49 protein-coding genes (2 of these 49 running past the window's edge) are annotated in these 57,671 nt (G+C 41.4%); 17 read left to right on the top strand and 32 right to left on the bottom strand.

Annotated features, from left to right (window positions below; translation table 11 throughout):
* The 6 genes in view from LF822_RS10135 to LF822_RS10110 are tightly spaced (at most 50 nt apart) and all read left to right on the top strand, a layout consistent with a single transcriptional unit that may run on beyond the window.
* On the top strand, positions 1-168 hold the final stretch of the coding sequence (locus LF822_RS10135) for a DsrE/DsrF/DrsH-like family protein (protein ID WP_253923912.1). The gene continues 312 nt to the left of window position 1, outside the view; the window shows 168 of its 480 coding nt (coding positions 313-480); its start codon lies beyond the left edge, outside the window; it ends in the stop codon at positions 166-168.
* A 15-nt stretch (positions 169-183) separates the two neighbouring features.
* Entirely contained in the window at positions 184-471 is a 288-nt protein-coding gene (locus LF822_RS10130; RefSeq protein ID WP_253923911.1) for a rhodanese-like domain-containing protein, read from the top strand.
* Between the two features lie 20 nt (positions 472-491).
* Positions 492-1,052 carry a sulfurtransferase TusA family protein gene (locus tag LF822_RS10125; RefSeq protein WP_253923910.1) on the top strand — a complete coding sequence of 187 codons (561 nt, stop codon included), beginning with the start codon at positions 492-494 and terminating at the stop codon, positions 1,050-1,052.
* A 37-nt stretch (positions 1,053-1,089) separates the two neighbouring features.
* Positions 1,090-2,217, top strand: coding sequence for an MBL fold metallo-hydrolase (locus tag LF822_RS10120; RefSeq protein WP_253923909.1), 1,128 nt, complete (start codon positions 1,090-1,092; stop codon positions 2,215-2,217).
* Positions 2,218-2,250: 33 nt separating this feature from the next.
* Complete coding sequence (locus LF822_RS10115) at positions 2,251-2,478, top strand: sulfurtransferase TusA family protein (protein ID WP_253923908.1); 228 nt, start codon at positions 2,251-2,253, stop codon at positions 2,476-2,478.
* A gap of 50 nt (positions 2,479-2,528) precedes the next feature.
* Positions 2,529-3,305 (top strand): sulfite exporter TauE/SafE family protein, encoded by a 777-nt coding sequence (locus LF822_RS10110; RefSeq protein WP_253923907.1) that lies wholly within the window; start codon positions 2,529-2,531, stop codon positions 3,303-3,305.
* A 542-nt stretch (positions 3,306-3,847) separates the two neighbouring features.
* Here LF822_RS10110 and LF822_RS10105 read toward each other — a convergent pair.
* Entirely contained in the window at positions 3,848-5,788 is a 1,941-nt protein-coding gene (locus tag LF822_RS10105) for an LTA synthase family protein (protein WP_253923906.1), read from the bottom strand.
* Between the two features lie 236 nt (positions 5,789-6,024).
* Between LF822_RS10105 and LF822_RS10100 the strand changes: the two genes are divergently transcribed.
* From LF822_RS10100 to LF822_RS10080, 5 genes are all read left to right on the top strand, one after another.
* On the top strand, positions 6,025-6,486 hold the full coding sequence (locus LF822_RS10100) for a DinB family protein (RefSeq protein WP_253923905.1): 462 nt from the start codon (positions 6,025-6,027) through the stop codon (positions 6,484-6,486).
* A 189-nt stretch (positions 6,487-6,675) separates the two neighbouring features.
* A complete protein-coding gene (locus tag LF822_RS10095) occupies positions 6,676-6,840 on the top strand; it encodes a hypothetical protein (protein ID WP_253923904.1) in 165 nt (54 codons plus the stop codon).
* A 114-nt stretch (positions 6,841-6,954) separates the two neighbouring features.
* Positions 6,955-8,079, top strand: a complete 1,125-nt coding sequence (locus LF822_RS10090; RefSeq protein WP_253923903.1) for a CapA family protein — start codon at positions 6,955-6,957, stop codon at positions 8,077-8,079.
* Positions 8,080-8,246: 167 nt separating this feature from the next.
* Positions 8,247-8,561 carry a winged helix-turn-helix transcriptional regulator gene (locus LF822_RS10085; protein WP_253923902.1) on the top strand — a complete coding sequence of 105 codons (315 nt, stop codon included), beginning with the start codon at positions 8,247-8,249 and terminating at the stop codon, positions 8,559-8,561.
* A 145-nt stretch (positions 8,562-8,706) separates the two neighbouring features.
* Positions 8,707-8,955 carry a DNA alkylation repair protein gene (locus tag LF822_RS10080; RefSeq protein WP_253923901.1) on the top strand — a complete coding sequence of 83 codons (249 nt, stop codon included), beginning with the start codon at positions 8,707-8,709 and terminating at the stop codon, positions 8,953-8,955.
* A 51-nt stretch (positions 8,956-9,006) separates the two neighbouring features.
* Here the strand turns inward: LF822_RS10080 and LF822_RS10075 are convergent, their stop codons facing one another.
* The 3 genes from LF822_RS10075 to LF822_RS10065 all read right to left on the bottom strand — a co-directional run bounded on the left by LF822_RS10075 (position 9,007) and on the right by LF822_RS10065 (position 12,317).
* Positions 9,007-9,588, bottom strand: coding sequence for a hypothetical protein (locus LF822_RS10075; RefSeq protein WP_253923900.1), 582 nt, complete (start codon positions 9,586-9,588; stop codon positions 9,007-9,009).
* 9 nt (positions 9,589-9,597) lie between these two features.
* Positions 9,598-10,779 carry a ParM/StbA family protein gene (locus LF822_RS10070; RefSeq protein WP_253923899.1) on the bottom strand — a complete coding sequence of 394 codons (1,182 nt, stop codon included), beginning with the start codon at positions 10,777-10,779 and terminating at the stop codon, positions 9,598-9,600.
* A 350-nt stretch (positions 10,780-11,129) separates the two neighbouring features.
* Positions 11,130-12,317 carry a class I SAM-dependent rRNA methyltransferase gene (locus LF822_RS10065; protein ID WP_253923898.1) on the bottom strand — a complete coding sequence of 396 codons (1,188 nt, stop codon included), beginning with the start codon at positions 12,315-12,317 and terminating at the stop codon, positions 11,130-11,132.
* A gap of 154 nt (positions 12,318-12,471) precedes the next feature.
* Here LF822_RS10065 and LF822_RS10060 point away from each other — a divergent pair, with 154 nt between their 5' ends.
* Together LF822_RS10060 and LF822_RS22800 are read left to right on the top strand one after the other, a co-directional pair.
* On the top strand, positions 12,472-13,485 hold the full coding sequence (locus LF822_RS10060) for an LLM class flavin-dependent oxidoreductase (RefSeq protein WP_253923897.1): 1,014 nt from the start codon (positions 12,472-12,474) through the stop codon (positions 13,483-13,485).
* 107 nt (positions 13,486-13,592) lie between these two features.
* Positions 13,593-13,724 (top strand): hypothetical protein, encoded by a 132-nt coding sequence (locus LF822_RS22800; RefSeq protein ID WP_256521831.1) that lies wholly within the window; start codon positions 13,593-13,595, stop codon positions 13,722-13,724.
* A gap of 8 nt (positions 13,725-13,732) precedes the next feature.
* Here LF822_RS22800 and LF822_RS10055 read toward each other — a convergent pair whose 3' ends face one another.
* From LF822_RS10055 to gltB, 3 genes are all read right to left on the bottom strand, one after another.
* Positions 13,733-15,082 (bottom strand): dipeptidase, encoded by a 1,350-nt coding sequence (locus tag LF822_RS10055; protein WP_253923896.1) that lies wholly within the window; start codon positions 15,080-15,082, stop codon positions 13,733-13,735.
* A 356-nt stretch (positions 15,083-15,438) separates the two neighbouring features.
* A complete protein-coding gene (locus LF822_RS10050; protein ID WP_253923895.1) occupies positions 15,439-16,926 on the bottom strand; it encodes a glutamate synthase subunit beta in 1,488 nt (495 codons plus the stop codon).
* Between the two features lie 21 nt (positions 16,927-16,947).
* Entirely contained in the window at positions 16,948-21,522 is a 4,575-nt protein-coding gene (gene gltB, locus LF822_RS10045) for a glutamate synthase large subunit (RefSeq protein WP_253923894.1), read from the bottom strand.
* A gap of 374 nt (positions 21,523-21,896) precedes the next feature.
* Between gltB and LF822_RS10040 the strand changes: the two genes are divergently transcribed.
* The gene (locus tag LF822_RS10040) at positions 21,897-22,955 is read left to right on the top strand and encodes a DmpA family aminopeptidase (protein ID WP_253923893.1); all 1,059 of its coding nucleotides are present in this window, start codon (positions 21,897-21,899) and stop codon (positions 22,953-22,955) included.
* A gap of 136 nt (positions 22,956-23,091) precedes the next feature.
* Here LF822_RS10040 and LF822_RS10035 read toward each other — a convergent pair whose 3' ends face one another.
* The 5 genes from LF822_RS10035 to rpoN form a co-directional block, all read right to left on the bottom strand.
* Entirely contained in the window at positions 23,092-24,726 is a 1,635-nt protein-coding gene (locus tag LF822_RS10035) for a high affinity choline transporter 1 (RefSeq protein WP_253923892.1), read from the bottom strand.
* Between the two features lie 94 nt (positions 24,727-24,820).
* Complete coding sequence (gene cudC, locus LF822_RS10030; protein ID WP_253923891.1) at positions 24,821-25,378, bottom strand: choline uptake/conversion transcriptional regulator CudC; 558 nt, start codon at positions 25,376-25,378, stop codon at positions 24,821-24,823.
* Positions 25,379-26,279: 901 nt separating this feature from the next.
* Entirely contained in the window at positions 26,280-27,155 is an 876-nt protein-coding gene (locus tag LF822_RS10025) for an EamA family transporter (RefSeq protein WP_253923890.1), read from the bottom strand.
* Between the two features lie 261 nt (positions 27,156-27,416).
* Positions 27,417-28,316 (bottom strand): formyltetrahydrofolate deformylase, encoded by a 900-nt coding sequence (gene purU / locus LF822_RS10020; RefSeq protein WP_253923889.1) that lies wholly within the window; start codon positions 28,314-28,316, stop codon positions 27,417-27,419.
* 33 nt (positions 28,317-28,349) lie between these two features.
* Complete coding sequence (gene rpoN, locus LF822_RS10015) at positions 28,350-29,609, bottom strand: RNA polymerase factor sigma-54 (RefSeq protein WP_253923888.1); 1,260 nt, start codon at positions 29,607-29,609, stop codon at positions 28,350-28,352.
* 239 nt (positions 29,610-29,848) lie between these two features.
* On the opposite strand from rpoN, the gene LF822_RS10010 reads away from it, so the two are divergent.
* Positions 29,849-31,063, top strand: coding sequence for an NAD(P)/FAD-dependent oxidoreductase (locus LF822_RS10010; RefSeq protein ID WP_253923887.1), 1,215 nt, complete (start codon positions 29,849-29,851; stop codon positions 31,061-31,063).
* Between the two features lie 184 nt (positions 31,064-31,247).
* On the opposite strand, the gene LF822_RS10005 is transcribed toward LF822_RS10010, so the two are convergent.
* From LF822_RS10005 to pgsB, 14 genes are all read right to left on the bottom strand, one after another.
* Positions 31,248-33,167, bottom strand: coding sequence for a glycoside hydrolase family 13 protein (locus LF822_RS10005; RefSeq protein WP_253923886.1), 1,920 nt, complete (start codon positions 33,165-33,167; stop codon positions 31,248-31,250).
* Positions 33,168-33,188: 21 nt separating this feature from the next.
* The gene (locus tag LF822_RS10000; protein WP_253923885.1) at positions 33,189-35,627 is read right to left on the bottom strand and encodes a glycogen/starch/alpha-glucan phosphorylase; all 2,439 of its coding nucleotides are present in this window, start codon (positions 35,625-35,627) and stop codon (positions 33,189-33,191) included.
* 21 nt (positions 35,628-35,648) lie between these two features.
* Positions 35,649-37,079, bottom strand: a complete 1,431-nt coding sequence (gene glgA, locus LF822_RS09995; protein WP_253923884.1) for a glycogen synthase GlgA — start codon at positions 37,077-37,079, stop codon at positions 35,649-35,651.
* A 265-nt stretch (positions 37,080-37,344) separates the two neighbouring features.
* On the bottom strand, positions 37,345-38,451 hold the full coding sequence (glgD, locus tag LF822_RS09990) for a glucose-1-phosphate adenylyltransferase subunit GlgD (protein ID WP_253923883.1): 1,107 nt from the start codon (positions 38,449-38,451) through the stop codon (positions 37,345-37,347).
* An 11-nt stretch (positions 38,452-38,462) separates the two neighbouring features.
* A complete protein-coding gene (locus tag LF822_RS09985; protein WP_253923882.1) occupies positions 38,463-39,626 on the bottom strand; it encodes a glucose-1-phosphate adenylyltransferase in 1,164 nt (387 codons plus the stop codon).
* A complete protein-coding gene (gene glgB / locus LF822_RS09980; RefSeq protein WP_253923881.1) occupies positions 39,623-41,536 on the bottom strand; it encodes a 1,4-alpha-glucan branching protein GlgB in 1,914 nt (637 codons plus the stop codon). Before glgB ends, LF822_RS09985 begins: the two co-directional genes overlap by 4 nt.
* Positions 41,537-41,730: 194 nt before the next feature.
* Entirely contained in the window at positions 41,731-42,579 is an 849-nt protein-coding gene (locus tag LF822_RS09975) for a carbohydrate ABC transporter permease (RefSeq protein WP_253923880.1), read from the bottom strand.
* Positions 42,580-42,612: 33 nt separating this feature from the next.
* A complete protein-coding gene (locus LF822_RS09970) occupies positions 42,613-43,506 on the bottom strand; it encodes a carbohydrate ABC transporter permease (RefSeq protein ID WP_253923879.1) in 894 nt (297 codons plus the stop codon).
* 105 nt (positions 43,507-43,611) lie between these two features.
* Positions 43,612-44,955, bottom strand: a complete 1,344-nt coding sequence (locus LF822_RS09965; RefSeq protein ID WP_371925877.1) for an ABC transporter substrate-binding protein — start codon at positions 44,953-44,955, stop codon at positions 43,612-43,614.
* 79 nt (positions 44,956-45,034) lie between these two features.
* The gene (gene murQ, locus LF822_RS09960; protein ID WP_253923878.1) at positions 45,035-45,946 is read right to left on the bottom strand and encodes an N-acetylmuramic acid 6-phosphate etherase; all 912 of its coding nucleotides are present in this window, start codon (positions 45,944-45,946) and stop codon (positions 45,035-45,037) included.
* Between the two features lie 608 nt (positions 45,947-46,554).
* The gene (locus tag LF822_RS09955) at positions 46,555-48,387 is read right to left on the bottom strand and encodes a gamma-glutamyltransferase family protein (RefSeq protein ID WP_253923877.1); all 1,833 of its coding nucleotides are present in this window, start codon (positions 48,385-48,387) and stop codon (positions 46,555-46,557) included.
* Positions 48,384-49,640, bottom strand: a complete 1,257-nt coding sequence (locus LF822_RS09950; RefSeq protein WP_253923876.1) for a CapA family protein — start codon at positions 49,638-49,640, stop codon at positions 48,384-48,386. The genes LF822_RS09955 and LF822_RS09950 overlap by 4 nt, the downstream gene beginning before the upstream one ends.
* Before the next feature lie 12 nt (positions 49,641-49,652).
* Positions 49,653-50,102 carry a poly-gamma-glutamate biosynthesis protein PgsC gene (gene pgsC, locus LF822_RS09945; RefSeq protein WP_253923875.1) on the bottom strand — a complete coding sequence of 150 codons (450 nt, stop codon included), beginning with the start codon at positions 50,100-50,102 and terminating at the stop codon, positions 49,653-49,655.
* A gap of 39 nt (positions 50,103-50,141) precedes the next feature.
* Positions 50,142-51,395 (bottom strand): poly-gamma-glutamate synthase PgsB, encoded by a 1,254-nt coding sequence (pgsB, locus tag LF822_RS09940; protein WP_253923874.1) that lies wholly within the window; start codon positions 51,393-51,395, stop codon positions 50,142-50,144.
* Positions 51,396-51,583: 188 nt separating this feature from the next.
* Here pgsB and LF822_RS09935 point away from each other — a divergent pair, with 188 nt between their 5' ends.
* A complete protein-coding gene (locus tag LF822_RS09935; RefSeq protein WP_253923873.1) occupies positions 51,584-51,937 on the top strand; it encodes a DUF488 domain-containing protein in 354 nt (117 codons plus the stop codon).
* A gap of 22 nt (positions 51,938-51,959) precedes the next feature.
* Here LF822_RS09935 and LF822_RS09930 read toward each other — a convergent pair whose 3' ends face one another.
* From LF822_RS09930 to LF822_RS09920, 3 genes are all read right to left on the bottom strand, one after another.
* Positions 51,960-53,285 carry a hypothetical protein gene (locus LF822_RS09930; protein ID WP_253923872.1) on the bottom strand — a complete coding sequence of 442 codons (1,326 nt, stop codon included), beginning with the start codon at positions 53,283-53,285 and terminating at the stop codon, positions 51,960-51,962.
* A gap of 83 nt (positions 53,286-53,368) precedes the next feature.
* A complete protein-coding gene (locus tag LF822_RS09925) occupies positions 53,369-54,070 on the bottom strand; it encodes an ABC transporter ATP-binding protein (protein WP_253923871.1) in 702 nt (233 codons plus the stop codon).
* A gap of 109 nt (positions 54,071-54,179) precedes the next feature.
* A complete protein-coding gene (locus LF822_RS09920) occupies positions 54,180-55,478 on the bottom strand; it encodes a globin-coupled sensor protein (protein WP_253923870.1) in 1,299 nt (432 codons plus the stop codon).
* Between the two features lie 136 nt (positions 55,479-55,614).
* Here LF822_RS09920 and LF822_RS09915 point away from each other — a divergent pair, with 136 nt between their 5' ends.
* A complete protein-coding gene (locus LF822_RS09915; protein ID WP_253923869.1) occupies positions 55,615-56,157 on the top strand; it encodes a flavodoxin family protein in 543 nt (180 codons plus the stop codon).
* A 38-nt stretch (positions 56,158-56,195) separates the two neighbouring features.
* Here LF822_RS09915 and LF822_RS09910 read toward each other — a convergent pair whose 3' ends face one another.
* The 3 genes in view from LF822_RS09910 to LF822_RS09900 are tightly spaced (each overlapping or abutting the next) and all read right to left on the bottom strand, a layout consistent with a single transcriptional unit that may run on beyond the window.
* The gene (locus tag LF822_RS09910; RefSeq protein ID WP_253923868.1) at positions 56,196-57,179 is read right to left on the bottom strand and encodes a phosphotransferase enzyme family protein; all 984 of its coding nucleotides are present in this window, start codon (positions 57,177-57,179) and stop codon (positions 56,196-56,198) included.
* On the bottom strand, positions 57,169-57,288 hold the full coding sequence (locus LF822_RS09905; RefSeq protein WP_371925875.1) for an SEC-C metal-binding domain-containing protein: 120 nt from the start codon (positions 57,286-57,288) through the stop codon (positions 57,169-57,171). Before LF822_RS09905 ends, LF822_RS09910 begins: the two co-directional genes overlap by 11 nt.
* On the bottom strand, positions 57,281-57,671 hold the final stretch of the coding sequence (locus tag LF822_RS09900) for a hypothetical protein (RefSeq protein ID WP_253923867.1). The gene runs 644 nt beyond the window's last position; 391 of the gene's 1,035 nt are visible here — the last part of the coding sequence; its start codon lies off the right edge, out of view — the gene reads right to left on this strand; it ends in the stop codon at positions 57,281-57,283. Before LF822_RS09900 ends, LF822_RS09905 begins: the two co-directional genes overlap by 8 nt.

The following is a 57,671-nucleotide window of genomic DNA, read 5'->3' as shown; positions in this document are numbered from 1 at the left end:
GATCTTATCAATATGGCCCAGGAACAAGAGGTAAACCTGGTTGCTTGTACGATGACAATGGATTTGCTTGGACTCCAAAAAGAAGAACTACTTGATAATATTGAGTATGCAGGAGTAGCTGCATACCTGGGAGAAGCTGAAGACGGTAACGTTAACCTGTTTATCTAAGGAGGAAATACAAAAGTGAAAACTATAACACCCAAAGAAATAGAGATGACCTATGAAGAAGTAAACATTATCGACGTGAGAGAAACCAATGAAGTGGCTGCAGGAAAAATACCCGGTGCTTTAAATATACCTTTAGGACTTATTGAACCTCGAATGAATGAGCTTGATAAATCAAAAGAATATGTCCTGGTCTGCCGCTCCGGGGGACGCAGTAGTCAAGCGGCTCAATTTTTAGAAAATCAAGGGTTCAACGTCATGAATATGGATGGCGGAATGATAAATTACAAAGGAAAAATTGAATAATTTTAAGGAGTGTTATATCTATGAATATTAAAACAAATGAAACCTTGGATGCGAAAGGTTTAGCCTGCCCGATGCCAATTGTAAAAACTAAAAAAACAATGAAGAACTTAGAGAACGGCCAGGTTTTAAAAATTGAAGCTACGGACAAAGGCTCTACGGCTGATATGAAGGCATGGGCTGAAAAAACAGGTCATCAATACCTTGGAACTACTGAAGAAAATGATGTATTAAGCCATTATATTCGTAAAGACGGAAATGAAGATTCTCAAGAGAAGAAACACCCCCAGGTGGTAGATAATGAGACGGTCCAATCCCTTGATAAGGATTCAGTGATTTTAGATGTTCGTGAATCTGCCGAGTATGCATTCGATCACATTCCGGGGGCGAAGTCTATTCCACTTGGGGAACTGGATGAGCGCATAAGTGAAATCGATGGTACGAAGAATATTTATGTTATCTGCCGGACGGGCAGCCGCAGTGATATGGCAGCCCAAAAGTTAGCAGCTAAAGGGTATGAACACGTCTATAACGTAGTTCCAGGCATGAGCGGCTGGTCAGGAGAGACTACAAAGTCCGAATAATTTTTTAACTAAAATAATACCTTAGGGGGTAATTGTAATGACTGTTAATCCTATGACAGCTCAACAGGTCACTCAAAAAATAGTAAACAATGAGCCGCTGTTTATTTTAGATGTTAGAAATGAAGATGCTTTTCAAGACTGGAAAATTGAAGGAAAAAAAGTCACATATTTAAATATCCCTTACTTTGATTTACTTGACGGCGTGGAAGAAATCCTTGATCAACTCCCTGCCGACCGGGAGATCTTAGTAGTATGTGCCAAGGAAGGGTCTTCTGTGATGGTGGCAGAAATGCTTTCTGAAGAAGGCAAAGATGTATTCTATCTTCAAGGGGGTATGAAATCCTGGAGTGAATATCTAGAGCCTGTTAAAGTAGCCGACTTAAATAACGGCGGAGAACTCTTTCAATTCGTGAGGATCGGTAAAGGCTGCCTTTCTTATATGGTGGTATCAAATGGGGAAGCCGCAATTATTGATGCCACGCGAATGATAGACATTTACACCTCTTTTGCAGAGGGAAAAGGAGCTAAAATCATTCACGCTTTCGACACTCACTTACATGCCGATCACATTTCAGGCGGTCGAAAACTTGCCCGACAAACAGGTGCAGCCTATTGGCTTCCTCCGAAAGATGCCGGAGAAGTGACGTACAGCTATGTCCCATTAGAAGATAATGAAATCGTGAAAGTCGGAAATGAGGAAATCATCATACACGCCTTGTATACTCCAGGACACACGATTGGCTCTACGTCCTTTGTGATCGATGACCAGTACCTTCTTTCTGGAGATATTTTGTTTATTGATTCAATTGGACGTCCTGATCTTGCAGGTAAAGCAGAAGACTGGGTACAAGACCTGCGCGAAACACTTTATTCTCGCTATAAAGAGCTTTCTGAAAATCTGATTGTATTACCTGCCCACTTTATGAGTATGGATGAATTGAACAGCGATGGTACTATAGCAGCGAAGCTGGGAACCTTGATTTCTAACAACCATGGCTTAAACGTGAAAAATGACGCTGAATTTCGAAGAATAGTCACCGAGAATCTCCCGCCTCAACCAAATGCCTATCAAGAAATAAGAAAAACAAACATGGGTATAATTTCACCAGATGAAGAGCAGCAGCGTGAAATGGAGATTGGACCTAACCGTTGTGCGGTTAGATAACAAAAAAACATACAAATCAGGAGGTAATAAAATATGAACTCTACTAAAGTATTAGACGCGAAAGGAATGGCGTGTCCTATGCCTATTGTTAAAACTAAAAAGGCAATGAAAGAGCTTGAAACAGGAGATATCCTGGAAATCCATGCAACGGACAAAGGTGCCAAAGGTGATCTTAAGGCCTGGGCAAAATCCGGCGGACACGAGCTCCTTAAAAGCGATGAAGATAATGACATCTTAAAATTCTGGATTCAAAAAGGATGAAAATAAAAAGGGAACCTGGAGCGGTTCCTTTTTTTTAAGGAGTGATGGTTGTGGAATTCGGTCTTATTCTTACTATATTCTTAATCGGTTTTGCTGGCTCGTATATATCAGGAATGCTGGGGATTGGCGGCTCTATCATTAAATACCCTATGCTCCTTTACATTCCACCTCTAATCGGCTTCACTGCCTTTACAGCTCATGAAGTATCTGGAATCAGTGCAGTACAAGTCTTTTTTGCTACGTTAGGCGGAGTGTGGGCATATCGTAAGGGAGGCTATTTAAATAGATCCCTCATTCTGTATATGGGTGTAAGCATTTTAATTGGAAGCTTCGTTGGTGGATATGGTTCTCGTTTTATGCCTGAAGATGGTATAAACATTGTATATGGGATATTAGCATTAACGGCGTCTGTCATGATGTTTGTTCCAAAGAAAGGCATTGATGAGATTCCGTTTGAACAAGTGAGCTTTAGTAAATGGCTTGCTTTCGCTTTGGCCTTAATTGTTGGTGTCGGAGCAGGAATTGTAGGTGCCGCCGGGGCGTTCTTATTAGTCCCTATTATGCTGGTAGTACTTAAAATTCCTACACGAATGACCATAGCATCCTCTTTAGCCATTACGTTGATTTCATCAATCGGCGCCACTGTCGGCAAAGTTACTACAGGACAGGTTGACTATACGGCGGCAGGCATTATGGTTATTGCCAGTTTGATCGCTGCCCCTTTAGGAGCTAAAGCCGGAAAATCGATAAACACTAAAGTTCTGCAAGCCATATTGGCGGTGCTAATTGCAGTTACTACGATTAAAATATGGATGGATATTATCTAAAAGATACCATGATACAAGCCTTCACCCTAATTGGGGAAGGCTTTGCAGCTTATTGAGAAACTATCGTTTACTCTTAAGTGTAAACATACCTTGCATAAACAAGAGGTAAGGGTTTTAGGAAACGACTCGCTTTCCGTGGGCGTACGGTAAGCCTCCTCAGGCTTTGCCTTCTGGGTCTCACCATGTACGTACCTCCCACAGGAGTCTCGCCGTTTCCTAAAACCCTTTTTCGATAAATGATCACTAGACTCATAGGAGTTCATGAGGTCTTATTCTGTGATTCAATGGTTCCGAGAGCGTCTTGTGATTAAAAGGAACAGAAAAAGGAAGGACTCCTGCGGGACAAACAGACTGGAAAAGCCCCACATTTCGCAGACCGAGGAGACTTTCCTCCTGCCCCGCTTAAAAGCAGCGCTTTTTCCTGTTCCATTTTCTTCTGGTTCTAATGAGGGAACCATGAGGCACGATGTACACCTACACCCAAACTTTATCAACAGCCTGAAAAGCCTTCACCGATTGGGGTGAAGGCTTTGTTAATAATATTATTCTTCTTCGTCTGAGGATGACTCTTCCTCTTCGATCATTTCTGTCTCATCAAGATAGCGAAGTAAGTCACCATAGATAATCGAATCAGACATTGCCAGTTCTTCTTCTGCTTCTTCAAACAATGGGTCGCAATTATCATTTTCTACTTCTTCTCCAGTTTCACGTTCGTAACAGGATCCTTTAACACCAACATAGTCTTCGTTAGCAAAGTCTCCATCGCGCGTTATCATCATTTCACGACGGTCTTCGCTAAATAGATCTTGACCAAATTGAATTGGGTTATCATCTTCTACTCCGAGCAGGTTCATAATTGTCGGACGTAAGTCAATCTGCCCGCCGACTGTATCATGCTCCTCTGGTTCAATTCCCTCTCCAATCATGAGAAGAGGAACACGCTGCAACTGGAACTGTTCGTATTCATCAATATCTTTGTCTAAATATTGTCCCATTGCTTCCTGATGGTTTTCAGAAATTCCGAAATGGTCTCCATAAATCACAAGGACTGTATCATCATAAAGATCAGACTCTTTGAATTCTTCAACAAATTGTTTCAAAGCCTCATCCTGATAGCGAATCGTTTGGAAATAACGATTGACCGTCCCACTATTCGTATCGCCTTCATCAATATATTTCTTATCTTCAGGAAGAGTAAACGGATGGTGGTTCGTTAACGTAATCATCTTATTATAAAATGGCTGGTCCATCTCTTCCATTTTATCTAAAGACTCCTCAAAGAAATACTCATCCAGATAACCCCACCCATAAGACTTTTCATCTGTTACATCATAATCTTCTTTTCCATAAAATTCGTCATATCCTAACGAATCATACATCACATTACGATTCCAGAAAGTTTTGTCGTTGGCATGCATGTTAGATGTTGTATAACCGTTTTCTCCTAAAATTTCAGGGGAAGCTTCGTATTCATTACCTGAATGTGTAAAGAATGCAGCTCCACGGTTTAAACCATACATAGAATTATCAAGAATAAACTCTGAATCAGAGGTACGACCTTGCTTAACCTGGTGGTAGAAGTTACTAAAGTAAGCCCCTTCTTCTTTAAGGTCATTAAAATAAGGCGTCAGCTCTTCACCGTTAACTTCATTATCCACGACAAATGTTTGAGTACTCTCAAGAGATATTGCAATCACGTTTTTGCCTTCAGCTTTTCCAGTCATTTCACTATTCGGCTCTGTTTTCTTCTCATTTAAATAGTTCAGAGCTGGAACTAATTCGTTACTGTCAGCAAAGGTTTTCTTCATTTCTGTTTGCCCTTGAAGAACAATATCATAAACATGATAGTTAATGACTCCAATGTATTTAACCAGCATGTTACGATCAAACGCTCTCTCAAGAAGATCCGTTCGTTCCGTTTCAGCCCATGCTAAATTCGCAAGGAACAACGGTATAGCTATCATTGCCAGTATAATTCCTTCTCTGCGTTTAGGCGCGAATTTAGGAAAACGAGTAGATTTTAAATAGAATAATAGAAAGACAGCTGCAAATACATCTACGAAAAGCAGAATATCCATCATGGAAAGAATACTTGTAATACTGCCGCCTAAGCCGGCAAGGTTTGCTACCTGCCCAAGCATGGGTATGGTAATAAAATCATTGTATTCACGATAGAACAAAACATTTACATACAGGAGGATCGATCCGATAATATAAGTAACTAACAGACCTCTTCGTCCGCCTAATAGAATTCCTATACCAAACAACAGAAAGATACTGCTGAGCGGATTAAAAGCCAAAATAGCAGCTTCATTAGCATTCTCTACGTCCAATGTAAAGATGCTTCCTTGAATAAAGTACATTTTCATCCAGAAGATAGCAATTACAACAGCGTAAATCAGCCATTTATTTAATTTACCTTTGGTGAAATATTTGTTATTTGTAAACATCGTAAAACCTCCGTTAATTTTCCACTCACTCATTTTACCTTATATCCCCTATTTTTTGAACTTAAAACTGTCTCATTTTAACAAAATGAAATATTTGTAATGAAATGTTCAATTTTTTGCCACAGAAAAATAGTTCTTTTTCCTCGTGACAGGCACTTATACCTACCTTAAATTTCCAAATAAGATTTACCCCAAGCATTATCGTTGACCCATTTAATCCTAGAATATATCTTTGAGTTGAGAATTTTAATTTCAAAAGGAGGATTCAAATGAGTAAAAGTACTCGTTTTACTGACTATTTTCTATCCCATAGGGAAGTAACTAATGAATTAACAGCTAAAATTGATAAAGACTATTACAACTACAAACCCACTCCTTCTTCTATGGAAGCTCAAAAACTCGTGATTCATATCTATGAAACCGCATATATGTTTGCGAGAATGGCAAACGGCCAGGAACCAAATAAATTATTTACTGCGGAAGACACCAGCAGCCTTACTGAACAAGCTGAAACTTATACAGAACAAACATTGCAACTGATTCATGCTCTTTCTGATGATGATTTTAATAATAAAGTTGACGTATCTAAAATTTTCGGAAGAGAATTAACGGTTTCTGAGCTTTTACACACAGCTGTCGACCACGAAATTCACCATAAAGGAAATCTATTTGTATATGTAAGAGAGATGGGACATACAGACCTTCCTATATATGTGAAACTCAGCAAATGAAGTTTCTGTAACAAACTACTCCTCTCTAAAAGTTAGCGTTAACTTATATCCGGGTGGATATATTTCGGTATTATTGCCTCCGTATGTACCTGGAGAAAACCAAATTCAATTGACCCCCGGGTAATAAATACTGAGACTGCAGAGAAGATCGTTATACTTTTATTCGGTGACTTGCAGCTGAAATTTTACATGGACTTGAGCTGGATTCAGGCTTCAGCCGACGGTGTGTATCCTTTTTTGGCTGCAGGTTTAATTAAATCTAAATCGTATTTGGCAGTCTGCATTAGTATCATTGTGAGAAGAAGTCTAATTCGTGTCCATTTGTTTATTCCTGAGAAACAGAAGTCTGCTTAAAACCATCCTTTTAAGGGTGGTTTTATTGTTTTTTCATCGAATATTACCCTTCTGATTCTGCTATAATAGGACAAAGATAGAGATTACTTTGTCCTATTATAGGAGTTGATTGACGTGAAAAAATTTTTAAGTATTATCATTTTAGGTGGATTGCTAAGTGGATGTTCTGGGTCCCTGGCTGATCCTCCACTTTCCCATAGCAAAAAAAACATTAACCTCCATGAAAAACCTCCTTACCAGATGGAAGAACGAGTCAGCGTCACTGCAGTCGGGGACATGCTCATTCATGACCGCGTCTACAATGATGCAAAAACCTCAGATGGCTTTAACTTTATGCCTATGCTTGAAAAAGTAAAACCATACTTAGAAGATACGACTATTACTTTGGCTAATCAGGAAACAATGATTGGAGGAGAAGAAATAGGGTTATCCAGTTATCCTTCATTTAACACACCTAAAGAATTCGGAACGACATTAAAAGACTTAGGAGTAGATGTCGTATCTCTGGCGAATAATCATACGCTGGACCGCGGAGAAGATGCAGTAATGAGCGCCCTTGACCACTGGGACCATATAAATATGATGTATACAGGTGCCTATCGAAACGAAGAGGATCAAAATAATACTAGAGTCTTAAAAACTGAGGAAGGCATAGATGTATCATTTTTGAGTTATACATACGGAACGAACGGTATTCCTGTGCCGCAAGGAAAATCACACCTGGTGAACTTAATAGATAAAGAACAAATAAAACAAGACGTAGAAGAAGCTCAACAGAAAAGTGACGCGACCGTACTAAGTCTTCACTTTGGAGATGAGTATGAACCTCTACCTAACGAGGAACAACAAGACTTAATGGAGTATACAGCTGATTTAGGTGTTGATGTTGTAATTGGTCATCACCCTCACGTTCTCCAGCCTATCGAATGGGTTGATGGAGAAGATAATCATAAAATGTTAGCTGTATATTCCCTGGGAAATTTTTTCTCAGGGCAGGATGCATTAGAAAAAAGAATCGGCGGAATAATCAAGTTCGATTTTGCTAAAAAGGATGAGGATATCAGTGTGGAGGATCCCCGTTTCATGCTGACTTATGTTACCTCGGAAGGTCCGCATGCTTATGAGGCTGTACCTATGCACGAGTTAAATTCAGACCTTCTGCCGGAATACAAAGTCTTGATGGAAGAAAACAAACAACACCTTTCCCAGTGGATGCCGGAATTACGGTTTATCGAATAGAAACCGCTTATTGAATTCTTTGAGTAGGGAAACCTATGTTATGAGGTTTCGCAGCTAATCGTAATTTTCATCTGCTTTCATTTCCAGCTTACTTTTTGTAAGTTAATGTGCCTTATTTATTTAATTACTTAAACGTTCGTGGTATATTTTATTTAGGAGTGATAACTATGAATAAGGCTGTGTGTCCCCGCTTTGAGAAAGCCATAACGATCCTTAGTCAAAGATGGACCGGGTTAATTATATATCAGCTTTTGGAGGGAGAACAAAGGTTTAAAAGTATCGAATCTTCTATCGGAATCAGCGGCAAAGTACTTTCTGACCGACTAAAAGATATGGAACAGGAAGGACTTATTATTCGTGAAGTATTTCCTGAGACCCCTGTAAGGATTGAATATTCCTTAACTGAAAAAGGGAAATCGTTAAAACCAGTTATTGAAAGTGTACAAGATTGGTCTCATGATTGGATTTCTATAGAGAACTGATTTACCTGTTATTAAGACGAGTGCAAGACTCTTTTCGACATTTCCCGGGAAATGTCTACATATTTTTTCATGAAAAATAATTATAAAATTTATAAAGAACGTCCATAATAGTAGCTATACTATATTTATGGAGGAAGCGAGAAAATTGAAGCCTTATTTATGTCCCAACTGTAAAACCAATCGTTCCAGGTTTAACAGAATCAAACAGGTCGCAACATCTATTAAACTAGATCCTCGTTCTGGTCAAATCATATCTGAGTGTAACCCTGATCAGCTCGCTGTATATCATGTAGACTACAGAGGACCGGAGTTTAAAGTTCAATGCGGCGCTTGTGGAACAATTGAAGACGAACAAAGCTTCTTAAGTTATGCTGAGCACAACCCTTTATCTTAGCTTGTTGCGAAAAAGTAACCCTCAACCTTAAAGTAGGTTGAGGGTTACTTTTTATTTATTCATGCTTGAAAGAAAGTCTCCTAATGGGTCATCTTCCTCTTCGTTTTCTCCCGTTTCCTCTGAAGAGTGCAGGTCTTGGAGACTTTCCAGGCTTAAATCATCAAGTTCCTCATCACTGCTAGTCTCTAATACAGAATCTTTTTTAGAGTTTTCACTTTCCTCAGATGGAAATGCTTGATCAGACGCAGCAGCAGCTTCTTCTTGCAGATAAAGAGCTTCATCAATATCTACCGCATTACTGTTTAGTGAGGCCAGCAGTGTCATAGCCCTTGTCGGATCACTTAACAGCTGGTAAAGAATGGTCCCCATAAGTGCTTCAGAATGCTCATGTTTCAGCCAGTTTCGCTGTTCTTTCGTGAGCTGTCTTGGCAATGGAATGGTGACGGTTTCTTTCTCTTTAGTTAAAGACTTGTTGACTCCATCCATTACAAACTGTGCAATTTTACTAGAAAAGTTGCGTCGTTCTTTTTCTTTTAAAGAGGTTAATTGCTTCAACATATGGTCTGGCGTATCCGAGGGGACCCGAAATGTAATGGATTGCCCCCTTTCCACACCTTTTTTAGCACTACTCATCTAATCACCTTACTTTGATGGTGCTTTTTCTTTCTTAACTTCCTTCTTATTTTGTGCAGCTTCTGACTTTCGAATATAGTCAGAAATTAATTTGTAGTATGCATTGGCCATCATCCAAATACTTTCGTTCTCATCCTCAAAGAAGTCAATATTAAAGCCGTCGAGTTTGTTGTTAAGAGTCTTGATATATTCCTTTAATACCGCTGAACCGCCCCCGACAAAATAACAAATTTCTGATTGGGAATTCTTCTGCCATACATTTCTTAAGAAGCGGTATTGTTTTTTTGCAAGTTCCAGCAGGATTCGGTCAGTAATATCGTGGACACTTGTACGGCTGCCCTTAACCATAATGTGATGGCGGTCATTTTTTCTTGTGATGATATCTACTACGTCTCTACGGCTGTCAAGTTGTACTCCATGTTTCGTAAGTATCTCGTCCCGTATTTGCTCGAGTGATTCTGCTACTCCTAAATTAAAGCCTTGTGCTTTGTCATCATCAACATTGCGGTTACGGATAACTGCGATATCTGTAGAAAGACCTCCAATATCCTGTATTAGAATTTGTTTATCAATAAGGTCCTTATTGATAATATTCAAGTCATTATCCATCACTAAGTTCACGTAAGCTGCAAATCCTTCTGGATACACCTTCACTTCATCAAATTTGATATTTACTTTCATGCCTTGATACTTAGGTGTAACTAAAAACTCAACCTGGTGTACTGACCCAAGTAGTTGAGATCGGTACCCAACGTCTTTTCCTTCTTTTACTTCACGTAATGGCAGGCCAGTTCCCAGAGTGTAATTTGCTTCGACTACGCTGTTTTTTGAAGATTGAGCGTCTTTACCTGCTACGGCGTCTAGTGCTAATGACGTAAACAACATGATTAATGTCTGATCTTCTTCTGATTTACTGCTTCCTGGATCAAGTTCTGTTGAGTTATCACTTTTAGCCGCTAAATTCCCCACACGATATATCGCGTTGTTTTCCTGCAGTGCAGGGGAGTGTACGCGAATATGTATGTTATCCAGAGGTTCTTTATCATCTAATTCTTCGATCCCAATAACTGGTCGGTCTTCTAAATCACGCGCAATTACGTTTGGTATATATAGTTCAGATTCCAGCTTGCCGAAGTTTGCTTTTACTGCATCGTTCCCCACATCTACAGCGGCAATTTTTGATTTTGTCATTTAATAGCTCTCCTTTAATATAAAAGAAATTAGCTAGATTACTAGCTTCACTATTAAACATATTAGATCGTATCGTATTAGTCAATGTGACTATTTTCGTGTTCGTATTTGTGTACATGTTTATAATTTGTATACTTGTTTACTTATTCGTACACATGCTGATATTACAGCATGTGTACGAAATTGTATACAAGTATGCGGATACGTGTACATTTGCAATCTTATTTGTACACATGCAAACATTTATGTATACTTTCTGAGAGAGAAGTGTCGAAATACACTGAAACATAAATCATCAAAATTGTATTAAAATTGACAAAGAAAAATCGACTGTAGAAAACAGTCGATTTTCAGGAATCCAATTTTAAAAATAAGACTTTTAGATAATTTCCTTCTTTAAAAGCAGAGATCGTTTTGAAGTCGTTAGGAAGAGAATATTCTTCCACGATTTTATAAGAACGAGGGGATTGATTAAAAGCAGTTTCAACAAAAGATTTAAACTTTTTCATATTGAATTTTGCACAATTCGTAGAGGCTATAATAACCCCTTCTCTCTCTGTGATCGAAATTGCTTCCTGTAACAAGGCAGGGTAATCCTTCTCTGCTCTAAACGTATTTTTCTTAGAACGTGCGAAGCTTGGAGGATCTAAAACCACTAAATCATAAAGACGTTTTTTCCTATTAGCATATTTAAAATAATTAAAAACGTCCTCAACAATAATGTCATGGGCTTCATAGTCAACTCCGTTTAAACTAAAGTTTTCTATAGTTTTGGCATAACTTCTATTTGCTAAATCTACACTCGTTGTATGAGATGCACCACCAAGAACTGAGAAGACTGAAAAAGCACCAGTATATGAAAAAGTGTTTAAAACCCTTTTACCAGAAGAGTAAGAGTTTCTAATTGCCTGCCTGACTTCTCTTTGATCGAGAAATAAACCTACCATCGCACCCTCGTTAAGATATATAGCGAACTGGATGCCATTCTCTTTAACAATAATGGGGAAAGAGCCCCTCTCCCCCATCACGAACTCCTCATCCTCTATATACTGTCCCTGCCTGCCAAAGCGTTTCTTTTCATAAACCCCATCATAACGGAAAAGCTGCTTGATTGCTTCGAGTACATAATTCCGGAATTGATAAGCTCCTTCACTGTACCAATTCAATAAGTAATAATCGGCAAACTTATCAATGGTGAGTCCGCCGAACCCATCCCCCTCTCCATTGAAGACTCTAAAAGTATTAGTATCTGTATCCTGAAAGAGAGATTTACGAAGCCCAAGTGCATTACTTAACAAATTTGAAAAAAACTTTTGATCTATAGTTAGATCAGAATTAGATGTTATTATCCACCCTATCCCCTTGTTTTGAAGACCATAGTATCCTTTACCAATAAACGTGTGGTTTTCGTCAATAATATGAAGAAGGTCTCCCTCCTTCAACCCGCTGTCGAAATCTTTAATAGACGATTTCTGCAGTAAAGGATAGCCTTTTTTGAATTTGACAGCTTCTTTATTTTTTATCTTAATTGTTTTCATTATAAACTCCTGTCTGTCTTATATTCATTTAAATATCATAGTAAAGTTAAAACTACATACTTGCAAACTGAAGCATAAAGCAAATTGTTTTGTGTCTCGAAATAATATTGATACGATAGCGGTAATAATCCGATGAAAAAAGGAAGATGTAAATATGTCTAATAAGAAATTAAATGATATAAAGTATTCTGTTCTTGATTTAGCCCCTGTAACTGAAAGAGGGAGCCCGTCAAAATCATTCAACAATTCCGTGGATCTTGCCCAGAATGCAGAGCAATTGGGCTTTACACGCTATTGGCTGGCTGAACACCATAATATGCCTTTTATTGCCAGTTCGGCTACAGCCGTTGCTATCAGCCATGTCGCTCATCATACTTCATCTATTCGAGTAGGGGCAGGAGGTATCATGCTCCCAAATCATGCTCCACTTATTATTGCAGAACAATTTGGGACGCTTGAAACTCTGTTTCCCGGGCGGATAGACTTAGGGCTTGGCCGTGCTCCAGGAACAGATCAGACGACCGCATATGCCCTGAGGCGTAACCTCGACGGCAACGCCGAAAATTTCCCTGCAATGGTCGATGAGTTAAGAGGCTATTTTAACCCTGAACTCGCAACAGGTCTCAGCAGCGTCCGGGCGATACCAGGTGAAGGCTTAACTATTCCAGTCTGGCTCTTAGGTTCCAGCGGATTCAGCGCTCAATTGGCAGGGCAATTAGGCCTTCCTTTTTCTTTTGCCAGTCACTTTTCACCAAACAATACCATGGGGGCCATAGATCTCTATCGACGTAATTTCACCCCTTCAGAGACTCTTGACAAGCCCCATGTAATGGTAGGCATAAACGTTATTGCTGCTGATACTGACGAAGAAGCAGAACGATTGGCCACTTCATTGTATCAGCAATTCTTAAATCTTGTACGTAATACGAATAAGCTATTGCAGCCTCCAGTTAATAATATGGATGATGTTTGGATGGAGCACGAGAAGCACGCACTACAGCAGCAATTGGGTGCTTCGATCATTGGCGGCCCGGAGAAGGTGCAGCGTGAATTACAGCATTTCTTAGATGAAACGCAAGCGGATGAAATGATGATAATTTCCCAAATTTATAATCACGAAGCCAGAGTTCACTCCTACAAAATTGTAGCCGATATCATGAATACCTAAACCCAGCCGTACTGGCTGGGTTTTGTTTTATAATGAAAAGTAAGGGAAATACTAAATAAAATTGATTATCACCAGTATTTGAAAAGTTAGTATAAAGGAGAATGACAATGTTTGAACTCGTTGGAACTTGTTCGGTGTGTGGTAAAGCTGTCTATTGCAGGGATGGGTTTTTAGATGGGATTATAGATGAAGAACAGATGCTGAAATGTAATGAGTGTGAAGAAAAAGAGAGCCATTAGAGACTCTCTTATATTTCATTTAAGAAATCACAAACCGTTTCTATTCCTTTAGTAAAGTTCTCAATATGAAAGTGCTCGTTAGGTGCATGCAAGTTCTCCGTCGGCAGTCCGAATCCCATGAGAACAACCGGAGCTGATAATACTCTTGAGAAGACTTCCACAATGGGAATAGACCCTCCTTCTTTAGGAAACAGAGGACGTACTTTGTAAACCCGTTCAAATGAATCGGCAGCCTTTTGCAAAATGGGATGCCTTGAATCCAATGACACAGGTTTAGCCGTTATAAGTTGATTTAATCGGACTCTGCACCCCTGAGGTTTATACTTATCTACGTGCTGTTCAATTTGTTTGTAAATATAATCAGGATCCTGGTCCCCTACAAGCCGGCAGCTGATTTTGGCTTGCGCTTTGCCCGGTACGATTGTTTTAAGCCCCTCGCCAGCAAAACCGCCGCTGACCCCGTTAATTTCGAGAGTAGGACGAATACCCGTACGTTCTTGAAAACTAAAGCCCTTTTCACCATAAAAGCTTTCTAAGTCCAAAGCTTCTTTCGTAGATTTTTCATTAAAAGGAATTTTTGCTGCTTCGCTTCTAAGTTCTTCTGTTGGCTCAGGTACACCTTCGTAGAACTGCTCAACCGTTACTTGTCCATCATCACCGTGAAACGAGGCTAAAAGTTCCGTCAGGCCGTGCACAGCATTGGGAACGCCGCCTCCATAAGAACCAGAGTGAAGATCGGTGTTTGCCGTTTCAACCTCCAATTCTAGAGCCAAAGCGCCTCTTAACGATGTACAGATGGCCGGCTGACCCTTTTCGATAAAAGAAGTATCAGATATTAAAACGGCATCAGCGGCCACCTTTTCTTTGTTTTCACTAATAAAGGGACCAAGGTTAGGGCTGGCCACCTCTTCTTCTCCCTCAATACAAAATTTCACATTAACCGGAAGACTTCCTCGTTCCTTCATTAGTAAATCGATGGCTTTAACGTGGATATAGAGCTGACCCTTGTCATCAGTTGCTCCCCTGGCGTATATTTTCTCATCCTTAATTACCGGCTCAAAAGGAGGCGAGTCCCACAGCTCAAGAGGATCTGCAGGCTGAACGTCATAATGTCCATAGATGAGTACAGTAGGCTTACCTTCAGCGTGAAGCCAGTCCGCATAGATAATAGGGTGTCCAGTTGTCTCAATGACTTCGATATTTTCCATACCAGCCTTCTCTAATGCATGAGCTAGCCACTCCGCACTGCGTTTCACCTCACTTTTATATTCTGATAAAGAAGAAATACTAGGTATACTTAAGAATTCTGTTAATTCGTTTAAAAATTGTTCGCTATGTAAGTTAATTTTCTCTTTCATTTAACCAACTCCCTATTTAAGTCTTTCTTTTATTATAACAAGGAGTCAAAAGAGAAATACAATTCTGGATCTTCGTTGTGTTAAAGCTGAGCCTGCAAAAAAGAGCTCATAGACTTTTCAGCCCACAAGCTCATCCTCTTACTTATAATATTATAGCAGTGATAAAATAAAACCTATTACTACAATTGCGCCTATAATCATTAAAATTGTTCTAAGCATGGTTAACATCCTCTCTTCGTCTTTACCTTACACATACCTTATTTATCAGCAAATTAAACAGCAATTATTCAAATTCCATACAAATGCTTATATTTCTCAAAAAAATACCAGTCCCCTAAAGGACTGGTTCTTATATGTTACGGAAGTACAGTTGACCCCATTAAGTAGCGGTCACATTCACGCGCCGCTTCACGGCCTTCATTAATGGCCCAAACAATTAAGCTTTGACCTCTGCGCATATCTCCGGCAGCAAACACTCCGTCGATACTCGTCTCATATTTCCCATATTCAGCTTTCACATTTGATTTAATCGTTGTCTCTACACCAAGCTTTTCAATAAGGTCCTGCTCAGGCCCGCTAAAACCGATAGCAAGAAGGACAAGATCTGCCTTCCACACTTTTTCTGTGCCAGGGATTTCACGGCGGGAGCGGTTGCCTTTTTCATCAAAGATCAATTCAACATTTACAGTATGAACCTCTTTTACTCGGCCTTCCTCATCCCCGACAAATCGTTTAGTCATTACGGCATACGCTCTAGGGTCACGCCCAAGGTTGGCATCTGCTTCGTTATGACCATATTCTACGCGGTGGACGATAGGGTATTGCGGCCATGGATTTGTTAAGTCATCACGGTCTGAACCTTTTTTATCGTAAATATCGAACTGGGTCAGGCTCTTACAGTTATGACGTACAGAAGTAGCCAGACAGTCTGTACCAGTGTCCCCTCCGCCAATTACAACAACATCGCGGCCTTCTGCAGAGATATAGTTACCATCCTCAAGGTTTGAGTCCAACAAGCTTTTTGTATTGGAGTGAAGAAAATCCATTGCGTAATGAATTCCTTTTAAGCTTCTTCCATCTGCTTCGATATTGCGGTGAACTGTTGCACCTCCGCAAAGGATGACAGCATCATATTCTTCACGCAGTCTTGACACAGGATAATGACGGCCTACTTCAGTATTTGTTACAAATTTAATACCTTCTTCTTCAAGGATTTTCACACGACGCTCGACTACAGAATAAGGCAGTTTCATTTCCGGAATACCATACGTTAATAATCCGCCGACACGATCGTTACGCTCGTACACAGTTACCCAGTGGCCTGCTTTATTAAGCTGGGCTGCTGTGGCTAAGCCTGCCGGTCCTGAGCCGACAACAGCTACCTTTTTCCCTGTTCGGGACTTAGGAGGTTCGGGCAGGACCCATCCATTTTCAAAGCCTTTTTCAATAATCGAACGCTCGACAGTACGAATTGCTACGGGCGGCTCATTGATGCCGAGTACACATGCTCCTTCACAAGGAGCAGGGCATGCAAACCCTGTAAATTCAGGGAAGTTATTCATTTCATGCTCTTTCTTTAATGCTTCTTTCCACTGCCCGCGATAAACTAAATCGTTCCATTCCGGAATTAAGTGATAAACAGGACAACCCGTCGTTGATCTGTTGATTTCCATACCCGATTGACAAGTAGGAACGCCGCAGTCCATGCAGCGTGCCCCTTGCAATTGTACTTCTTCATCAGTCAACGGAAGAGTATAGTCATCCCAGTCTTTCGTACGCTCAGCAGGGTCACGTTCTTTTTGTGACTGCCTATCGTACTCCATAAAACCTGTTGGCTTTCCCATAAAATCCCCTCCTGATGATTATTAAGCTTTTACCGGCTCTTTTGTTCCTTCTTCAAATGCCGTCATTTCTGCATCGAATTTATCTAAACCGCTCTCTTTCAGCACTTTAATTCTTTGCTGCATACGCAGATACGATTCTGGAATAACTCGTTTAAACTTAGGAAGCGTCTCTTCCCATTCATTTAAGATGCGTTGAGCCTTTGGACTCTTCGTATATTCCACGTGCTGTTGAATCATTTCATACAGCCCTGTGATCTCTTCATCCGCTTCTAATGGCTCAATTTGAACAAGCTCTTTGTTAATTTTCTTATCGAAGGTATCAGCCTCATCTAAAACATAGGCGACACCGCCGGACATTCCTGCTGCAAAATTGCGCCCGGTTTCTCCAAGGACCACTACGATCCCGCCTGTCATGTACTCACAGCCGTGATCCCCAACACCTTCGACTACAACTTCTGCTCCACTGTTACGAACACAGAAACGTTCTCCTGCAAGACCATTAACATATGCTTTACCGTCTGAAGCACCATAGAAGGAAACGTTACCGACAATAGTATTGTCTTCAGGCACAAAGGTAGATTTGCGTGACGGATGGACAATAATTTTACCGCCTGATAAACCTTTACCAACATAATCATTGGCGTCCCCGATTAATCGAAGTGTCATTCCTTTCGGGATAAAGGCTCCAAAGCTCTGTCCTGCAGATCCTTTAAAAGTTAAGTTTACTGCATCTTCAGCCAGCCCTTTTTCTCCGTAGCGGCGTGTAATTTCACTGCCTAAAATGGTTCCTGTCACACGGTGAATATTACGGATCGAACCGGTCCAGGAAACTTTTTCACCTTTCTCAAAGGCATCTTTACACATCGGCAGAAGTTCTTCTTTATCGATAGTTTTCTCTAAACCGTGATCTTGAGTTTTTGTAGCAAAACGACCTACACCTTCAGCTACTTCAGGCTTGTGAAGAAGAGCAGACAAATCGACTCCTTTGGCTTTCCAATGGTCAATGTCCTCTTTCGTCTCAAGCACATCCGTACGTCCGATCATTTCATTGATCGTTCTAAAGCCTAATTCAGCCATTATCTCTCGTGCTTCCTGCGCAACAAAGCGCATGAAGTTGGCTACGTGTTCAGGATCTCCTGCATATTTCTTTCGAAGCTCAGGGTCTTGAGTCGCAATTCCTACAGGACAAGTATTCAAATGACATACCCTCATCATGACACAGCCGAGTACCACAAGTGGAGCTGTAGAGAAACCATACTCCTCAGCACCTAATAAGGTAGCCACTACGACATCTCTTCCAGTCATCATCTTACCGTCCGTTTCTACAACGATACGATCACGCAGGCGGTTTAACAGCAGGGTCTGATGAGTTTCAGCCAGACCGATTTCCCAAGGAAGCCCTGTATGCTTCAAACTTGTTCTTGGAGCTGCACCTGTACCTCCATCGTAACCACTAATAAGCACAAGATCAGCACGGCCTTTTGCCACGCCGGCAGCAATTGTCCCAACCCCTACAGCAGAAACAAGCTTAACGCTGATTCTGGCTTGTGGGTTGGCATTCTTTAAATTGTGGATTAATTCCGCCAGATCCTCAATTGAATAAATATCGTGGTGCGGCGGTGGAGAGATAAGTTCTACGCCAGTCGTAGAACCACGTACTTCAGCAATCCACGGATACACTTTTTTACCAGGAAGGTGTCCGCCTTCTCCAGGTTTTGCCCCCTGGGCAATTTTAATTTGAATTTCATCTGCGTTAACTAGGTAGTGACTCGTTACACCAAACCGTCCGGATGCTACCTGCTTAATGGCGCTTCGGCGTGAATCCCCATTCTCCTCAGGGGTGAATCGATCAGGATCTTCTCCGCCTTCTCCTGTATTACTGCGGCCGCCGACACGGTTCATTGCAACTGCAAGTGCTTCGTGTGCCTCTTGACTGATAGATCCGTAAGACATTGCTCCTGTCTTGAAGCGGCGGCAGATATCTTCTACAGATTCAACTTCGTCAATTGGAATGGCACCGCGTTTCTTAAAGGAAATTAGACCCCGTAAGGACTGCAGGTTATTTGTCTCATCTGTCAGCATCTTAGAATAGGTTTGAAACAGTTTATAATCATTTATTCGACAGGCATGCTGAAGCGTGTGAATCGTTTTTGGATTATATTGATGGTCCTCTCCATTTGCACGGTACTGATAATCATCACCAGCATCGAGTGTTTTATAGCTCTTACGGTCATCACCATAAGCATTTGCATGTCTCATGAGCACTTCTTTTTCAATCATCTCCAGTTTAATCCCGCCAAGACGTGAAGCAGTTCTCGTGAAATAACGTTCGATGACTTCAGGGTGAATGCCGACAGCCTCAAAGATTTGAGCCCCTCTGTAACTTTGAATGGTTGAAATCCCCATCTTTGAAAGTACTTTAATAACCCCGTCTGTAACAGCATTAACATATCGGTTTACAGCTGTATCTAAAGAATCAACCTCTAGATCTCCTTTTTCAATTAAATCATGAAGAGATTCATACGCCAGGTATGGGTTGATCCCTTCTGCTCCGTATCCGAGCAGGGTAGCGAAATGGTGCACCTCACGAGGCTCACCTGACTCCAGAAGGATACTTACTTTCGTTCTTGTACCTTGACGGATCAGATGATGGTGGAGCCCGGAAACAGCCAGCAGAGCAGGGATTGCGGCATTTTGACTATTTACTCCGCGGTCAGAAAGTATCAATAATGTCGTGCCTTTATTAACTTCTTCATCTGCTTTTGCGAAAAGCTCTTCCAATGCAGCTTCCATTGAATTCTCTTTCGCTTCAAACAAAATAGATAAAGTTTGAGATTTAAACCCTTCTATATCCTGATGTCTTAACGATTCCAACTGGTCGTTACGCAGCACAGGACTTTTCAGACGGATCTTTCTACAGCTTTCCGGCTGTGGATCCACAAGGTTCCCTTCTGCACCAATTGTCGTCTCCACCATCGTTATAATCTTCTCACGAATAGCATCAATCGGCGGATTGGTTACTTGGGCAAACAGCTGTTTAAAATAGCTGTACAGCAGCTGTGGTTTTTTCGAAAGCACAGCAAGTGGTGAATCATACCCCATTGATCCCACCGGGTCTTTGCCATCAGAAACGAGCGGCTTCAAAATTTTATTTAATTCTTCTGTTGTATAACCAAATGCCAGTTGATTGTCTAATAAGTTCTCAACAGACTTCTCACTGACGCCAGCTTTTGGCAGGTCTTCAAGGTCCATCTTATACTCTTTCAGCCATTCTCCATAAGGCTCTTGTTCAGCAATCTCAAGCTTAATTTCCTCATCAGGAATGATTTCTCCCTTTTCAAGGTCGACTAAGAGCATTTTTCCAGGGTGAAGACGATCTTTATATAAAATATCGTCCGCAAAAATATCTAAAGCCCCTACTTCAGAACCAAGCACAATCATACCATCTTTAGTTACATAGTAACGGGCAGGACGCAGGCCATTACGGTCAAGACACGCACCCACCCGCTTACCATCTGTATAGGCTAAAGCAGCTGGGCCATCCCATGGCTCCATAAGACAGCTGTGATATTCATAGAAATCTTTCTTCTTCGGATGAATGGAATCATCGTTAGACCAAGGTTCAGGAACCATCATCATTGCGGTATGCGCTAAAGAGCGGCCTGATAAGTAGAGGAATTCAAAAGCGTTGTCGAACATAGAGGAGTCACTGCCATTGGAATCGATAACAGGTAAGATCTTCTGTAAGTCTTCATCACTGAAATGTTCAGATTCGCAAAGCTCCTGCCTCGCTCTCATCCAGTTTACATTTCCTCTAAGTGTATTGAATTCTCCATTATGAATGGTGTATCTGTTAGGGTGCGAACGTTTCCAGCTCGGGAATGTATTTGTACTAAAACGGGAATGGACTAATGCAAGTGCTGTCTTAAAGTCCGGGTGATTTAAGTCGATATAAAAAGAGTCGAGCTGTTCCGGAATAAGCATCCCTTTATAAACAATAGTGCTTGAGGATAAGCTGCTGAGGTAAAAATCATCGTAGCCTTCCATACCGGCAATTTCGATCTCAGCACGCTTACGAATAACATACAAACGGCGTTCAAGAGCCATCCGATCCTTAATATCTTTAGAAGGAGCAATAAAAGCCTGACGGATAAACGGCTTTGTTTTCTTAGCATCGTTACCTACAAATGAATCATTGATAGGAACTGTGCGCCAGCCAAGAAAGCTCTGACCTTCTTCTTTAACAATTCTTTCAAATATCTTTTTACATTCCATGCGGCTCTCATGATCTTCCGGCAGGAATACCATGGCAACCCCGTACTCCCCTTCAGGCGGGAGTTCTATATCTTCCTTTTCACATTGTTTCTCAAAAAAGTAATGTGGGATCTGGGTTAGGATCCCCGCCCCATCTCCGGTGCTTATGTCAGCAGCCTGGCCTCCACGGTGCTCGAGGTTACAAAGAATTGTAATCGCGTTTTCAACAATGCTATGTGATTTTGTTCCATTAATATTAGCAAGCATTCCGATTCCACAAGCTTCGTGTTCATTCTCAGGATGATACAAACCTTGAGGAATTGGATATCCATTTTTTTGCATAGTGGTTCCCCCTCATCTACTTATTCTTGAAGTCTGCAAGCAAAAGTGACAAAATTCTGTTTTTTCAGTTTCATACTAGTATAGCATGATGAAAATGACATTTCACTCTTGAACTGTGATTGTGTAGGCATTTGGAGTTTATTTTCAGATAATTCAGTTAAATAAAAAAGTGCGGAAAATCCCTGAAATGAATGGAGTTTACTAAAAATGAATTTCATATGAAAGCGCAAACAAATTTTATTGAAAAAAATTTATATTGAAAGATTTTCTCACAATATTCTTCATAAATATTCCATTTTATACACGATATACGGTAGTTTCTGTATAACTAATCATAATTATGCAAAAATGAATAGAAGGAGGAATTAGTGTACATGAGTTATAAAAAACGAACGAGGGATTACGGGGTCATTATCGGGGAACTGCCTACCGGAAAACAAAACTTAATTACAGACGTTGATGGAGTCACCGTGGGGCAGGTTACATTAGACGATGGTGAAATTCAAACAGGAGTCAGTGCCATCCTTCCCCATCAAGGAAATCTTTTTCAGGAAAAAGTAATGGGCGCCAGTCATATTATTAACGGTTTTGGCAAAACCATAGGCACGGTACAATTAGATGAATTAGGTACAATTGAAGCACCGATTGTATTAACCAATACCCTGAGTGTCGGAACTGCAGCCAGTGCTGTCATTGATTACACTCTGCAAAACAACGAAGAAGTCGGACGCACAACAGGAACAGTCAATCCTGTTGCAGGTGAATGCAACGATATGGTGCTGAATGATATCAGGAAACAGTCAATTACAAAGCGGCACGTGTTATCGGCCATCAAGAATGCATCCTCCCATTTTGAAGAAGGATCAGTCGGCGCAGGAAGAGGAATGCTTTGTTACTCGTTAAAAGGCGGAGTAGGCTCATCTTCCAGATTAATAGAATTACCACACGGGACGTATACATTAGGGGTTTATGCAGTATCGAACTTCGGCACTCTCAAGGACTTGACTATAAACGGCAGGGCTGTTGGCCGAACGTTAACTTCTATATTAAAAGAGAAAAGAGAATCAGAAAAAGGTTCCATCATGCTGATAGCTGCCACTGATTTACCCCTTACAGAGCGTCAGCTAAAACGAATTCTTAAAAGAAGTGTGGTGGGTCTGACCAGAACAGGCAGCATCATCTCAAATGGAAGCGGAGATATCGTTATCGGCTTTTCAACCGCAGTCAGGATTCCCCATGAACACCCGGATTCGTTACTTCATTTTTCCTGCCTGCATGAAGAAGACATGGACCTGGCTTTTAGAGCTATTGGCGAAGCTTCTGAGGAAGCAGTACTCAACTCTCTCTTTACAGCCACCCATATAATAGGAAGAAATCAACATGATAGACCGACACTATCAGCCTTATTAGAAAAATATGAAATCAATCTTTGAAAACTTCTAAAAAGAGGTCAGCCCTTCTTAGAGCTGACCTCTGAGCTTTTTATAAAGTTGTAGAAATTACGAAAGGATTAAGAATTGCTTTGTTCGTTCAACAGACGGTAGAAATATTTACCATAACCGATATGAATCAAGACGCTTCTTTCTCTGAAGGAAGAAGCAGTGGTTTTGGTTTACATTTATTTTTAGTAAGCTCCGATACTGCAAAAATTAGAATAAACGCAGCAATACAAGATAATGTTCTAAATGGAAACAAAACTATTCCGTCTGGATCGATCATTGGATATGGAAGAAAAGCGGGCAGCCCTAAAGCAGGCTCTCCTCCACCTAATCGAAGGAATAAAGCCACAGAGAACCCTGCAATCGATCCATATAAATTCGCATTTTTATAAAACAATGCCATCGTCAGCTGTGGAAATAGAATGGTATAAACTAAATCTGAAGCTAAATACCAAAGAGTATAAACACTTTGTACGTTAAGCGCAATAACCATAGCGCCGACCCCGACAATAATGATCGTGCGTTTAATGACTTTCTTTAGTTTATCCTGACTCGCTTTAGGATTGATCAATGGCCGGTAGATATTCCAGGATGCCATGGAAGATGCCGACAAAATGGAGGAATCCATTGATGACATCACAGCCGCAGCAAGTGCACCAAGACCAATGGCCGAAACTATTTCAGGTGTTAAATACCTTAACACGTGCGGTAGTACAACTGAGGCATTGTCAGGAGATGGCAGTCCCATTCCCGCCCAGTCAATGTTATAGCCGACCACTCCGATAATAACTGCTGGAATTGCAGCAATAATACAAATTACACCAGCAGTAATAGACAGCCACATCGCTGTTTTTTCATCTTTAGCTGAAAGAACTCTTTGGAAATAAACCTGCCATGCTATACCACCAAAAATAAGCAGTAACGCATAGTCTATCCAATTCCAATAATAATCGCCCCAGTCCGGATGGTTCCAACCATCCAGCGGCGGAAACAAGTTAGAGAATGTGCCCATTTCTGACGAATAACTCCCCCATGCGGATTCCAGACCTCCTACATGACCAAGTGTGAAAGGAATAACAAGCATTAATCCTATAAGGAGAACGGCCATTTGGAATACATCTGTGTAAGCCACGGCCCACATTCCACCTGCAACCGTATAAGCAATAGCTATAACACCAGATAAAATAATGGAAGTAGTAAAATCAATATTTAATATGGTACCAAACGTTGTTCCTAATGCTGTAAGAATGGCCGCACTCCAGAACATTTCACCTAATAAAGCGGGAATGTAAAGTATACCTGCCATTTTCTTGCCAAAACGTTGATGGAGAGGGTCAAGAATCGTCATAAACTCGTAGCGGCGCATTTTTCTAGCGTAAAAAATACCACCGATAATTAAACTGAGAGCATACCCCCACGGAGCCTGCGCCCAAACTAAACCATCACTGTAGGTGAACTCTGCGGTTCCATTTATATAACCACCACCTACCCAGGTAGCAGCCATTGTGAACATTGCGACACCAAGGGGGATGCTGCGCTTGGCAACCATCATATCTGAGAGGGAATTTGATTTTTTCGTAGCGTAGTAAGCTCCAACGTAATAAACGAGAGCGTAAAAAACAATCATAGCAATGAATCCACCCCAATGGATGTTTTCATTGGTAGCAAAAAGGTAAATCAAAAATATCGCGACAAAAGTACCGAGTAGTAATGATGTTGCATTCTTTTTTAAGAATGACTGACTGTGATTAGACTTTTCTGACATCGACTTCACTCCTGTTTTCTGAATATTCTGTATTTTATAAAAGGCGGACGTCTCCCAAAAAATAACCAACAGTTATTTTGGGAGAGGTGTTATTCTATTTTTCTTCGTCTTCTATAGGGAGAACATCAAATATTTCTCCACTTTCAATAGAGGACACTAATTTTTGAAGCCAGTGATAATAAGGCTTAGAAGCTTCCATTTGACGATCAATGAGGACAGCCTCATTTTTTAAAACCTCGTCAACTTCTGGATCCTCGATCAATTCATTAAGCTCCTGCTGCGCTTTATGAATCGCACCTAAATTAATTTTTGCTTCTCTTATCCACATTTTTGAGAAAAAATTAGCGAAAAATTGAAAGAAATCTTTTTCTGCTACGAAAGTCTGTCTGCGGGTGCCCTTACGGAACGTTTGTTTAACAATGTTATAATCCTGAAGCTTCTTTACACCTGTACTCATACTAGGTTTGCTCATTCCAAGCTTCTCCCGCATTTCATCAAGAGTCATATCCTCTTCAAAATACATGGTTCCGTACAGATTACCTGCACTCCGGGTTACTCCATACAAATCCATCGTTTCAGCAATGGAATCAATAACCAATGACTTGGCATTCTCTATAGAAGCCCTTGCCTGGTCTTCATGTTGGTTCGACATTTACGACCTCCTCCAAACCAAACTTATTAATTTTGTTAATTTTTTTCTTTACAAACTTATCTTAACGAATAATCTCAGCTTGTCAAAAAATAAAAAAGTTTAAACCTGTGCTCCCGCCTATCGTGACATAGGTTGAGCTAAAATTAAATTTTTTTCTGCTTTGACAAGATTTTTTTAAGCTGATATCGTAAATATCGTTAAAAACGTTAAATATTTTGTTAACAAAATTAACGATTTTCGCAATTAAAAGCAAAAAGTAAAAATGTACATTATTGGCACATAGGGAAATGCCACTTACAATCAAGATGCGGCAGAGCAGAAACTACATCTTACGGTAATATTAGTAATAAAAAGGTATTTTTGATATATTCACAGCTGCACTAGCTAAACACGCAATCCGCATCGTTTGCTGAAGACACCCATACCTGTCCACTTATTTCAGCCGAACACCTTACGAAAGTTATGTAGAGATTGAGCAAAAAGAAGAGGTCCTCCGAACGGAAGCACTTGGGCTTCAAGGCGGCTTCTTCTATTTACCAAGGACCTTTATGCGGCGTAATCTGATGGTGCACGAGGAAGTATGGAGTTTCGTAAGAAGTTTACTGCAAAGGAGGAGGCTGAATCACTTGCTAACGATACTATCTATGGTTTGGCTGATGCTGTTTGATCAAGGGACCTCAAAAAAACCACGTTCGTAGCATTTAATCTGTGCCTTAATGATTTCCACCCATACTTTGTACAGGCATAGTGTCAATTGACGGGCATGTAACAGCTTTGAAGGGATCGGTGCATTTGCTCGCGGTGTCTAGGGCCAGGCTCCCCCTTTTACATATAAAAACCTACCCCTGACCATTTAAGGTCTCGGGGTAGGTTTTCTTGTCGATATTTCCCGGGAAATGATTTAAGCAGCTTTTGGATAAGTTTTTTTATGAGGGACAGATAGAATAGTTAACCCACTAAAAATCAACGCTATTCCAGCCCATGATAATAACGAAAACATTTCACCAACTACAAATACTCCCAGAATAGCTGCAGTTAACGGTTCTGCGAGCGAAAGAGAAACCGCTGTTGAACCTTGAAGCTGAACTAACCCTTTTGAGAACAGGAGATACGCGGCCCCTGTTGCCAGAACACCCAGGTGGAGGCTTACCAATACCCCATTTAGGTTAAGTAACCAGCTGCTGTCAAATAAAAATAGAAAAGGAGCGAGTAACACTGCACTTATTAAAAAAACAACCGCCGATACGGAAACCGGCGATTCATTTTTAACCAGCTTTTCACTTAATAACGTGTAGCCCGCAAATGACAGTCCTGCACCTAAGGCAAATAGTATTCCGAGCGGGTGAATAACAACATCTTCACTATTTACAAACAACAGCAGGCACCCAAGAATAGAAAGACTTGTAGCGCTCCACCATTTCCAGGATTTATTTCTTTTCATAATCAGCCAGTCTATAGCTCCTGCCATAATAGGCGCGCTTCCAATACCTACAACAGTACCTACAGCCACCCCTGTCATACTTACCGCAGAAAAGAAAAACGGCTGATAGCAGGCCATACAAACAGCTGCACATGCTACATATTTTTTTGGTAATCCTTTAAAGGAAAACTTTCTCAGGGAAACAGCCACCGCAAACAAAAACACCCCGCCTACTGCTAATCGCATAGCGCCTACCGATATGGGGTGGCTGTTCTGCAGGAAGGTTTGTGCGGTCCCTGTAGTTCCCCACAGTGAGGCTGAAAGGAGAACCATAAAAAAAGGAGTTTTACTTGTCAAACTACCACCTCGCATTTATTCAGTAACTATGGCGTCTGGTTCTATCGAACGTAAGAAATACAAGTAATTGTCTCACTCTCTTAAAGCTCCGTTTTCTTTATATACACGGATTGAATGAGAATAATAGGCGGTTCGTTTCACACCATCCCTTTTTCCAACCAAATGCGGCGGGAGTGTTTTATTGCAGACTTTCCGGCCGCTGGACAAATATTAAATGGCTGCAAAATCAGTTGTTCATAGTAAATGGAGCATAGCTGTTGTTTAAAATACAATCGTTTTATTCTCGTGAACTATCAAACGATCTTCCAGATCCCATTTCACCCCACGTGCCAATACAGTACGTTCCACAGACCGCCCCATTTTCTTAAGGTCTTCTACACTGTCCCTGTGATCAACCCTGACAATATCCTGTTCTATAATCGGCCCTTCATCCAAATCGTTAGTTACGTAATGGGAGGTAGCTCCAATGAGCTTTACTCCGCGGTCGTAGGCTCTCTGATGAGGATTAGCTCCAATAAACGCCGGAAGAAAAGAATGATGAATGTTGATAATCTGACAAGGAAAAGCGGCGACAAAATCCGGCGTAAGAATTTGCATATAGCGTGCAAGAACAATTAAATCTATCTCATATTCTTTAAGCAGTGAAAGCTGCTTTTCCTCGACCTGCTTACGGATATTTTTATTAGAGGGAATATGGAAAAATGGAAGCCCGAATGACTCGACCAGCTCCTTACAATCTTCATGGTTACTTACAACCATCTTAATATCAGCCAGCAGATCTCCACTTTGCCACTCTAAAAGCAATTCACGTAAACAATGAAGCTCTTTAGATGCAAAGACAGCCGTTTTCTTTACGTTATAGGCCCCTTTAAGCGACCATTCCATTTCAAATGACTGGGCGATGACTGCAAAGTTTTTCTTAACATCTTCTTCTGCTGCAGGTAGTTTAGGCGATTCAAATTCAATTCTCATAAAAAACTTTCCGTCCTGGGGATCGGTTGTATATTGATTGGATTCAATAATATTTGCCTCATTCTCATGCAGGAATCGGGTAACCGCTGAAACTATACCCGGCTGATCTGGACATTTAATGAGGAGACGCCCCGTATGTTTGTGCTTTTCTTTGTAAGCTTGAATTTGTTCTTGTGGATATGATTTCATGATGATACTCCTTTTCTGCCTTTTCGAAGGGCTTTACGTTAATTTTCTTTTAAAAGAGGAAGGGATATTTAACCCTACTCTGTATTTTGTCACCGTGCGGCGGGACACTGCAATATGATACTTTTGTTGAAGCTCATTCGCAATACTTTGATCTGAATCTGGTTTTCGTTTATCTTCCTCCTCTATGAGCTTTTCAATTAATTCTTTGACATATTGAGACGAAACTAAAGTTCCTCCGTTCCCTTCAAGACTTGATGTAAAAAATTGATCCAAGCGGAAAATGCCTTTTGGGCTTTTCACAAATTTATCAGTAAGCGTGCGGCTTACCGTAGATTCGTGCATACCAGTTTCTTCTGCAATCTGCTTTAAAGTTAATGGAGCAAAAGGCCCCTTCTCTTCTGCTTCTAGATAGGTTGTCTGCTTATCTAGAACCGCTCGAGCCACCTGCAGCATCGTCTGTTTACGATTATCAATACTGCGCAGGAGCCAGGAAGCTCTCTGATAACATTTCTTTAGAAACTCTTCCCCTTCTTTATCTACTTTTTGATTGTATGGAGTAATATATACGCTTGGTTCATCCAGCTGGTTTAATGTAACTTTAAAGCTTCCGCTGTCATATTCCAGTAAGAAGTCGGGCACAATGTACGAATTAGGATCAAGCTGTGCCAGCAAAGGACGTGGCTGCAACTCCTTTAAATAATCAATGGATGATTGGACATCTTTTATGTTTAATGACAGCTTCTCTGCCAACTCTTCGATGTGACCGGCTGCGACTTCAGGGAGATAACGTTCGATAAGCAGCTTCGTCACCCTTGATTTGTGGTCATCTTCCTTAATCTGCAGGAGCAGAAAATCTTTAAAGTCATAGGCGCCGGTGCCGCGAGGTTCAAGTTCAATTAAATACTTACGCAATACTTTTACTTTTCGCTCCTGCAGTTGAAATAATTCAGCAAGGTCTTCATCGTTGTAAGGGAGAAATCCTTGATCATCCAACCTTTCAATAAACCCTTTAAGACAACTTCGGTCAGAGGGGGTTAATGGTAACACACCTGCTTGTTCGATTAGAGATTGACGCCAGCCCTTAACTGCTTCTGGAAATTGGTCAACTGTATAATCGTGCGCTGAAGGAGATTTCCTGCTTGTATCCATCTCCAAAAGAGGATTTTCCATCACCTGTTCATTTATAAATTCGATGATTTCCTGTTGAGAATATTGCAGTAGAGATATAGCTTGACGAAGCTCTTTAGTCATATTCAACTGAGTGGTCTGCTTCTGTTGTAAGCCAAGCTTCACATTGTCCCTCCTCCACCTGTGCGTTATTTATATTTTCCTTGATATGACATTATTTTTCAAGAATGTTCCCTATGAGAGTAGAGAATAGCTTGTCATAAAGCAAACCTTTTATTCTTCCTAATGGTTATGATTACAACATTACTATCAGTCATTGTTATAATAGGAGAGTATATCAAATTCAAACACGAAACCATCGTCTCGTGTCATGGATTGCAATTCTTAGGAAAGGTGGATGTCAAATGAATGCGAACAAACCAAAGATTTTAGTCCTGGGTGCAGGCTATGCAGGAATGATGACAACAAAAAGACTCTCTCAGCAGCTTAGACCTGATGAGGCAGACATCACGTTGGTAAATAAACATAATTATCATTATTTAACCACGTGGCTTCACGAAGTGGCAGCAGGTACTGCTACGCCAAACAGTTCGAGAGTCATGATTAGTGATGTTATCAATACAAAGCGGGTTCAGCTGCATTTTGATTCTGTTGTGAAAATAAATAAAGACGAAAAACGAGTGTTACTGGAAAATGGTGAGCTCAGCTACGATTACCTCGTTATTGCTTTAGGTTTTGAAACAGCGACCTTTGGCATTCCCGGTATAAAAGAACACGCACTTAAAATTGAGAACATTAACAGCAGCCGTCATATTCGGGATCACATTGAATTCCAATTTGCCCGTTACAGCAGCGGGGCGGAAAAAAGTGAAGATGCCCTTACTATTCTTGTTGGGGGAGCAGGCTTTACTGGTATCGAATTTGTCGGTGAGCTTGCTAAACGTGTTCCTGAATTGTGCATAGAATATAATATTGAACGTGAAAAAGTACGGATTATTAACGTAGAAGCAGCCCCAGCCATTTTACCTGGATTTGAAGATGACTTAGTGGAGTACGCTCAAAAATCCCTTGAAGAGCGAGGCATCGAGTTTAGAATCGGAGCTAAAATCCAGGAGTGTACGGAGGAAGGCTTTATCATTGGGGACGATCATGAAGTAATTAAGGCCGGCACAGTCGTATGGACCGGAGGTGTACAAGCCAGTCCAGTAGTGAAAGACTCCGGCTTTGAACTAGTGAAAGGAAAAGTTAACGTGGACCATGACCTGCGAGTACCTGGCCATGATCATATTTTTATAATCGGAGACTGTTCCTGGGTGATGGATAAGGAAAACGACCGCCCTTATCCGGCAAATGCTCAAAGTGCCATTCAAGAAGCTGAAACTTGTGCTTCAAACGTGAAAGCCTTGTTGAGAAATGAAGAGCTGCAGGATTTCGCATTTGATTATAAAGGAACAGTGGCTTCCCTGGGAGGCAGCGATGCCATGGGTACCATTCTTGACGACAAGAAGCTTTACGGTATAAAAGCAAAAGCGATGAAGAATATCATTGATGACCGCTATTTATATTTAGTGGGCGGACCAAAGCTGGTTCTTAAGAAAGGAAAAGTTAAATTAACTTAAATGCAGAGAGGAGATCTTCTTATGAAGAATTTCTTTTGGCTGATCACTTTAGTTTCATTAAGCGCAACTGTATTGTATACAGCTGTCTGCCGTGTAAATGAGGCCAACAGAGACTTTAGATAATAAAACACAGAAAAGTCAGCTCCTTATACATTGAGCTGACTTTTTATTTACGCCCATTTTCTTAATGCATGTGACGAAGCAGAAAACATTCAGAAGGCTGGAGCTTTAACGTAAGCTGATCATTTTTCGTTTGAAAAATCCTTCGCTTATTGTCCAGATGCTGCCATTTCCCTTTGCGGGCGGATATATTAATTTCTATTTCTTCATCAATATTCCGGTTCATGAGAAAAATGATGTGTTCATCATTCGCTTCTTCACCAAAAGAATCAACACCGTTATCTGTCCAGCGTTCAAAAGCAAATACATCCTCATGCAATGCGTGCGGTACCCAATTACCTGTTCGGAGCGCCTGGTGCTCTTTACGCCACAACCCAATGTTCTTGTACCATGTCATAAGCTCTTCTTCTTCTCTCCCCCACGGGTAAGGCTTGCGATTATCAGGATCTCCGCCTCCAGTAAGACCTGCCTCATCTCCATAATACAAAGAAGGAACGCCGGGAAAGGCATAAAGCCAGAGACTAAGCGCTTTTACTTGAGCCTGCACGATCCCGTCTCTTTGGTCTTCATTGATCTCTTCCGGAAGGAATCCGTCCAGCATTGTTTTTATTCTTTCCACATCATGACTCGACAGCATATTCATTAATGCATAGAAGTAAGGCTTAGGGTAATGCTCACTTAAAGTTAACAACCTGCGCTTTACGTAGTAAGCATCAACCTCTCCCTTCATAAAATGAAGCATAAGCTCTCTAAGGGGATAATTCATAACGGAATCAAGAACTCCACCTAAAAAATAATCTCTTCTTTGTCCGTATGCCGATTTATTCGACGCATCTTCCCAGACTTCCCCGATCAGGACACTATCTTTGTCTTCTTTCTTTAACTGCTGATAAATCTGCCTGATAAGATCATCTGTTAATTCGTCGGCAACATCTAACCGCCAATGATTTAATCCAGACTGCTGCCAGGTTTTAATCACGCTGTTTTCATCGTGTATTAAGAAATGCTGATAGCTCTCCTCTTCCTTATTTAACGTCGGCAGAGTTCCTACTCCCCACCAGGCTTCATATTCATCTGGATGATTATGAAACTTATACCATGAATAATAAGGAGAATCCTTAGATTGATAGGCTCCGACTGAGTCATATTCGTCCCGCTGATTGAAGTATATACTGTTGCTGCCGGTATGACTGAAGACACCATCAAGCATAATTTCCATTCCACGCTCTTTCGCTTTCTTGATTAATTGCTCGAAGTCATCTTTTGTACCTAAGAGTGGATCTATACTGTGGTAATCGCCGGTGTCATAGCGGTGGTTGCTCTCTGCTTCGAAGATCGGATTTAAGTAGATTACTGTAACGCCCAGTGACTGAATATAATCGAGCTTTTTTTCAATTCCTTCTAAATTCCCTCCAAAGAAATCCCAGCGAACCACACCGCCGTCTTCGTCTCTAATGTAATAGGGATCATTTTCCCAATGAGTGTGCATTAAGCTTGTCTTTGGAGCCTTCTTTAGGTCCGGTTCACCTTCCCGGTAAAAGCGGTCAGGAAAGATTTGATACATCGTAGCATGTTTCCACCAGCTTGGTGTATCAAAGCTTGCATCATAAACAGTTATCTGCCAGGATGGCGGGACTTGTTCGTAAACAACTCCATCTCCGCTCTCTTCAATGTTTACACGACCGTAAAAGTATGTGGCTTCTGTTGTGATGACCTCGAAATAATACCAGACCAACTGTGGTTCTTCAGGCATTTCCACCACACATTCAAACGAATTGTACTGGTGTTCCTCACTATAAAGGTCCATAATCTTCGTGTGCTCTTGATCCGATTTGTCTAAGATGTAATGAAGAACAACGCGTGACACATTTATCCGGCTGTGAACATCGATTGTTAGTGTAACGTTAGAACCTCTTGGAACTGCTCCAAAAGGTTCTCTATACTTTGTTTCGAAACTGTTATGATTCATATCCAGTTGTCTCACAAGAAGTCCTCCCTCTACGTCTTATTTCAGTATTCCGGTAGGCTGAATCTTCCAAATATCGGAGGCATATTCCTGTATCGTCCGATCGCTTGAAAATTTACCGGAACGTGCAATATTAATCAAACTCTTCTTATTCCACAGCTGTACATCCTTGTAATCTTTACCGATTCTAGCCTGCGTATCAATGTAGCTTGCAAAATCCTTTAAGACAAAGTATTCATCGTTAAAGGTTATTAGATTATCGTAAATATCCTGAAATTCAGTTTCACCTTTGGAAAATGGGCTGTAGTGAACAAGCTGATCCAGTGTATGTCTAACCCTGTCATCCTGCTCATATACCCCGCGCGAAGAATAGTGGCCATTCCTGTAATACTCAAGCACTTCATCCGCACTTAAACCAAATGTATAAATATAATCGTCACCTACCAGCTCATGGATCTCAACATTTGCTCCATCCATCGTGCCCAGGGTGAGTGCCCCATTCATCATAAACTTCATATTACCTGTGCCTGAAGCCTCTTTGCCTGCAGTAGAAATCTGCTCACTGATGTTGGCCGCAGGAATAATCTTTTCTGCCAGCGATACAGAGTAATTAGGCAGGAAGACGACCTTAATATGCTCATTCACAACAGGATCGTTGTTCACAACCTCAGCGACCGTATGAATGAGTTTAATAACTTTTTTAGCAAAATGATAGCTGGGTGCTGCTTTTGCTCCAAATATGAACGTTCGAGGTGTCATTTTATAACGGCGGTCCGTTTTTAATTGATTATATAAGTGCATAATATGCAAAGCATTCAACAACTGCCGTTTATAGCCGTGGAGACGTTTGATCTGTACGTCAAAAATCGAATCAGGGTCTATTTGTACTCCTGTATACCCTCTAATAAAATCAGCTAACTCATTCTTCTTCTTCTGCTTAATTCCATTGATCTCCTTAAGAAACGCACGGTCACTCTTATATTGCATAAGATCCTCTAAGCGATCCGGCTCTTCTATCCATGTATCACCGATCGCTTCTGTAATTAAGTTAGATAAAGGCTCGTTCGCATGCAGCAGCCATCGCCTATGGGTAATACCATTGGTTTTATTATTAAAACGTTCAGGAAACGTGTCATAAAAGATTTTCATTTCTCTTTTCTTTAAGATGTCTGTATGAAGCTTTGCCACACCATTGATACTATGACTCCCAACAATAGATAAGTGAGCCATTTTCACATACCCGTCAGCTACTATGGCGAGGCTGGCAATTCGATCAAAATCTCCAGGGTGCTTCTCCCAGAGGGACTGACAGAACCGTTCATTAATCTCATCAATAATCATATAAATACGGGGCAGCAGAGTTCGTACAAGCCCTACCGGCCATGTTTCTAAAGCTTCACTAAGTGTCGTATGGTTCGTATAGGAAACAGAAGACTGAGTGATTTCCCATGCTTCTTCCCAACCCAAACCTTTCTCATCCATAAGCACGCGCATTAATTCGGGGATAACGAGGGCAGGATGGGTATCATTGATGTGTAAGGCGGCATGGTCCCGAAAAGATGATAAAGGCAGGTTTAATCTTTCAAAATTACGGAGGGCACTTTGAACCCCGGCAGACACTAGAAAATACTCTTGTTTTAAACGAAGTCTTCTACCATCCTCATGAGAATCATCAGGATAAAGGAATTCTGAAATCTCTTCTAAAGAACGTTTATGCTCAAGAAAATTGTTGAAATCTTCATCTTTAGAGGCTTTTACTAAAGTGTCATGATCAGTTGCCTCTGCGGACCAAAGTCGAAGAGTATTAACTGTGTCATTCCCGTATCCGACAACCGGAACATCATACGGAATCGCCCGTACCTGCTCGTAGTTATTATGACGGCATTTAAGGCTTCCATCAGACGTTCTTACCATATCCACCTCTCCGCCAAAGCGTACTTCCACCCCTTCATCCGGCCGGCGAACCTCCCAAACGTACTCTTGTGTTAACCAGCGGTCGGGCAGTTCCACCTGGTAGCCGTCGATAATTCTTTGGTCGAACATGCCGTATTTGTATCGAATGCCGTACCCATGTCCAGCGTATCCTAAGGAAGCCAGTGAATCTAAGAAACAAGCTGCCAGCCGGCCCAGACCTCCATTACCTAAACCTGCGTCATTCTCGATCTCTTCAAGCTCCCCTAAAGAAAAGCCAAGCTCTTTCATCCCTTCTCTTACGAGGGAAAGCAATTGCATGTTTAATAGATTATTACCAAGCAAACGTCCAATTAAGAATTCCATAGAAAAGTAGTACACTTGCTTTTCCTTGCTTTCCTCATAATGTCTTGCCGTTTTCAGCCAATTTCTGTTCATCTCATCCTTGACCAAAGAACCAAGGGCCCGGTAAGCATCAGCCTCTGTGGCCGAATCTACTTTTTTCCCCAAATCAGTTTGCATTTTCTCAGAAAAAGCCTGCTTGAATTCCTCTTTATTGCTGAACATAGGGTGTCCTCCCATTCGCGCCTACTCTAATGCTGCTTCATACAATTCACTGTAACGGTTAGCTGAATACTTCCACGGATACTGACTTTTGGCCATATTCTTAACAAGCTGCTTCCACGCGTCTGAATCCTGATATAAGGATATGGCACGGCGAATTGTGAACAACATATCGTGGGCATTGTAGTTAGTAAATGTAAAGCCGTTGCCTTCTCCTGTTCTTTCTTCAAAAGACTGCACGGTATCAGCCAGACCTCCAGTCTCCCGTACAATCGGGGCAGACAGGTAGCGAAGGGCGATAAGTTGACCAATACCACAAGGTTCAAAGCGAGAAGGCATCAAAAATAAATCACTGGCTCCATAGATCTGACGAGATAAATCTTCACTAAACATGATATTCGCGGACATCTTATCCGGATACTTGGATTGTGCCCATTGGAGCATATGTTCATACTCCGCTTCCCCTGTTCCTAAGACAACGATTTGAACATCCTCTTGTTCTAGTAATTCTTCCAAAACTCTCCCTACCAGATCAAAACCTTTCTGTTCGACAAGGCGGGAAACGATTCCAATCATTGGTACCTCCTTACTTACCGGAAGTCCCAATTTCTCCTGAAGCCACATTTTGTTCTGCGCTTTCTTTAAAAGCGATGTTCGAAAAGGAAATGCAAGGCTTTCATCCTTCATTGGGTTAAATGCTTGATTGTCGATACCGTTTACAATACCCGACAATTTCTCTGATCTTTCCCTAAGTACTCCATCTAGGTTTTCCCCATAATAAGGAGTTTGAATCTCTTTTGCATAAGTTTTACTGACCGTGGTAATATGGTCAGCGAAATTAAGGGCACCTTTCATGAAATTGATATTCCCGAAAAATTCTAACCCTCCTGTAGTCATCATATTCCCGTCAAAGCCAAGTAAATCATATAAAACCGAATCTGGATAAATTCCTTGATACTTTAAGTTATGAATAGTGAACACGGTCTTCATATCCTGGAACTTTGGATCGCTTCCATAATGAGTATGAAGAAGCACTGGAACTAATCCAGCCTGCCAATCATGACAATGCAGCACATCAGGCTTCCAATCCATTTTGCGGATCATTTCCATAATGGCTTTATTAAAGAAGACAAAACGTTCCGCTTCGTCGTCATACCCGTATAGGTTTGAACGCTTAAAGTAATATTCATTATCAATAAAGTATACAGGTATTCCGTTATGTTCAATATATTGCACTCCGGCATATTTATTACGCCAGCCAATCTCCACATTAAATGTTTGAATAGTTTCCAGCTTAATTTTCCAATCGTCACTCATCGTTTCATACTTTGGAAGTACGACACGTACCTCGTGCCCGTCCTCCTTCAATGCATGGGGCAGTGACCCTAATACGTCTGCCAGCCCGCCTGTCTTAATAAAGGGTGTACACTCTGAACCAATCATTAACACATTCACACTTACTCATCTCCTTCTTTTCATTAAGCAATGTTAAATGCTTGCCTTAAAAATAAGTGAAAGTAAAGATAATCCATATTAATGGGTTATCACATTAATCCCTTGTAATAAATCAGCGAGGTAATCAACCCGCTTGATGTGGAGGACTTGATAAATCTTTAAATCTTGGAACCCTGTCATGGTCTTCCTCAGGGGCCGGCAGCCTCTTTCTTTAAACAAAAAAGACTGTCAGAAACGTACATTCAGACAGCCTCTTTTATGTTGTTTACATCGTTTTACTTTTCGCAACGACAAAAGGCTTCTCGGGAGCACCTATAAGTGTGCGCCCTGATGAGATCGTACAGTCTTTATCGAGAATAACGTTTTCAAGCACTGCGTTTTCTTCGATTTCACACCTCTGCATAATGATGGAATTTTTAATAACCGCTCCCTTTCCAACCTTCACCCCTCTAAAAAGGATGCTTTCTTCTACATGCCCGTTTACAATGCACCCATTAGCCACGAGTGTATTTGTAACATTTGATGACCGGGCATATTTGGATGGTGCTTCATTTTTTATTTTTGTATAAACCGGCGAGTCTTCTTTAAATAACTCATCATGGGACGAGCGGTTTAACAGCTTCTTGCTGTTTCTATAATAGCTTTCCACAGAGTTAATTAAGGAATATGAGCCTTTATATTCATAGGCTTGTATATTTATTTCCGGCAGCCTTCCTTTAATTCCATCGAGGAAGAAGTGCGCACACCCGTGTGCAATACACTGTTCAATTAAATAATAAAGGTAGTCTTTTTCAATAATATACGTATCCATATACACATTCGAGCTTTGCTGATCATTATGAATGGCAGCCACCCGGCCGCTGTCATCGATCGTCAGCTTATGAGCAAGGTTATGCTCAGGCTGGAGATCACGGACTTTTGTATAAACGACAGTGACATCGGCTCCCGATTGTTTATGAGCATCAAGAACATCGCGATAATCAATATTGCAGATGCTCTGTGAACCGGATACAACAATATAATCCGCCAATGTTCGTTTAATAAAGTCAATATTATTATGAAAATGCTGTAAATCGCCTCTTGATAAATCGGTAGGGTCATTCCAGTCTGGAGGTAGAATAAATAACCCGCCACGCTTTCTGTCTAAGTCCCATGCCTTCCCTTGTTCCAGATGATCCATAAGTGAACGATATTTGCGCCGTGCGAATACGGCAATGGCTTCAATTCGGGAATTGGTCATATTCGATATAGTAAAATCAATCATACGGTAGCGTCCTGCAAACGGAACAGCCGCTCCACATCTAAAATAGGTTAGTTCATCCATTAAGTCTTGTTCATGATCCAGGTTAATAATTCCTGCAATTCGGTCCATCTCGTCACCCCTTACTTAATAATTGTTGCATAGCTTGATGCCATGACGCTGCCCTCTTCAGCCACTAACGTAATTTGGCTGTCAGGGTTTGGGTCTCCTATTACGGAGTTGTCTTCAATATTGCTTCCTTCTGCAATGATGGCCCGGTGGATCTTAACGTTTTTACCGATCTTAACGTTGGGCATAATGACCGAATCTTTTATAACAGCACTATCTTCTACATGGACACCATAGAAAATAACGGATGTATCAATGCTTCCGTAAATGCGGCACCCTTCATTAATCAACGCATTTCTTACAGTAGCGCAAGGCGCAATATATTGTGCAGGCTGATTAGGGTTCTTTGAGTAAATCCTCCATTTATTATCGCTTAAGTTCAGCTCAGGATCTTCTTTTAATAGATCCATGTTCGCTTCCCATAAACTGTCGACTGTACCGACATCTTTCCAGTAACCTTCAAATTTATATGCGTGCAGGTGCTTTCCATCCTGAAGCATAGTTGGAATAATGTCTTTTCCGAAGTCGTGGGAGGAGTTGTCTTTTTCTTCATCTTCTAACAAATACCTTTTTAATACTTCCCATTTAAAAATATAAACGCCCATGGAAGCAAGATTACTTAAAGGGAAATCCGGCTTTTCATCAAACTCTATAATTCTTCCATCGTCATCTGTATTCATAATGCCAAAGCGGCTTGCTTCATCCCACGACACTGGAATAACAGAGATCGTTGAATCAGCGTCCTGCTCAATATGCTCTTCAAGCATGCTGCTATAATCCATTTTATAAATATGGTCCCCTGATAAGATCAACACGTGTTCAGGTTCGTATCGATCCAGAAACTCAATATTTCGATAGATCGCATTCGCCGTTCCGGTATACCAGCCTCCACCTTCAGACTGCATATACGGAGGCAGAACGGACACCCCGCCATAATTTCGGTCAAGATCCCAGGAGGAACCTATGCCGATATAGTTATTCAATATAAGTGGCTCATATTGTGTCAATACGCCCACGGTATCGATACCAGAATTCGAGCAATTACTTAAAGGAAAATCGATAATTCGATACTTTCCACCAAAATAAACGGCAGGCTTTGCTATCTTCTTAGTTAATGATTTCAGTCTTGTGCCCTGCCCCCCTGCCAGAAGCATGGCTACGCATTCTTTAGTTTTCATTCGTTTTCCTCCTTTGGTGAAGAAGTTCTTTTTAGAAAGCTTACGGCTAACGGCGGGATGGTCATCGAGACATGATGAGGCTGGCCTTGCCACGGCTCATTTCCCGTTTGTAAGGCTAGTCCATTGGTCTGACCTGATCCTCCAAAGTGGGTGGCATCGCTGTTAAAGATTTCTTTATAGCAGCCTTCTTTCGGCACCCCTACTTTGTATCCGTGATAAACCTCTGGAGTAAAATTACAAACAATAATGAGTTGGTCGGATGCATTGCGGCTGCTCCTTGCAAAAGAAACAATGCTTTGCTCATAATTGTTAGGGTCTATCCAGAAAAACCCTTCTTCATCATGGTCTAATTCCCATAGAGCCGGCATGTCGTTGTACAGTTGGTGAAGCTGTTTCACGTACTCTAATGTAGAGGAATGTGATTCGTAATCGAGCAGCTCCCAGTCTAAGTCTTCGAGATCTTTCCATTCATCGAACTGACCATATTCTGTCCCCATCATAAGCAGTTTTTTACCTGGGTGTGCATACATGTAAGCGAGAAAGGCTCTGAGATTAGCGAACTTCTGCCAATAATCACCCGGCATTTTATTGAGTAGAGATTTTTTTCCATGAACCACTTCATCATGTGAAATCGGTAAAATAAAGTTCTCAGAAAACGCGTAGAAAAATGAAAATGTAATTAAGTGATGATGATGCTTTCGATGAATAGGATCCATTTCGATGTACTTTAACATGTCATTCATCCAGCCCATGTTCCATTTATAGTTAAAGCCAAGGCCGCCTAAGTAAGTTGGGGCACTTACCTGTGGCCATGAAGTAGATTCCTCAGCCATCATCAGGATGTCTGGAACCTCTTCAAAAATGGCTTCATTCAATTTTTTTATAAAAGCTACGGCCTCTAAGTTTTCTCTTCCGCCGTATTCGTTGAGTTCCCACTGGCCGTCTTCCTTGCCAAAGTCCAGATAAAGCATGCTTGCAACAGCATCTACTCGAAGTCCATCCAAATGAAATTCTTTCAACCAATAGATAGCATTTGAGATTAGAAAGCTTTGGACTTCATTTCTTCCAAAATCGAAGGTAAGCGTTCCCCACTGCGGCTTCTCTGCTTTAACTGGATCTTGATACTCGTACAGTGGCTCGCCATCGAACCTTCGCAGACCATGCTCATCCTTACAAAAGTGAGCAGGCACCCAGTCCAGAATAACGCCTATTCCGTTTTGATGGCATTGATCAACAAAATACCGGAAATCGTCGGGCGAGCCATAGCGGGAAGTCGCCGCAAAGTATCCCGTCGTCTGATAGCCCCAGGAGCGGTCAAAAGGATGTTCTGTAATCGGCAGTAGCTCGATATGAGAGTAGCCGAGTTTTTTTACATACGGAATGACCATGTCTGCGTATTCTCTGTAATTGTAGTAAACTTCGGTTTCAATATTCTTCCAGGAGCCTAAATGCAGTTCATAAATTGAAATTGGAGATTCATAGATATTTAATTTCTCTCGTCTGTTCATCCATTGATCGTCATTCCATGAATATTGATGGAGAGGATAAGTGACTGAGGCTGTATTTGGGCGCAGCTCACTGGAAAAGCCATAGGGATCGGCTTTCAGCCTCAAATGCCCATGTGGTGTTAAAATTTCGTACTTATACACTGTTCCTTCGGTGATCTCTGGTATAAATCCATACCAAATTCCATTCTCGTTTAATTTTTTCAGTCTATGGTTCGACCCATCCCAATTGTTAAAATCACCGACGAGGCTTACTTGCTCAGCATTCGGTGCCCATACCGCAAAACGGTAACCTTCCTCGCCATTCTCTTCATGAGGATGAGCTCCGAGGAGTTGATAGCTGTAGCGTAAATTTCCTTGATGAAATAAATAGAGATCGTGTTCAACTAATGTTTCGTTTAACACGCCACCGCCTCCTTAATCTGTGCTTATTATTAAGCATAAAATGTTACGGAACCGATTACAATTAATTTCTTACAAAAAGTTCCGAAAATTATGTAACTTTTTGTCGGATTATGTATGACAGCGCTTTATAAGACAAAATAAGACAAAAAAATAAAGCTGTGCGTTACAGCCACAGCTTTTATTAATATCAGTATTCAGCCCTTTATGGCTCCTTCAGTCATTCCTTTAGCTATCCGCTGCTGGAATATGGCATAGAGAATAATCACAGGAATAATGGCGATTGCCAAACTGGCAAATAGCGTCCCCCATGCATTCGTATACTCCGCTTCATTGCTAATATAATCAATCGCAAGAGCAAGGGTGTAATTCCCTTCTGATTGAAGGAAAATTAATGCCATAAAGTATTCATTCCAAAACTGAATCGCATTCATAATTGTCACAGTTATAATGCCGGACATCGAAAGCGGGGTGATTATTTTCAGCAGAATACCATATGGCGACAACCCATCCATTGAAGCCGACTCTTCAAGTGACTTCGGTATCGTGCTCATAAAACTGGTCAGCACGAAAATAGTAAAAGGCAGCTGACTGACGGCATAAACCATTGCTAACCCATAAATATTATCTAATAAATTAAACTGTTGTAATAGGAAAAACAAAGGAATCCAGCCCAGCACCATCGGAATCATCATAGCGGATATGTACAGCGTAAATAAAATGTGACTGCCTCTAAACCTTAAGCGTTCAATCGCATAAGCAGTAGGTATCGCTAAAACTAATGTAAGAACAGCGCCCAGTACGGTCACAATTAAACTATTAAATACACTCGTATCAATGTTAAAATCAGTCCAGGCACTTGAGAAATTTTCAAAATTAAACTGATCAGGCATTCCCCACGGATTCGCATAGATTTCTCCATTTGATTTAAAAGACCCGATAAACATCCAGAAAATCGGGTATAAAACAGCGATTGACCACAAAATGAGCGGGATTCTAATTCCGGCTCTTCCTAACAATTGACCCACGCTTTTTTTCTGCCGCATGTTTCTTACCCCCTTAAAGATTCCAACGCCAGCTTAATACTCTACTCGTTCCCGCCGCATCAAGAATTGTAAAATAAGCACCGTAATTAATGAGATAATGAGGATCATTACCCCTATGGTTGCTCCATAACCAAAGTCATACTGTTGAAAAGCCTGCTGGTATAAATACGAGCCCATCACATGCGTGGAGTTATTCGGCCCCCCGCCAGTCATTACCTGGACGATAATAAAAGAACCATTTAACGTCGTAATGACAATATATAAGATGGAAATTTTTATCTGCGGCCATACAAGCGGTAATGTGACTTTCCAAAACTGCTGCCATTCGTTGGCCCCGTCAATTTCCGCAGCTTCATAGTAGCTTTTCGAAACGTTAGCTATACCTCCCATGAGCATCAGCATAAACAGCCCGATCCCTGCCCATACAGAAGGCAGGACCAGACTTGCCAGTGCCCAATCCTCATTACCGAGCCATGCCCGCGTCCAGCTTTCAAGTCCAATCGCTTCCAACCCAGAGTTCACAAGCCCCATGCTCGGGTTGTAGATGAATGCCCAAAGGATACCGATAACTACAACAGACATAATATTAGGGAAGAAGAAAACGATTCGATAGAAAGGCGCCTCTTTAATTTTTAACTGAGTTAGTGCCACGGCAAAAAATAAAGCCAGCACCATAATGCCCACAACCTTTGTAGCCACCAGAAAATAATCATGGTAGATCGTGCGGGGAATAATAGAATCGTTGAACAGTTTTATGTAATTATCAAAGCCTATAAATGTCTTCTCCTGTGTTGCACCTGACCACTCAAAAAAAGAAAAGTACAATCCGCTGAATAGTGGATAAAGGGTGAAAATCGAGAACATAATGAACGTCGGTATAAGACAAAAGGCCAGGAATGTATATTTTTGCTTCTTAGACTGTACCACCCACTCACCCTTTCTAAATAAAAGTAGAAAAACAAACCTCAACTAAAAAATAAGGATATGGAATATAAGGCTGCGCCTTATATTCCATATCGTCAGCATCATTAACTATTCATTGCTCTCACGATATTCTGCCGCAGCTTGCTCTGCCTCTTCCGTGAACTCTTCTGCTGTGATGTTACCCAACATCAGCGAGACTAATGAGTTGCCAATAGGCTCTTCTAAATCGGAGCTCATCGGGTGTGGCTTATTGTTAATTTGTACTTGCTCTTCATCATTGATCATATCGTTTGCTTCAATTAAATAATCCGGCACTTCTTCGTTCTCAGACAAATCTACACCGTTTAAGTTCATAATGGCGCCCGTATGTTCTGAGAAAGAACGTGCAAACTCCTTCTTAAATACAAACTCTACAAAAGCCTCGGCTGCCTCTGGATTCTCAGCTTCTTCAGCGATTGCAAGCGGACGCAGGTCCGGCACAATTGAATACGGCTCTCCCGAATCGTTCATAGGAGAAGGAACAAACCCAAATTCAAAATCCTCAGGGATATCATTTGCCATTTCATTTGGCAGCCAGAACCCAACAGGAATAAAGGCATTATCTCCCATTAAAAAATCCATTTGTGATTGCGTATGGTTTAAAGCACCGAAGCCATCGTCAATATATCCTGCTTCCTGCATTTCCTGTACTTTTTCCATTACTTCAACAACAGGATCACTCGTCCATGCTCCTTCAGCACCTGTAATCACATCATTCAGCAGCTCGTCACCGCCTGATGCACCAAAAGCAGGGTAAAGCACACCGCGTAAGAAGTAATATGGATGCTGTCCAGTTGTAACGAATGGAGAAATATCTTCACCCTCCTGAACTTCGCCCATGGTATCCATAAAGCCGTCAAAGTCTGCAGGCACCTCATAGCCTTCATCTTCAAACAATGCTTCATTGTACCAGGTTCCCCATGTATCAAATACGAGCGGCAGAGAGTAAATCTCATCATCATACGTTGCCGGTTCTACAATAAAGCTGTCAAGAAGCGGCTCACCTTCAACCTCAATATCTTCGACCAAATCAGAGAGGTTCATCAACTGACCATCTTCTACCATCTGCGTTTCACTCGACCCAGCACCGTCGATGTACACTACATCAGGTGGATCTCCAGACACCCAGCGCGATCTCATTTCTTCATTAATATTTGGACCTGCATGCTCGACGACGGATACATCAGGATACTCTTCTTCAAAATCCTCAATGACTTCTTTCCACCAGGAGTCCCCGTATCCACCAACAAAGTATTGAAGTTCAAGCTCTCCTGACACACCACCTTCGCCTGATCCGTCACCGCCGCCGTTATCTCCTGAAGAGTCATCATCAGATGAACAACCAGCAGCCAGACCAATAGTGAGCAGACCCATCCAAAGCAATGAAACAGGACCTTTAAGTAGCTTCTTCAAATTACTTCCCCCTTTTAATGTTGTTAAGTATATGAAACTCATTAACAGACTGAAAAGCCATTAATGTTGTTTCTGAAAGTTACGTGCTCTGCTTTAATATGTGAGCGATCGCTTTCCTTACATAACCATTATTCTGATGGATAGCCTTTTGCGCTTCTTTGAAACCGGCACCCGTCTCAATCATTACCACAGCTGGTTTCACTTCATGATTCGTTTCTTTTAAAACTTTCTCTGCTTCGTCGTAAGAAGCTTTGGTGATTTCCATAATTGTTCTTTTTGCTCTTTCCATCAATTTATAATTACTGGCATGGACATCAACCATCAGGTTCTCATGCACTTTTCCAAGTTGAATCATTGTTGTAGTACTGATCATATTAAGAATCATTTTGTGAGCAGTCGCTGCTTTCATGCGTGTCGAACCTGTCAATACTTCAGGTCCCACCACGACTTCAATTTCACAATCTGCGTGACGGCTGATCTCTGAGTGCTCATTGCACGATAACGAAATGGTATACGCACCTATTTTACGGGCATATTTTAAAGCTCCAATTGGATAGGGAGTTCTCCCGCTGGCTGTGATCCCAATGACCACATCATCCGATGTCAGCAGTTTAGCTTCCAGGTCTTCAGCCCCTTGATTCTCATTATCTTCACAACCCTCTACTGCACTGAAAAACGCTTCATTTCCCCCTGCCATTATGGCCTGCACCTTCTCTGGCGGGGTCATAAAAGTAGGCGGACATTCTGATGCATCAATAACGCCGAGCCGGCCGCTGGTCCCTGCTCCCACGTAGAATAACCGGCCGCCTTTTGCTAATGATTTATAAATCTTTTCGATTGATATGTTTACTTTTGGAAGGACAGACTCTACAGCCCGGGCTACTTTCTTGTCTTCATCGTTTATTGTATGTAAGGCTTCCATGATCGACATTTGATCCAAAGTCATACTGCTCTTGTTTCTTTTTTCAGTTGTTAGATTCGATAACTCCATGAACGCAATCGACTCCTTACCTCTAGTCTTTTATATATGCCTCCTTTAATAAAGGAGTTTTACTGATTGTGATGGAAATCTGGATGAAATGCGGCGGGAAAAAAGGAGATGATAAATATGTAAGCGCTGTCTTGTGGTTTTGCTAAAATTGCGACAATTTAATAGCTGACTTCATCATATTCTTTTTGAATTATTTTGTCAATGTTATGTTTATGTTTTAGAAATTTTATTTCAGATTGTATAAAAAAAAAGGATTTGAAAAAAGTAAAGCAGTGGTCCCGCAGGAAAGCGCAGCATTTTGACGGAGCGATAGAGTAAATTCTCTTTAACATAAATAATCCGAACTGATTTCTACAAAATCATTCGGATTATTTTATGTTTTATTCAGTTTTGTCCCGACCTCTTCCCGGCTGTTGAAAGAGTTGGGGTAGTTGTACCTCATGAGGTCTCCATCAGGGCTTTTTCCGTTCCTAGATCAAAACAGACTCGTGGAACCTTTGAAATACGGAGCAGAGTTAAACAAGAATCTTAGACGCCGCTTAGTTTAGTGACCTTTTAGCGAAAAAAGATCAAAGAGAAAGCGATGGGTTCTCGACAAACTTCTCCAACTATTCGCCTGTTTCGTCTTCTACTAAACCTTCCTCGTCTGCAATCTGCCAGGTTCCTAATCGACGCTGATCTCCTCCGCCAAACATCTCTTGTACTTCTCCATTTGAGCGGACCCCTAACCCTTGAATCCCGCCATAATAAAGCGGAGAATCATGAGTAATAACAGAATAGTTCATCCCTTCACGTAAGGCCTCCAGGGAAGTATCTTCCACCATGTTCTCCAGGTGGACAACGTTATCTTCCGTGTAGAACCTTGGTCTCATGATCGCCTCCTGTAAATTTATTCGTTCCTCATTGTCATCTCTGCCATATTCATACTGTAGAAATGTTTGAATCAGCATAGCCGGTATCCTTGAACCGCCCGGGGAGCCAAGCCCCAGCACTGGTTCCTCATCTTCCGCAAAAATCATCGGAGATACAAATGAGCGTGGGCGCTTTCCAGGCTGATATTCATTAATTGAACCTTCGACAGTACTGAAATTATTCAACTGGTTATTAAGGAAAAAACCATTTGAGTACCTTCCTGAGCCGAAAAACTCACCAAGGGAATTCGTTGCGGAAGCCATCATGCCATCCTTATCGACAACCACAAAATGTGTTGTATTCCTTGAGTCATTTATTTCATTCGGACTGTCCAACAATTCTGCGGAGCTTGTCATTCCGCTTCCATCCTCAGAAAATTCCTGCTCAAACAGCTCATCTGTATAATCTTCAGATGTAAGCTCTTCCTGGTCGACTTCTTCAAACTGAGGGTCCCCAAGAGTACTTACTCGTTCACTGTATACCTTATCCGTAATTTTATTAACAAGGTGAATGTAAACGGCCTGCCATTCCTCGTCATTCACTACAGCTTCCATGTCTTCAGGAAGGCCATCAGCCAGATAGTCAGGCAGTTCTCCATTTTCATCTTCGAATTCACTTTGAATGACTCCTTCAAAATCTTCCTCCAGGCGTTCCATCATCTGCAGTGCCTGAATCACGATAACACCAGACGTTGGAGAAGAACCTGCATAAACCGTCTGATCTTTAAAGCTCCCTGCAGCCGCTTTCCTTTCCGCCACTTCATAGGAGGATAAATCACTTTGAGGAACATTTAGCTCTGTGGCAATCTGTTGTCCAAGCTCCCCTTCGTAAAACCCATCTGCGCCATTTTCCTGTATAATCTTCAGTGTTTCAGCCAGTTCTTCCTGAACGAGCGTCTCATTCATGGCAATCGGCTGTCCCTCAGGGTAAAAATTGGTTCTTTCAGCTTCAGGAAGCTGAAGGTAACGGTCAGAGCTTTGGATTTGTTCATTAAAGATGCGTCCCACTTCAAACCCTTCTTCTCCATACTCAATAGATCGGGATAATAGTTCAGCCCACTCCTTGTTTTCTCCATAATCCTCATACAAGGCTTCCATCCCTTTAACAAATCCTGGAACAGCTACGCCTCTTTCAGGCCATTCCCCACTCTCCGGGGCCGCTTCTCTGTAGTCATAAGTCATTGCATCCTGTCCCGGTTCCTGAACGACCATTTGACCTCCGCCTCCGACACCTGAGCCATAGGGTTCAACCACGCTTAAAGTAAAAGACACAGCGATTGCGGCTTCAGCAGCATTACCGCCTTCATTCAAGACTTCCATTCCTGCCTCAACAGCTAATGGATGGAGAGCACTTACTCCATAGGCGTATGACTCCTCATCATCCGCATCAATTTCCACCGCCTCCGAAGGCTCCTCCTCCTGATACGGCTCTCGAAATGCATCAAACTCATCTTCAAAATAATAATTCCACCCTACTAAACCAATGAACACAATAACAGCGAATATGTTCGTCACTTTTAAGTAATTCATGAGTCTGACCCTCCGTAATCCAGTACGCCTGCTTCTTGTAAATCAATTACGAGCCGGCTGTCTTCAACTTTCCATAAATCAGGGTCAAGCTCTTTCCTCAGCGTCCTAAAAATACGGTAATCCCGGTAAGGCTTTAATATCCCCTTTGTTTCCCGCGGCTTCGTGTCAGTAATCTGCATTGGAATAAATGAAAGATCTGTGCTTCCATCCTCTAAAAAGTCAAGCTGGGCAAGGGTGGATTCTTTAGTCCGCGACCACCCCTGGTCAAATACAAAGTTTCCAAGACTATTCATGACAAGAGACGTATTATTTTGAGTTTCTACTACAGTAACCGGTTCGAGGACATGGGAATGGTGGCCGATGATAATATCAGCCCCAATGTCTGTGAGAAGCCAGGCGAGATTTTCCTGCTCCTCGTTTGAACCGACCTGGTATTCATCCCCCCAGTGAGCGTGTACAATAACTACATCTGCTTCCTCACTCGCTTCTCTAATGCGGTTTTGAAGAACATCCAGGCCGTCTCCCGTTAGAACTCCTCCAACATAATCTCCAGCGCTGTAGCCTTGAACGAATACGTCCGTAAACCCTAGAATTGCAGCTGAGTAATCGTCGCTTATATCAAAATAAGAAATCTCTCCAGCATCTTTGACTTCTTCTTCCTCACTGTCCGTTTCTACCTGTGCTTCCCCAGAATCAAGGACGTCACCTATTCCGAGCAAATCCATATCCAGGCTTTCCATGTGGTTCAGTGTCTCGGTTAATGATAAATCTCCATAATCCATGGTGTGGTTGTTTGCTAAAGTAACTGAATCAAATCCTGCATCTACAAGAGCCTCCTCAGCTCCTGCTTCAGCATAAAGATGGATATCCTTATTATGTAATTCATAGTCTTCCATCTGACTTTCAACTTCCTCGTCACTTGTGTCAATTACCGGGTTTTCAAAGTTACCTGTAGCGTGATCGGACTCCTGTAAATATGGAGTGACGTAGGAGAAAACACGGTCAACCGGCTCCCCTTCTCTTAATGCCGCGTCCTGAACGTGCCTGCCAAGCATCATATCACCCACCATGGATACACGGTAATCAACATTGTCGGGCCTTGTATCCTCAGGCACCGGAACATTATCAATCTGTTTATGAGCAAAAAAAGGAATGGACAAAATGATAGCGAGAATAATAGAATGAGAAACAGTTTTCTCTCGATGTTTTTTGACCCATGCCTGCATAAATGTCTTCAGCTTTGTTTCTTTCATACTAAAACTCCCCTACAGCAAATGATAGACCGTAATAAAAACAAATGTAAAAAACGCAATAACAAAAGTGGAGCTGAACGTAGGGATAACCCCCTGCCTTTGAATCGAATTGGCTATTAACCCAGGTACAATAACCCCGATCCCCCTGAGTTCCATGACTGGAAAGGGTGTGAGTGGATAGAGGTAATCCATAGACATTTTTAATAAAACCCCTACTGTTAACATGGCAGCAAACTTCCGCCGTCCATAAAGAACAGTAAATCTGGAAAGCACTTGAGTCACCAGAAGGTAAGTAAACAAACTAATCAATCCTACAACCAGGACATACATCACCTGGTCAAAAATTAAAGCAAGATAGCCGGGGACCACCAGGCCCGCCGGCATAATTCCAGTCTTCTCTGCGTAAAGCAGACTCAATAAAACCCCAATAACGATCGCAATGTACAAATCCGTGCCAAACAATTCGTCTCCAACCCCTTTTTAAACTCAAAACTTATTTGTTTATTTATTCAATTGATAGCTTCTCTCTGTAAATTCCACGGCTGACATGGAGCCGTCCTGCTTCTGCCGTTCTCTTTGTGATAATTCCTTTTCTTCAATTGCCGCGGCAAACTCCTCCCCTCCCCCATGGATATTGCCTATTCCGTAGACGAGTGCATGGTCAGGTAAACGATTAATGTAATCAACCGCCTTTTCAACCGGCTGCTTTTCCAGGTTTACAATGTGGTTCGTTCTTATCTTTCCTTCATCATAGGCTGACAGAATGGGATGAGCTTCCTTTCCAATGATTACAAGACGGTTGATCTCCATATAAGGCAGCACCTTTTCGGCAAACTCGATCGTACGTTCCACGCGGTCATGACGGCAGTTCATAACTACGGTAACATCATCCACCGGATATCCTTGTTCTTTAATGCGCTCCCAAATGTTTAAAGTAGAGGTCACATCATTAGCTGCAAATCCATTAAAGAAATACTTAGGCCGTTTCTCATCACCAAATTGGTGAACACGCATCGCACCAGGGTCAACAGGAGCATTTAACATTCCCTGCAGTGCCGTGTCCCGATCAACCCCCAGTATATCAGCCACTGCTAAAGCCAAAGCTGCATTTTGAGGAAAAATCATGAACGGAAATTTTTTTAGATATTCCTCATCAACTGTACTTTCGTCCGCAATGATCACTTTTGAGTTCCGTTTTTGAGCTTCTATTACAAAATAGCTTTGATAAGTGGTTTCGGGAATAATCAAATAACCATTATGAGGGATAGTGGAGCTGAAGGCGCGTGCTATATCATCGAGAGTGGGTCCCATGATATCCAGATGGTCTTCCATAACATTTGTTATGATCGTTATATTGGATTTCACCAATTTCTCCTGGAATATCTTCTGATACTCCGGGTTAATTGCCATACATTCACTTACGAAAGCATCGGCTTTCCGATTCGTAACTTTATGTACCATTTTTCTTTGTTCACTAATGTTCGGCCCTTGCAGACCACGTACGATAGGCTCTTCTTCTTCTAAATCCCAGTAGAACATTCTTGCAGAGGTGCCTGTTGTCTTGCCGACTACTTTTTCACCGTTCTCCTTTAGAATTCCCATTACTAAACGAGTCACAGTGGACTTTCCCCTGATTCCATTAATAAGAATTCTAGTAGGAATCCTCTTCAATTTATGATCCAGTGAATTTTTTTCCCATAAACCGATAACAACAACAATTACTGTAAAAATAACCAGGTAGGTTAGCTCGTTCACAAATTCACCCCTTTTACTAAATAGTTATATGTATCCATATAAACCAACAAATAAACTAAAATTTTACACTTTTTCGCTATTTTTATAGTAACATAATTTCCATTCTCTGTTTATCGAATTTAAAAGATGGAAAATAAACCTAAGAAGAGGACTAGTTAATAAAAATATAGAGGATGGAGGAAGAATTTGTGTCGGTTATTTTAAAAAGAATTTACGATGAAGATCAAAACATTGGAGGATACCGTGTGCTTGTAGATGGAATTTGGCCCAGAGGCATCTCTAAAGAGCAAGCCCGGTTAGATGAATGGATGAAGGAAATTTCACCAAGCTCAAGTTTAAAAAAATGGTTTAATCATGACCCCGACAAGTTCCCGGAATTTAAAAAAAGATATAAAAAAGAACTTCAAGAGGACCCCGAAAAAAAAGAAAAGGTTAAGGAGCTGAAGAAACGGGCAGCCAGAAACCGCGTCCTCTTACTTTATGGAGCCAAAGACGAAACTCATAACCATGCTGCAGTTATAAAAGAATGGCTTGAACAATAGTCGGAATAGGCGTCCTTAACCTTCATGCGGCTGATCGGTAAAAAGGACGCTTATTCAAATAAATTTTAATCAGCGGAGGAAGAAATACACCTAAAACGACAGGAGAAACATATACCCCGGCCCCTAGAAACAAATATCCGCAGAGCCTTAGAACTTCCTGAACCTGTATGTTTTTCTGCTGAACAACATTTACCCTCTCTTGTAATCGCAGGTGTAAATCGTACATGCTCCAAAAGATCAGGGCGATGATTTGAATAATAAAAGCGAGGTGAAATCCTTTTAAAAAACCGACAGCTGCTGCAAAGAAAATAAATAGAATGACCAGCCCTCCGGCTGCCCAGCGATAAAAAGTACTGAGCCACCCTTTTTCTTCTATTGGAATTATATTTAAAAGAGGATGCTCCTGAAATTGATCTGCAAATAAACTGGCTGCCATTTCTATATAGACATATACAGCAACAGGGAGACTAATATATATGACCCAATAAGTTTGAGCAGGCAGAACAACGACGATGACAGCACTTATAAGCAAGGTTTTCCATACATAACTGAACTTATGATGTAAGTGATGGCGCCAAAGCCGATGATATAATTGATGAATCTCATTAAAACGCTGCTTCGCCCTCCGGCTTCTCAGGAAAGTTTGAAGAACTCCGTAACGCTTCGGAGGTTTAATTGAAGTGCCTGTTATGTGACTGATTAATTTAATATTCCACACTCTTGCATCGTTAACTTCCACCGTCCGACCCCAGTCCACTCCCTGCAGGCTGCGGGGAAGGATATATATATTTACACCCAGCAACACCAAGCCAAGCAGCCACCCGACCCATCCCGCATGCAGGTCTAAGGCAGACACGACGTAACGTAATCCCGCAATAAAAAGAAACGCAGTTACGACACTGCTTAATTTTTGCCAGCGCGAGAGCGAAAACAGCTTCCACTGGATGAGAATAGTTAGAATGAAAAACAAACTGAAAACGGCTGCCAGGTAAAAGACAAATGAATACGTAAAGGGAGTAATCCATCCAAAAAGCAATGCTGCTGCAAAAGCTCCCGCCAGGTGCATACCTCCTCTTATTAAGGCAATGTGCCAAAGCAGGTGGCTTCTCGTATGCGGCAGCATGCTCATATTAAGCTCACTCGTTGTAAAGGCTAAGCCGGAATGAAAAAAAGACTGAGAGCAGGATCTAAGAAAAACAACTGCAGGAAGCAGCCACACTACTTGCTGGATCTGTGCCTGCGAAGATTCTACCAACGGAAGAAATCGGTCTAACCAATCCGCAGTTATAAATAAAAGCAAAACACCAAAGATCAAACAATAGACGATCACCGTGATATCAAAATTCACCAAAAAGGCCTGCTGATACAGATTCCTTTTCTTCTGGAGCCTCTGGCTGCGTACCCAGCAGTAAACTTCCCATGTCGAGAAATTCATGAAGACCCTCTCCGATCCAGTTGATCAAATTCCTCCACTATTCCAGCCGAAGAAACCCGGCCGTTTTTCAACATAACAAAATCATCTGCCAGGTCATGGACTTTTTCAAGCTGATGAGTCGTAAGCAATATACTCGTTCCCAGGTCCCGCCGCTCTTTAAGCAGTTTCTCTAAATATGCTCCGGCATACACATCTAAGCCCATAAAAGGTTCATCAATGAGCAGCAGCGGAACGTCTGGAAGCAGTGCACAAATGGTTTGAGCTTTTTGTCTCATCCCTTTTGATAAAGCTTCTGGATACTCATCCAACTTATCCATCAGTTCAAACGCCTCGGCATAGACTTGGATACGCTCAATAAATAGATGATCAGGAATATCGTAGCTCTTTTGATAAAGCTGAAAATGCTGAAACACTGTCAGTTCATTCAAGAGCAGAGGTTCTTCGGGGATATAACTGAATTGATATTTATATTCTGAGAAATTCTGATCCTGATTTATGCCATTGATTGAAATAGTTCCGCCTGCTTTCTCCAGTGAACCTGTAACAGCCTTCATTACCGTTGATTTCCCAGCCCCATTATGGCCGACTAAAGCTGTAATCCGGCCTTTATCCACTTCAAACGAAACTTGCTTCAATATAGATTGATCTCTAATGATAATATGACAGTCATGAATTTGGAGTACAGGATGAAGGCTCATATTTCATTCCTCCGCTAACTATTTTCTTTTTACTACGTATATGAGAGGGAGTAGGTTTCAATCATAAAAAGAAAGAGCAGAAGCAATGCTCTACTCTTTTCATTCCCGTTTATGGTTGTTCCGTAACCTCGGTCAACTGTTGAGATGAGGCAGCTACCTGGGCTACAGCTTCATTGATCTCCTGAATAACCTGTGAAAATCCTTCCAGTTCCTTTTCGATTCCAGAATTATACTCCTTATTCCGGGCCATTGCTGCTACAATTTCTGTGAAAAAGTCATTAATTTGATTCATGTTCTCTGTACCCTCTAAGATCAGCTGCTCAATGCCTCCTACGTTATGAGAGACCTTATGTATCTGACCGTTTGTAGACTGAATTAACTCAGAAACCTCTGAAACGGAGCTCTTCGTTTGTTCAGAAAGCTTACGTACTTCATTGGCTACCACTGTAAAGCCAGCCCCGTGTTCCCCGGCACGCGCTGCTTCTATTGAAGCATTCAATGATAATAAGTTCGTCTGCTCCGCAATAGACGACACGATCGTTACGATTTGACTGATTTCATCTGCTGTTCCTTTTAATTTTTCCATTTCATCTTTGATTTGTTGAATGCTTAGCTGGATATGATTCATCTGCGACTGCTGTACTTCAAGCTGTTCTTTTCCTTCTGTTGACTGTGCTTCTACGTTTTGAGCCACTTCTGTTCCTTTTTTTGAATCGCCAAGGATTTTGTCACTTTGTTCAGTCAGCTGTTCCGTTGAGGCACTGGCCTGCTGTGAGATAGCAGCGAGTTCTTCAGACATTTCATCTATTTTTCGGTAAGCTGCAGCTTTCTTTGCTGCTTCCTCTTCACGTATTCTTAGGTTTTCCTGCTCAAACAGTTCCAGTACGATCTGCTGTTCAAAGTTTAATATTTTTGTAGTTGCCCGGACGGCCCGCCGATACTCCTCTCCATTTATGATTTCCTTATCATAGATGGAGAGGAGAGAATTCAATAAATCCTGAAACGAACACATATACCACTTAGGCTGCAGACCGATTCTCACATGAACTTCTGCTATAATTTTTCTTTGATGAATAAACTTCTCATTAATAACGCCATTAAACATTTCTTGAATATGGTTTGTAAGAGTTTTCTTCAGCCTCTCGACTGAGCTGTGATCATCAATAATATCCATCAGAGAGCCTTCATATTCTATATTGGTGTAAAACTGATCCACGATGCTTTTTATATTTTTCTTAATAATAGGCTGTAACGATTTCAATACCGATAGATCAGATTCAGTTAATTCAATCATTTGAAATTGTTTATGTAGCTCTGGATCTTTAATTTCAATGCTGCCTCTGGATTGAGAATCCAGGACAAAAGCGTCCGACTTTGTCTTTGTTATAGCTGCAAAAAGCTGAAACATCCAATTCCCCCATTAATCTTCCCGTTTTCTTTATATATCGGTATCTTAGGGACATCTTTTAGGAGAGTCACAAAAGTGTCATAAGCCGGAGGATTCATGTATGCTTATTATACATTTATTGCAAGGAGGAAGACCAATGAGTACGATTGTCATTCATGGCTCTACACGCGAGAACGGCAACACAGAATACTTAGCTCACCAGGCCGTACCAGAGCAGCACACTACCCACATTTACTTAAGAAACTATCACATTGAAGCTATTAAAGATGAGCGGCACTCGGAAGAAGGCTTTAAGAAAATTGAAGATGACCACCACACGATAATTGATCAAATGCTGAACCATGATGTCATTATTTTTGCCACCCCTATTTATTGGTACAGCATGTCCGGTTTAATGAAAAACTTTATTGACCGTTTTTCGCAGGTGGTAAGAGAACCAGGATACGAAACATTTAAAGAAGACCTGCAAAGTAAACAAGTCTATGTCATTGCAGCAGGCGGTGACAACCCTGGAATTAAAGGTCTTCCTCTAATCCAGCAGTTCGAGTATATTCTCCAGTTTTTTGGAAGCTCGCTTGATGGCTATTTAATAGGAAAAGCAGGCAGACCCGGAGATATAAAAAATGATTCAAAAGCTTTATCTGAAGCACGAATGTTAAAGGAAAAGCTGAGCCTGTAATTACTAAGGAGAAGGTCACTTCAGCAGCGACCTTCTCCTTAGCATGAACTCCATATTCTATCGTATGACAAATCAGCAATCGGACGCTGCTTCACTAACCGTTCCCGAATCCCTTGAAGAAGCTGTTTTTCATCTCTTTTCAGGGCAGGGATTTCCCATTTCTTATGCAGCACGGAGTAAAGTGTATAATCACGAAGCTTTAAAAACAGAGGAACCGTTCTAAGTATATCCTGTGTTAAAGAGTGCTTGCTGCTATACCCTTCAAGGAAGGAAATAAACAACTCTTCCATCTCTTCATTCCTTAAATTCCCGTTAGACCACATAGAATAATAGACGGGTACCGCTAAATCATGAGCAAAATAAAAATAGCAGCTGTCATCAAAGTCAAACGGATGTATGATGTCACCTTCAAGGAAAAAGTTACCTTGATGCAAATCGGCGTGAATTAACCCGAATGTTTCCTTATTTTCAGGCAGGGAACCAATTTGCTGCTTCAGCCTTTGGCCCGCCTCTATAATTTCCCGGTCCTTCTGTAGGTCTAAATATAGCTGGAAATCGAGAAGCTCGTCTTCATCCCATCGCTTTCTGCGATTCTTTGGATTGTAAGTTATCACAGCGTTGTGCATCTGCCCTGTAATAGAGCCCCAACGTTTAAATAAAGTTGTATCTCCACTCTTGATCTGCGCCCTTTTGCCGGGAGCTTTGTGAAAAAGGCATACATAGAAAGCAGACTTCTCTGCAGGGATTTCTTCCACAAAGTGACCAGCAGCTGAGCGCTTACATAGAGATGCGGGAATGCCTTTTACGTATAAGTCATTCACCCACTCCACTTCGGCTTCAATTTCCTGCTTCTTTCGATGAGAGGAGTGCGTAATCCTTAGAATCATAGGTTTACCTTTGTGCATCACTTCATATACATAATTTTCAAAGCTTCCCACTTTCTTAATCATTTTCACATTAAATCTATGCGCAGCATCGTCTAACACTTCATCTGTGAAAATCCGGTCCACCTCAAGCTCCATACAAGCCCTCCCTCGACTCGCAGCATTTTTTATATTTCTTCCCACTGCCGCAGGTACATGGTTCATTACGTCCCACTTTAACCTTTTTCACAATCGGCCGGTTATTCATTAAATCGGAAATATCCTTCCCGCTCTTCTGCTTCGTTTTTCCACAGCATGAGGTCCGGATGCTCTCTATTCATGACCTTAAAATAAGTATAGGCCGTTTCATCCATGTCCACCATTCCTGTAAATTCACCTTTTTCCATAAAGGACTCCACTTCAGGAATGCTTTCCTCTGAGAAATGAAGACACATGGACTCTGCAATAAGCTCCCGGGGCTCCAGTTCATCAATATCTTCATATAATCTTCGAAGTGTAGATAAAGCATAATCCGTCTTTGTTTCCCCAAGCACCCCTATAGGATAAATAAAATCTTCTTCAAAACAGAGGGGGTATAGCTCATCTGCTACAATGTCGGTTTGAAAATGATTAAGGGTATCAGCAGCTTCT

It is taken from the genome of Halobacillus sp. A5, assembly GCF_024189315.1.
Classification (GTDB): Bacteria; Bacillota; Bacilli; order Bacillales; family Halobacillaceae; genus Halobacillus_A.
This window is presented reverse-complemented; position numbering and strand designations above follow the sequence as displayed.

Coding starts and splice junctions, on each gene's coding strand:
- gltB (WP_253923894.1), bottom strand. CDS start 21,522: ATGCAAAAAAATGGATATCCAATTCCTCAAGGTTTGTATCATCCTGAG.
- LF822_RS09985 (WP_253923882.1), bottom strand. CDS start 39,626: ATGAAAACTAAAGAATGCGTAGCCATGCTTCTGGCAGGGGGGCAGGGC.
- LF822_RS10120 (WP_253923909.1), top strand. CDS start 1,090: ATGACTGTTAATCCTATGACAGCTCAACAGGTCACTCAAAAAATAGTA.
- LF822_RS22800 (WP_256521831.1), top strand. CDS start 13,593: ATGTTTGAACTCGTTGGAACTTGTTCGGTGTGTGGTAAAGCTGTCTAT.
- LF822_RS09915 (WP_253923869.1), top strand. CDS start 55,615: ATGAGTACGATTGTCATTCATGGCTCTACACGCGAGAACGGCAACACA.
- purU (WP_253923889.1), bottom strand. CDS start 28,316: ATGAAATCATATCCACAAGAACAAATTCAAGCTTACAAAGAAAAGCAC.
- LF822_RS09910 (WP_253923868.1), bottom strand. CDS start 57,179: ATGGAGCTTGAGGTGGACCGGATTTTCACAGATGAAGTGTTAGACGAT.
- cudC (WP_253923891.1), bottom strand. CDS start 25,378: ATGTCGAACCAACATGAAGACCAGGCAAGGGCTTCTATAGAGAATGCC.
- LF822_RS09955 (WP_253923877.1), bottom strand. CDS start 48,387: ATGAATTACTTAAAAGTGACGAACATATTCGCTGTTATTGTGTTCATT.
- LF822_RS10070 (WP_253923899.1), bottom strand. CDS start 10,779: ATGACAAAATCAAAAATTGCCGCTGTAGATGTGGGGAACGATGCAGTA.
- LF822_RS10040 (WP_253923893.1), top strand. CDS start 21,897: ATGAGTTATAAAAAACGAACGAGGGATTACGGGGTCATTATCGGGGAA.
- LF822_RS10095 (WP_253923904.1), top strand. CDS start 6,676: ATGGACTTGAGCTGGATTCAGGCTTCAGCCGACGGTGTGTATCCTTTT.
- LF822_RS10125 (WP_253923910.1), top strand. CDS start 492: ATGAATATTAAAACAAATGAAACCTTGGATGCGAAAGGTTTAGCCTGC.
- LF822_RS10010 (WP_253923887.1), top strand. CDS start 29,849: ATGAATGCGAACAAACCAAAGATTTTAGTCCTGGGTGCAGGCTATGCA.
- LF822_RS10065 (WP_253923898.1), bottom strand. CDS start 12,317: ATGAAAACAATTAAGATAAAAAATAAAGAAGCTGTCAAATTCAAAAAA.
- LF822_RS10060 (WP_253923897.1), top strand. CDS start 12,472: ATGTCTAATAAGAAATTAAATGATATAAAGTATTCTGTTCTTGATTTA.
- LF822_RS10115 (WP_253923908.1), top strand. CDS start 2,251: ATGAACTCTACTAAAGTATTAGACGCGAAAGGAATGGCGTGTCCTATG.
- LF822_RS10055 (WP_253923896.1), bottom strand. CDS start 15,082: ATGAAAGAGAAAATTAACTTACATAGCGAACAATTTTTAAACGAATTA.
- LF822_RS09975 (WP_253923880.1), bottom strand. CDS start 42,579: ATGCGGCAGAAAAAAAGCGTGGGTCAATTGTTAGGAAGAGCCGGAATT.
- LF822_RS10085 (WP_253923902.1), top strand. CDS start 8,247: ATGAATAAGGCTGTGTGTCCCCGCTTTGAGAAAGCCATAACGATCCTT.
- LF822_RS09920 (WP_253923870.1), bottom strand. CDS start 55,478: ATGTTTCAGCTTTTTGCAGCTATAACAAAGACAAAGTCGGACGCTTTT.
- LF822_RS09925 (WP_253923871.1), bottom strand. CDS start 54,070: ATGAGCCTTCATCCTGTACTCCAAATTCATGACTGTCATATTATCATT.
- LF822_RS10035 (WP_253923892.1), bottom strand. CDS start 24,726: ATGTCAGAAAAGTCTAATCACAGTCAGTCATTCTTAAAAAAGAATGCA.
- murQ (WP_253923878.1), bottom strand. CDS start 45,946: ATGGAGTTATCGAATCTAACAACTGAAAAAAGAAACAAGAGCAGTATG.
- LF822_RS10050 (WP_253923895.1), bottom strand. CDS start 16,926: ATGGGAAAGCCAACAGGTTTTATGGAGTACGATAGGCAGTCACAAAAA.
- glgD (WP_253923883.1), bottom strand. CDS start 38,451: ATGGACCGAATTGCAGGAATTATTAACCTGGATCATGAACAAGACTTA.
- LF822_RS09950 (WP_253923876.1), bottom strand. CDS start 49,640: ATGAAAGAAACAAAGCTGAAGACATTTATGCAGGCATGGGTCAAAAAA.
- LF822_RS10105 (WP_253923906.1), bottom strand. CDS start 5,788: ATGAGTGAGTGGAAAATTAACGGAGGTTTTACGATGTTTACAAATAAC.
- LF822_RS09905 (WP_371925875.1), bottom strand. CDS start 57,288: ATGAATAACCGGCCGATTGTGAAAAAGGTTAAAGTGGGACGTAATGAA.
- LF822_RS10075 (WP_253923900.1), bottom strand. CDS start 9,588: ATGAGTAGTGCTAAAAAAGGTGTGGAAAGGGGGCAATCCATTACATTT.
- LF822_RS10100 (WP_253923905.1), top strand. CDS start 6,025: ATGAGTAAAAGTACTCGTTTTACTGACTATTTTCTATCCCATAGGGAA.
- LF822_RS10000 (WP_253923885.1), bottom strand. CDS start 35,627: ATGTTCAGCAATAAAGAGGAATTCAAGCAGGCTTTTTCTGAGAAAATG.